At 64.3% G+C, this 55,684-nt stretch carries 56 protein-coding genes and 1 tRNA gene (1 of these 57 cut by a window edge); 40 read left to right on the top strand and 17 right to left on the bottom strand.

The window, feature by feature from the left end:
- The 3 genes in view from ACIGGF_RS20315 to ACIGGF_RS20305 are tightly spaced (each overlapping or abutting the next) and all read left to right on the top strand, a layout consistent with a single transcriptional unit that may run on beyond the window.
- Window positions 1-162, top strand: partial view of a Re/Si-specific NAD(P)(+) transhydrogenase subunit alpha gene (locus ACIGGF_RS20315; RefSeq protein ID WP_397522959.1) — the end only. 957 nt of this gene lie to the left of the window's left edge; the window shows 162 of its 1,119 coding nt (coding positions 958-1,119); its start codon lies beyond the left edge, outside the window; the stop codon is at window positions 160-162.
- Window positions 162-485, top strand: coding sequence for an NAD(P) transhydrogenase subunit alpha (locus tag ACIGGF_RS20310; RefSeq protein WP_032393485.1), 324 nt, complete (start codon window positions 162-164; stop codon window positions 483-485). The genes ACIGGF_RS20315 and ACIGGF_RS20310 overlap by 1 nt, the downstream gene beginning before the upstream one ends.
- Window positions 485-1,906, top strand: coding sequence for an NAD(P)(+) transhydrogenase (Re/Si-specific) subunit beta (locus ACIGGF_RS20305; RefSeq protein WP_397522958.1), 1,422 nt, complete (start codon window positions 485-487; stop codon window positions 1,904-1,906). The genes ACIGGF_RS20310 and ACIGGF_RS20305 overlap by 1 nt, the downstream gene beginning before the upstream one ends.
- A 41-nt stretch (window positions 1,907-1,947) precedes the next feature.
- Here the strand turns inward: ACIGGF_RS20305 and ACIGGF_RS20300 are convergent, their stop codons facing one another.
- A complete protein-coding gene (locus tag ACIGGF_RS20300; protein WP_397522957.1) occupies window positions 1,948-2,679 on the bottom strand; it encodes a hypothetical protein in 732 nt (243 codons plus the stop codon).
- A gap of 582 nt (window positions 2,680-3,261) precedes the next feature.
- Here ACIGGF_RS20300 and ACIGGF_RS20295 point away from each other — a divergent pair.
- The gene (locus tag ACIGGF_RS20295) at window positions 3,262-3,588 is read left to right on the top strand and encodes a hypothetical protein (protein WP_397522956.1); all 327 of its coding nucleotides are present in this window, start codon (window positions 3,262-3,264) and stop codon (window positions 3,586-3,588) included.
- Between the two features lie 104 nt (window positions 3,589-3,692).
- The gene (locus ACIGGF_RS20290; protein ID WP_397522955.1) at window positions 3,693-4,718 is read left to right on the top strand and encodes a phosphotransferase family protein; all 1,026 of its coding nucleotides are present in this window, start codon (window positions 3,693-3,695) and stop codon (window positions 4,716-4,718) included.
- A gap of 5 nt (window positions 4,719-4,723) precedes the next feature.
- Here the strand turns inward: ACIGGF_RS20290 and ACIGGF_RS20285 are convergent, their stop codons facing one another.
- Window positions 4,724-5,197, bottom strand: a complete 474-nt coding sequence (locus tag ACIGGF_RS20285) for an acyl-CoA thioesterase (protein WP_397522954.1) — start codon at window positions 5,195-5,197, stop codon at window positions 4,724-4,726.
- 10 nt (window positions 5,198-5,207) lie between these two features.
- Window positions 5,208-6,425, bottom strand: coding sequence for a benzoate/H(+) symporter BenE family transporter (locus ACIGGF_RS20280; protein WP_397522953.1), 1,218 nt, complete (start codon window positions 6,423-6,425; stop codon window positions 5,208-5,210).
- 169 nt (window positions 6,426-6,594) lie between these two features.
- Between ACIGGF_RS20280 and ACIGGF_RS20275 the strand changes: the two genes are divergently transcribed.
- The gene (locus ACIGGF_RS20275) at window positions 6,595-7,341 is read left to right on the top strand and encodes a GntR family transcriptional regulator (protein WP_397522987.1); all 747 of its coding nucleotides are present in this window, start codon (window positions 6,595-6,597) and stop codon (window positions 7,339-7,341) included.
- A 2-nt stretch (window positions 7,342-7,343) separates the two neighbouring features.
- On the opposite strand, the gene ACIGGF_RS20270 is transcribed toward ACIGGF_RS20275, so the two are convergent.
- Both ACIGGF_RS20270 and ACIGGF_RS20265 read right to left on the bottom strand, forming a co-directional pair.
- Window positions 7,344-7,808, bottom strand: a complete 465-nt coding sequence (locus ACIGGF_RS20270; protein WP_397522952.1) for a PTS glucose transporter subunit IIA — start codon at window positions 7,806-7,808, stop codon at window positions 7,344-7,346.
- Entirely contained in the window at window positions 7,805-8,035 is a 231-nt protein-coding gene (locus ACIGGF_RS20265; protein WP_397522951.1) for a glucose PTS transporter subunit EIIB, read from the bottom strand. Before ACIGGF_RS20265 ends, ACIGGF_RS20270 begins: the two co-directional genes overlap by 4 nt.
- A gap of 177 nt (window positions 8,036-8,212) precedes the next feature.
- Between ACIGGF_RS20265 and ACIGGF_RS20260 the strand changes: the two genes are divergently transcribed.
- Genes ACIGGF_RS20260 through nagB form a run of 3 tightly spaced genes read left to right on the top strand, consistent with a single transcriptional unit; the run spans window position 8,213 to window position 11,427 of the window.
- Window positions 8,213-9,460 (top strand): PTS transporter subunit EIIC, encoded by a 1,248-nt coding sequence (locus ACIGGF_RS20260; RefSeq protein WP_397522986.1) that lies wholly within the window; start codon window positions 8,213-8,215, stop codon window positions 9,458-9,460.
- Window positions 9,457-10,638, top strand: coding sequence for an N-acetylglucosamine-6-phosphate deacetylase (locus ACIGGF_RS20255; protein ID WP_397522950.1), 1,182 nt, complete (start codon window positions 9,457-9,459; stop codon window positions 10,636-10,638). Before ACIGGF_RS20260 ends, ACIGGF_RS20255 begins: the two co-directional genes overlap by 4 nt.
- Window positions 10,639-11,427 carry a glucosamine-6-phosphate deaminase gene (gene nagB, locus ACIGGF_RS20250; RefSeq protein WP_397522949.1) on the top strand — a complete coding sequence of 263 codons (789 nt, stop codon included), beginning with the start codon at window positions 10,639-10,641 and terminating at the stop codon, window positions 11,425-11,427.
- A 1-nt stretch (window position 11,428) separates the two neighbouring features.
- Here nagB and ACIGGF_RS20245 read toward each other — a convergent pair whose 3' ends face one another.
- From ACIGGF_RS20245 to ACIGGF_RS20235, 3 genes are all read right to left on the bottom strand, one after another.
- A complete protein-coding gene (locus ACIGGF_RS20245) occupies window positions 11,429-12,256 on the bottom strand; it encodes a shikimate 5-dehydrogenase (protein ID WP_397522948.1) in 828 nt (275 codons plus the stop codon).
- A 10-nt stretch (window positions 12,257-12,266) separates the two neighbouring features.
- On the bottom strand, window positions 12,267-12,989 hold the full coding sequence (locus tag ACIGGF_RS20240; RefSeq protein ID WP_397522947.1) for an HNH endonuclease family protein: 723 nt from the start codon (window positions 12,987-12,989) through the stop codon (window positions 12,267-12,269).
- An 81-nt stretch (window positions 12,990-13,070) separates the two neighbouring features.
- Window positions 13,071-13,973, bottom strand: coding sequence for an NADP-dependent oxidoreductase (locus ACIGGF_RS20235; protein ID WP_397522946.1), 903 nt, complete (start codon window positions 13,971-13,973; stop codon window positions 13,071-13,073).
- A gap of 103 nt (window positions 13,974-14,076) precedes the next feature.
- Between ACIGGF_RS20235 and ACIGGF_RS20230 the strand changes: the two genes are divergently transcribed.
- The 7 genes from ACIGGF_RS20230 (at window position 14,077) to ACIGGF_RS20200 (ending at window position 23,131) form a co-directional block, all read left to right on the top strand.
- Window positions 14,077-16,914, top strand: coding sequence for a DEAD/DEAH box helicase (locus ACIGGF_RS20230; protein WP_397522945.1), 2,838 nt, complete (start codon window positions 14,077-14,079; stop codon window positions 16,912-16,914).
- Window positions 16,914-17,666 (top strand): SWIM zinc finger family protein, encoded by a 753-nt coding sequence (locus tag ACIGGF_RS20225; RefSeq protein WP_397522944.1) that lies wholly within the window; start codon window positions 16,914-16,916, stop codon window positions 17,664-17,666. Before ACIGGF_RS20230 ends, ACIGGF_RS20225 begins: the two co-directional genes overlap by 1 nt.
- A gap of 76 nt (window positions 17,667-17,742) precedes the next feature.
- Window positions 17,743-19,251: a CoA-acylating methylmalonate-semialdehyde dehydrogenase gene (locus tag ACIGGF_RS20220; protein WP_397522943.1), complete on the top strand. Its 1,509-nt coding sequence runs from the start codon at window positions 17,743-17,745 to the stop codon at window positions 19,249-19,251.
- A gap of 7 nt (window positions 19,252-19,258) precedes the next feature.
- Window positions 19,259-20,398, top strand: a complete 1,140-nt coding sequence (locus ACIGGF_RS20215; protein WP_397522942.1) for an isobutyryl-CoA dehydrogenase — start codon at window positions 19,259-19,261, stop codon at window positions 20,396-20,398.
- Complete coding sequence (locus tag ACIGGF_RS20210; protein ID WP_397522941.1) at window positions 20,395-21,453, top strand: enoyl-CoA hydratase/isomerase family protein; 1,059 nt, start codon at window positions 20,395-20,397, stop codon at window positions 21,451-21,453. Before ACIGGF_RS20215 ends, ACIGGF_RS20210 begins: the two co-directional genes overlap by 4 nt.
- The gene (gene mmsB, locus ACIGGF_RS20205) at window positions 21,450-22,358 is read left to right on the top strand and encodes a 3-hydroxyisobutyrate dehydrogenase (RefSeq protein WP_397522940.1); all 909 of its coding nucleotides are present in this window, start codon (window positions 21,450-21,452) and stop codon (window positions 22,356-22,358) included. Before ACIGGF_RS20210 ends, mmsB begins: the two co-directional genes overlap by 4 nt.
- Entirely contained in the window at window positions 22,355-23,131 is a 777-nt protein-coding gene (locus ACIGGF_RS20200; protein ID WP_397522939.1) for an enoyl-CoA hydratase, read from the top strand. The genes mmsB and ACIGGF_RS20200 overlap by 4 nt, the downstream gene beginning before the upstream one ends.
- 19 nt (window positions 23,132-23,150) lie before the next feature.
- Here ACIGGF_RS20200 and ACIGGF_RS20195 read toward each other — a convergent pair whose 3' ends face one another.
- From ACIGGF_RS20195 to ACIGGF_RS20165, 7 genes are all read right to left on the bottom strand, one after another.
- Window positions 23,151-23,975 carry a hypothetical protein gene (locus tag ACIGGF_RS20195; RefSeq protein ID WP_397522938.1) on the bottom strand — a complete coding sequence of 275 codons (825 nt, stop codon included), beginning with the start codon at window positions 23,973-23,975 and terminating at the stop codon, window positions 23,151-23,153.
- A gap of 89 nt (window positions 23,976-24,064) precedes the next feature.
- Complete coding sequence (locus ACIGGF_RS20190) at window positions 24,065-24,610, bottom strand: MarR family winged helix-turn-helix transcriptional regulator (RefSeq protein ID WP_397522937.1); 546 nt, start codon at window positions 24,608-24,610, stop codon at window positions 24,065-24,067.
- Between the two features lie 174 nt (window positions 24,611-24,784).
- The gene (locus tag ACIGGF_RS20185; protein ID WP_397522936.1) at window positions 24,785-25,372 is read right to left on the bottom strand and encodes a class I SAM-dependent DNA methyltransferase; all 588 of its coding nucleotides are present in this window, start codon (window positions 25,370-25,372) and stop codon (window positions 24,785-24,787) included.
- A gap of 14 nt (window positions 25,373-25,386) precedes the next feature.
- Window positions 25,387-26,310 (bottom strand): hypothetical protein, encoded by a 924-nt coding sequence (locus tag ACIGGF_RS20180; RefSeq protein ID WP_397522935.1) that lies wholly within the window; start codon window positions 26,308-26,310, stop codon window positions 25,387-25,389.
- 62 nt (window positions 26,311-26,372) lie between these two features.
- Window positions 26,373-26,445: transfer RNA gene (locus tag ACIGGF_RS20175), tRNA-Arg, on the bottom strand.
- Window positions 26,446-26,513: 68 nt separating this feature from the next.
- Entirely contained in the window at window positions 26,514-27,230 is a 717-nt protein-coding gene (locus tag ACIGGF_RS20170; protein ID WP_397522934.1) for a DUF305 domain-containing protein, read from the bottom strand.
- On the bottom strand, window positions 27,230-28,123 hold the full coding sequence (locus tag ACIGGF_RS20165; RefSeq protein ID WP_397522933.1) for a DUF3105 domain-containing protein: 894 nt from the start codon (window positions 28,121-28,123) through the stop codon (window positions 27,230-27,232). The genes ACIGGF_RS20170 and ACIGGF_RS20165 overlap by 1 nt, the downstream gene beginning before the upstream one ends.
- 231 nt (window positions 28,124-28,354) lie before the next feature.
- On the opposite strand from ACIGGF_RS20165, the gene argS reads away from it, so the two are divergent.
- The 22 genes from argS (at window position 28,355) to ACIGGF_RS20055 (ending at window position 51,100) form a co-directional block, all read left to right on the top strand.
- The gene (gene argS / locus ACIGGF_RS20160) at window positions 28,355-30,007 is read left to right on the top strand and encodes an arginine--tRNA ligase (RefSeq protein WP_397522932.1); all 1,653 of its coding nucleotides are present in this window, start codon (window positions 28,355-28,357) and stop codon (window positions 30,005-30,007) included.
- Window positions 30,004-31,425 carry a diaminopimelate decarboxylase gene (gene lysA / locus ACIGGF_RS20155; RefSeq protein ID WP_397522931.1) on the top strand — a complete coding sequence of 474 codons (1,422 nt, stop codon included), beginning with the start codon at window positions 30,004-30,006 and terminating at the stop codon, window positions 31,423-31,425. The genes argS and lysA overlap by 4 nt, the downstream gene beginning before the upstream one ends.
- The gene (locus ACIGGF_RS20150; RefSeq protein ID WP_397522930.1) at window positions 31,422-32,723 is read left to right on the top strand and encodes a homoserine dehydrogenase; all 1,302 of its coding nucleotides are present in this window, start codon (window positions 31,422-31,424) and stop codon (window positions 32,721-32,723) included. Before lysA ends, ACIGGF_RS20150 begins: the two co-directional genes overlap by 4 nt.
- Window positions 32,720-33,787: a threonine synthase gene (gene thrC, locus ACIGGF_RS20145; RefSeq protein WP_397522929.1), complete on the top strand. Its 1,068-nt coding sequence runs from the start codon at window positions 32,720-32,722 to the stop codon at window positions 33,785-33,787. The genes ACIGGF_RS20150 and thrC overlap by 4 nt, the downstream gene beginning before the upstream one ends.
- Before the next feature lie 19 nt (window positions 33,788-33,806).
- Window positions 33,807-34,739, top strand: coding sequence for a homoserine kinase (gene thrB / locus ACIGGF_RS20140; protein ID WP_397522928.1), 933 nt, complete (start codon window positions 33,807-33,809; stop codon window positions 34,737-34,739).
- Window positions 34,740-34,926: 187 nt separating this feature from the next.
- A complete protein-coding gene (rho, locus tag ACIGGF_RS20135; protein ID WP_397522927.1) occupies window positions 34,927-37,245 on the top strand; it encodes a transcription termination factor Rho in 2,319 nt (772 codons plus the stop codon).
- Window positions 37,246-37,444: 199 nt separating this feature from the next.
- On the top strand, window positions 37,445-37,678 hold the full coding sequence (gene rpmE / locus ACIGGF_RS20130) for a 50S ribosomal protein L31 (RefSeq protein ID WP_008715081.1): 234 nt from the start codon (window positions 37,445-37,447) through the stop codon (window positions 37,676-37,678).
- Between the two features lie 97 nt (window positions 37,679-37,775).
- Window positions 37,776-38,852: a peptide chain release factor 1 gene (gene prfA / locus ACIGGF_RS20125; RefSeq protein ID WP_397522926.1), complete on the top strand. Its 1,077-nt coding sequence runs from the start codon at window positions 37,776-37,778 to the stop codon at window positions 38,850-38,852.
- Between the two features lie 106 nt (window positions 38,853-38,958).
- Window positions 38,959-39,759 carry an SHOCT domain-containing protein gene (locus tag ACIGGF_RS20120; RefSeq protein WP_397522925.1) on the top strand — a complete coding sequence of 267 codons (801 nt, stop codon included), beginning with the start codon at window positions 38,959-38,961 and terminating at the stop codon, window positions 39,757-39,759.
- Window positions 39,760-39,793: 34 nt separating this feature from the next.
- Window positions 39,794-40,678, top strand: coding sequence for a peptide chain release factor N(5)-glutamine methyltransferase (prmC, locus tag ACIGGF_RS20115; protein WP_397522924.1), 885 nt, complete (start codon window positions 39,794-39,796; stop codon window positions 40,676-40,678).
- A gap of 55 nt (window positions 40,679-40,733) precedes the next feature.
- A complete protein-coding gene (locus ACIGGF_RS20110) occupies window positions 40,734-41,396 on the top strand; it encodes an L-threonylcarbamoyladenylate synthase (protein WP_397522923.1) in 663 nt (220 codons plus the stop codon).
- 18 nt (window positions 41,397-41,414) lie between these two features.
- The gene (locus ACIGGF_RS20105) at window positions 41,415-42,626 is read left to right on the top strand and encodes a glycosyltransferase family 4 protein (RefSeq protein WP_397522922.1); all 1,212 of its coding nucleotides are present in this window, start codon (window positions 41,415-41,417) and stop codon (window positions 42,624-42,626) included.
- Window positions 42,627-42,692: 66 nt separating this feature from the next.
- The gene (locus ACIGGF_RS20100) at window positions 42,693-43,124 is read left to right on the top strand and encodes a hypothetical protein (RefSeq protein ID WP_397522985.1); all 432 of its coding nucleotides are present in this window, start codon (window positions 42,693-42,695) and stop codon (window positions 43,122-43,124) included.
- A 441-nt stretch (window positions 43,125-43,565) separates the two neighbouring features.
- On the top strand, window positions 43,566-44,291 hold the full coding sequence (atpB, locus tag ACIGGF_RS20095) for a F0F1 ATP synthase subunit A (protein ID WP_397522921.1): 726 nt from the start codon (window positions 43,566-43,568) through the stop codon (window positions 44,289-44,291).
- A 97-nt stretch (window positions 44,292-44,388) separates the two neighbouring features.
- Window positions 44,389-44,628 (top strand): ATP synthase F0 subunit C, encoded by a 240-nt coding sequence (locus tag ACIGGF_RS20090; protein ID WP_008715092.1) that lies wholly within the window; start codon window positions 44,389-44,391, stop codon window positions 44,626-44,628.
- 7 nt (window positions 44,629-44,635) lie between these two features.
- On the top strand, window positions 44,636-45,199 hold the full coding sequence (locus ACIGGF_RS20085) for a F0F1 ATP synthase subunit B (protein WP_397522920.1): 564 nt from the start codon (window positions 44,636-44,638) through the stop codon (window positions 45,197-45,199).
- 8 nt (window positions 45,200-45,207) lie between these two features.
- Complete coding sequence (locus tag ACIGGF_RS20080; protein WP_397522919.1) at window positions 45,208-46,035, top strand: F0F1 ATP synthase subunit delta; 828 nt, start codon at window positions 45,208-45,210, stop codon at window positions 46,033-46,035.
- A gap of 88 nt (window positions 46,036-46,123) precedes the next feature.
- Window positions 46,124-47,767, top strand: a complete 1,644-nt coding sequence (gene atpA / locus ACIGGF_RS20075) for a F0F1 ATP synthase subunit alpha (protein WP_027497901.1) — start codon at window positions 46,124-46,126, stop codon at window positions 47,765-47,767.
- Window positions 47,768-47,819: 52 nt separating this feature from the next.
- Entirely contained in the window at window positions 47,820-48,791 is a 972-nt protein-coding gene (locus ACIGGF_RS20070) for a F0F1 ATP synthase subunit gamma (protein ID WP_032373970.1), read from the top strand.
- Window positions 48,792-48,794: 3 nt separating this feature from the next.
- Window positions 48,795-50,243, top strand: a complete 1,449-nt coding sequence (gene atpD / locus ACIGGF_RS20065) for a F0F1 ATP synthase subunit beta (protein ID WP_397522918.1) — start codon at window positions 48,795-48,797, stop codon at window positions 50,241-50,243.
- A gap of 30 nt (window positions 50,244-50,273) precedes the next feature.
- Window positions 50,274-50,633 carry a F0F1 ATP synthase subunit epsilon gene (locus ACIGGF_RS20060; protein ID WP_027497898.1) on the top strand — a complete coding sequence of 120 codons (360 nt, stop codon included), beginning with the start codon at window positions 50,274-50,276 and terminating at the stop codon, window positions 50,631-50,633.
- 29 nt (window positions 50,634-50,662) lie between these two features.
- Entirely contained in the window at window positions 50,663-51,100 is a 438-nt protein-coding gene (locus tag ACIGGF_RS20055; RefSeq protein WP_397522917.1) for a DUF2550 domain-containing protein, read from the top strand.
- Here the strand turns inward: ACIGGF_RS20055 and ACIGGF_RS20050 are convergent, their stop codons facing one another.
- Window positions 51,101-51,703 carry a cob(I)yrinic acid a,c-diamide adenosyltransferase gene (locus ACIGGF_RS20050; RefSeq protein WP_397522916.1) on the bottom strand — a complete coding sequence of 201 codons (603 nt, stop codon included), beginning with the start codon at window positions 51,701-51,703 and terminating at the stop codon, window positions 51,101-51,103.
- A 54-nt stretch (window positions 51,704-51,757) separates the two neighbouring features.
- Between ACIGGF_RS20050 and murA the strand changes: the two genes are divergently transcribed.
- The gene (murA, locus tag ACIGGF_RS20045; RefSeq protein WP_397522915.1) at window positions 51,758-53,011 is read left to right on the top strand and encodes a UDP-N-acetylglucosamine 1-carboxyvinyltransferase; all 1,254 of its coding nucleotides are present in this window, start codon (window positions 51,758-51,760) and stop codon (window positions 53,009-53,011) included.
- Here murA and ACIGGF_RS20040 read toward each other — a convergent pair.
- Window positions 53,004-54,407 (bottom strand): PLP-dependent aminotransferase family protein, encoded by a 1,404-nt coding sequence (locus ACIGGF_RS20040; protein ID WP_397522914.1) that lies wholly within the window; start codon window positions 54,405-54,407, stop codon window positions 53,004-53,006. The genes murA and ACIGGF_RS20040 overlap by 8 nt on opposite strands.
- 96 nt (window positions 54,408-54,503) lie before the next feature.
- On the opposite strand from ACIGGF_RS20040, the gene ACIGGF_RS20035 reads away from it, so the two are divergent.
- Window positions 54,504-55,187 (top strand): pyridoxamine 5'-phosphate oxidase family protein, encoded by a 684-nt coding sequence (locus ACIGGF_RS20035; protein ID WP_397522913.1) that lies wholly within the window; start codon window positions 54,504-54,506, stop codon window positions 55,185-55,187.
- Window positions 55,188-55,684: the final 497 nt, after the last annotated feature.

Below are 55,684 nucleotides of genomic sequence, written 5' to 3'. Positions count from 1 at the left end.
CCGCTGAACCTGCCGGCCTCGATGCCCGAGCACGCCAGTGAGCTGTACTCGAAGAACATCTCGGCATTGCTCGAACTCATGTTGGTCGACGGCAAGCTTGCCCCCGATTTCTCGGACGAGGTTCTCGCCGGTGCCTGCGTGACACGTGAGAAGGAGAACTGATGTACACCCCGCTACTCGCGAACATCGCGATCCTGGTGCTGTCCGGGTTCGTCGGTTTCGCGGTGATCTCCAAGGTTCCCAACACCTTGCACACTCCGTTGATGTCGGGAACCAATGCCATTCACGGCATCGTCGTGCTCGGTGCCCTGGTGGTGCTCGGCAAGGTCGACGATCCGTCCATCGGCCTGCAGGTCATCCTGTTCGTCGCTCTCGTGTTCGGAACCGTCAACGTCATCGGTGGATTCGTGGTCACCGACCGCATGCTCGGCATGTTCAAGTCCAAGCCGGTACCTGCCAAGGCCGAGAAGGGTGCTGACTCCTGATGGACAATCTCGTCAACATTCTCTACATCGTCGCCTTCGGAATGTTCATCTACGGTCTGATGGGTCTGACCGGACCGAAGACGGCCGTGCGTGGCAACCAGATCGCCGCGGTCGGCATGTTCCTCGCCGTCGTGGCCACGTTGATCTCCATCCGAGACACCGGCAACTGGATCCTGATCGTGGTCGGCCTGGTGGTCGGCGTCGCACTCGGAATCCCGCCTGCGCGTCGGGTCAAGATGACCGCGATGCCGCAGCTGGTGGCGCTGTTCAACGGCGTCGGCGGCGGCACGGTCGCGCTGATCGCCTGGGCCGAGTTCCTGGACACGTCCGGGTTCTCGAACTTCAAGCACGGTGAATCGCCGACGGTGCACATCGTCATCGGCTCGTTGTTCGCGGCGATCATCGGATCGATCTCGTTCTGGGGCTCGCTCATCGCGTTCCTCAAGTTGCAGGAAACCCTGCCCGGCTCGCCCATCACCATCGGTAAGTTGCAACAGCCGCTCAACGCCCTGCTGCTGATCGGTGCGATTGCCGCTGCCGTGGTGATCGGTATCAATGCCACTCCGGGCGGCGGAGTATCGCAGTGGTGGATCGTCGCGGTTCTGGTGCTGGCGGGCATCCTCGGTCTGACGGTGGTGCTGCCGATCGGCGGCGCGGACATGCCGGTGGTCATCTCGCTGCTCAATGCTCTGACCGGTTTGTCTGCAGCGGCTGCAGGTCTGGCGCTGAACAACACGGCGATGATCGTCGCGGGCATGATCGTCGGCGCGTCCGGCACCATCCTGACCAACCTCATGGCCAAGGCCATGAACCGTTCCATCCCGGCGATCGTCGCCGGCGGATTCGGCGGCGGCGATGCTGCTGCCGGTCCTGCGGGTGCCAGTGGCGGAACGGTGAAGGCCACGTCTGCGGCCGATGCGGCGATCCAGATGGCCTACGCCAACCAGGTCATCGTCGTTCCCGGGTACGGCTTGGCGGTGGCTCAGGCGCAGCACGCGGTCAAGGACATGGCGAAGTTGCTGGAGTCGAAGGGTGTCGAGGTCAAGTACGCCATTCACCCCGTGGCCGGCCGGATGCCCGGGCACATGAACGTGCTGCTCGCCGAGGCCGACGTTGCGTACGACGCGATGAAGGAGATGGACGACATCAACGACGAGTTCTCCCGTACCGACGTCACCTTGGTCATCGGCGCGAACGACGTCACCAACCCGGCGGCACGCAACGACCCGTCGAGTCCGATTCACGGCATGCCGATTCTCAACGTCGATCAGTCGAAGTCGGTCATCGTCCTCAAGCGGTCCATGTCGTCCGGCTTCGCCGGTATCGACAACCCGTTGTTCTTCGCCGAGGGCACCTCGATGCTGTTCGGCGACGCGAAGAAATCGGTGTCCGAGGTGACCGAGGAGCTCAAGGCTCTCTAGTCACCACCGCTCGTTCGACGCAGGATGGGGCATTCCCGAAGTCATCGGGGGTGCCCCGTCTTGCGTTGTACGGCCATCGCGGCGGTATCCAACGGATTGCGCGCTTCACGGGCAGCGGCGACGGGGGAGTACAGCATGACGATCGAACATGCGGGCCACCACATCGACACGACGAACAGCGCGCTCGCGATCCCGACGATGGACGCAGCTCCGGTGATCGAGGCTGCCGCTGCCACCGCAAGTGTTGCGACGGTGCCCAGCCCCAGAACCACCGGTCGCCACACCGGCGCGGCCACCATGGATGCTGCACCGAGCAGTGCTCCCGCCGCCACGAGCTGTCCGTAGGGAAGCCCGGTGGACGGAACGTACGAGCCCGCCATTTCACGAGCGAGCTCGCCGCTCACCACCGACCCGATGGTGCAGGCGATCACCACTCCGATTCCGTACGGGAGCCTGCGCAGCAGCGCGACCACAGCGAGGACGGCGATCGCAATCAGCACCGTGGTCACATCGATCGCGGCGAGCGCGGTGTCGGCCAATGCAGAGACCGGTAGCTCCACGGTGGACGCCGGTGGCGCAACGCGAGGTGCCGACATCAGCAACACCAGCAGTGCGCATGCAGACAATGCCGACACGGCCGCGCGCGTGGCGATGGCTCGCCGGCGCGGATGTGCCGCGGTGTCCTCGGTCGCCGGCGTGCTGTTGGTTGCTGGGGCGTTCTCGGGTCGACGGGACTTTCGGATCGGTCCATTTCCGAGGCTCGACGGTGACATGGCTGCAACGGTGCCCGATCATCCTGAACGCCGGATGTGAAGAACTCGAGAACGCCGTGTCGGTTTCCCGGTCACGGTTGCATCACGGCGAGCGCAGCATCGTTCGATCATGAGATGTGGGTGGAAGGACGCTCGCCGTGCGCCCGATTCAGCAGCCGAACAGCCCTAAAACAGGCGAGAGGAATGTTTACCACCGTATTTCAGTGCCCTCGATCTTGATTTCACGTCGAGCACCGCGAGCTATCGGTGTCGGATTCTGGAAGTTCGATGGCCGCGCTGGCTGAGACGTCAGGGCGTCTAGCTGGGCAAACGTCGTTCCGTTGTCCGCGGTCACAGTAATTTGTAAAGCGAACTATGACTTCGTTGCAAGATGTTGTTTGGATGGGTCCAAGTATGTGACGATAGTCACAGAGTCGAGCTCACCCCGGGCGAGACCGAGCAAAAGGGCGTAGTTTCAGCCGCATCGGAAAACCACGTTCTGACGTTACAGGCGAACTGATAACGATCTGGATACGGTTTTCGGTCCCCGTCGAAGGCGGGAACCGCCACGTATCGGACGCCGGAAACTCGAAGGAGAAGAACATGACCGCAATGTCTCAGGGACAGCTCGACATGGTCCGCGCGTTCTTTTGCAACGAGTTCCAAGCGGACTCCCTCGATCGGTCCACCGTGCCCGAGCCTACCGCCGACGCGGTGACCGAGTGGGTGGAAGCATTGGCCACCAGCGGGCTCTTCGCCCCGGCCGAGGTGCGCAACATTTCTTCGGTGTGGAACGCAGAGCCGGACGCACTGATTGCCTTGCTCGTCGGTGAGGTGGACGAGGTCGCCATCAGGCGTCACGGTACGTCGACGCCTGCGGCCGCGATCGCTACTCCGGCGCTGATCTCGGCATTCGGCCGCGCTAGCTGACTCGAGGAGTCTCGGCCCTCGAACGGGCTGCGCTTCGCTACGATCATTCGACTGGATGACGGCAGCGACGATCCTTCGTCGCGCAGCGAAACGAGGGCACTCCGATGGGCGTAGTGGGGCTGGACGAAGATGCAGTGTCGACCTGGATCGCAGCATTGGGAATCGGCGCGACGTCCCCGCTGACCTATCGCCGAATCGGAAACGGGCAGTCGAACCTCACGTACGAGGTGCGTGACGCAGGCGGGGCAGCCTGGGTCCTGCGCCGGCCACCGCTCGGGCACCTGCTGGCCTCGGCACACGATGTGGTGCGCGAACACCGAATTCTGTCCGGACTTCAGAACACGGCCGTGCCGGTGCCGAAAATGATTGCCCTGACCGAGGATCCGTCGATCACCGAAGTGCCTCTCGTGCTGATGAGCTACGTGGACGGTGTGGTCGTGGACTCCGTCGCCACGGCCGAGCGGCTCGACGCCGACCATCGGCGCAGAATCGGGCTCGGTCTGACCGTGGCACTGGCCGACGTCCATCGAGTAGATCTGGAGTCGTCCGGTCTCGCCGATCTGGCGAGCCACAAGCCCTACGCCGCTCGTCAACTCGCGCGGTGGACCAAGCAATGGGAATCCTCGCGCACCAGAGACGTACCGGGTATCGATTCTCTGGCGACTCGACTGGCTGCCAACATTCCGCAGCAGCACGAAGTGGCATTGGTTCATGGAGACTTCCACCTGAGTAACGTCATCACCGCCCGCGAGGACGGTCGCGTCGCCGCGGTCGTCGACTGGGAGCTGTGCACGCTGGGAGATCCGCTGGCAGACCTCGGCGGTCTGCTGGCCTACTGGCCGCAAGCCGACGATGGGGTAGCGGGCCCGTTCATGGCGTCGACGCTGCCCGGGTTTCCTACCAGGGCCGAGCTCGTCGAGTCCTACGCGCAGCAGACCGGGCGTGACGTATCCGATGTGGGGTTCTGGCAGGTCCTGGCGTTGTGGAAGCTCTCGATCATCGCAGAAGGCGTCATGCGCCGGATGGAAGCCGATGCACGAAACCGGGCCGTGGCGGGAGGACCCACCGCGACACTCATCGACGATATCGTGACGCGTGCGTTGGGCACCGCCGACGAGATCGGCCTGTAGAACCGTCAGTCCCTCGCGGTCCCGATCACGAGAGTGCGCGCTGCGCTTTCGATTTCGGCCGGGATGGCTACCGGTCGACGAGTGACTGCGTCGACGTACACGTGGACGAATCGACCCCGAGCTGCCAGTTCCAGCGCGTCGTTATCGGCCTCCCGGAACAGTGCCAGCGAGTACACAATGCTGCGCGTTCCCAGCCGTTCGACGGCCAGACCGACCTGGAGGCGGTCGGGGAAGCTCAACTCGGACAGGTAGCGACACGAGGTCTCGGCCACGACGCCGATCGCCGACAGAGTGCGGATGTCCACGCCCGTCGTCTCCATCAACCAGCCGTTGACGGCGGTATCGAAGTACGCGTAATAAGTGACATTGTTGACGTGGCCGTAGTGGTCGTTGTCGTCCCACCGCGTCGGCACCGGCCAGAGTGCCGGAAAGTCCGACGCCCGAGACAACTCCGCTTCGTCCTTCACCTGATCCGCCATGAACGAGACACTAGCCAGTCTCGTCGGAAGCAGTATTCGCCGGGGACTGCCGTCGCAGGATCGACCGCACGAGGAGTCCGACGACCAGTGCCCAGAACGCCGATCCGATTCCTGCGAACGTCAGGCCGGATGCGGCGACGAGGAACGTCAGGACGGTCGACTCTCTGTCCGACGCATGTTCGAGTGCTCCGAACAGTGACGCGGCGAGGGTGCCCAACAGGGCCAGTCCGGCAACGGTTTCCACCACGCCGGCCGGTGCCGCGGCCACGAGCGTCGCCAGAGCCGTGGCCAGCAGCGCGAGGACCAAGTACGAGCAACCGGCGGAGAAGGCGGCGATCCATCGTCGCTTGGGATCCGGATGGGCTGCGGGATTTGCCGACAGCGCCGCACTGATCGCCGCGAGGTTGATCGTGTGACCGCCGGCGAACGCGCCCAGGACGGTGCCGGTTCCGGTCGTGACCATCGAAGCGCGCCAGGGGATTCGGAACCCGAACGACGCCATCACCGTCGTACCCGGGATGTTCTGGGACGCCATCGTGACGATGTACAGGGGCACTGCGATACCGATCGTCGCTTGCCAGGTCCAGTGCGGAACCGTCCAGTCGATTCCGGGAATCAGATCGGACACCGCGATCGAGGTGCCACTGCCGATCAAGTCCGCGGCGATGACGACAGCCGCTGCAACGAACGCTGCGGGTACTGCCCAACGGGGGCTGAAACGGAGAACGACCAGCCACACCACCGCCACCGGCGCTATCAGTGCGGGGGAGTCGGCAAAGGCGATCACCGGTGCCGCGCACAGGGGTAGCAGAACCCCGGCCAGCATCGCCTGCGCCAGGGGCACGGGAATCTTCGAGACCAGCGCGCCGAGACCCGGCCACAGACCCGTCACGACAGCCAGGACGCCGACCGTGACGAATGCGCCCACGGCGGCGGGCCATTCTCCCGTCACCACGCCGGCTCCGGCCAGTAGCGCCGCGCCGGGCGTCGACCACGCCAATGTGATGGGTTGGCGATATCTGCGCGACAGCCACATCATGCCCAGTGCCTGCGTCACACACAGTGCCGACAATCCGGATGCCGCCTCTGCCGGGCTGGCACCGACGGCGCGCAGTCCGGTCAGCACGACGGCAAACGAGCTCGTGAAGCCCACCAGCGAGGCCACGATTCCGGCACTGACGGGAGTCGAGATCGGCGTCGGTGTGTCAGCGAAGTCGGCAGTGGTCACGAGTGTCGATGATGCACTGTGCGCCGTGGCCTGTCGCGTCTCCAGCCCAGCACGACTTCTCGGGTCGCGGATTGCTGTCGAGTTGGTGCCGACGTCGCGTAGTCTTTCGGTTGGACCGGACCAGTCCGTACCGCCTGGTCCGGCGAGTGACCGAAAGGCCGTCGCAGTGGTGATGCCCGTACATCTGAGGGACAGTCAGGTCCCGAAGCACGAACAGCTTCGCGCCATTCTGCTGCACCGCTGCACCAAGGAACTTCAGCCCGGCGACCTGATGCCGAGCGAGCGGAAGTTGATGGAAGATTACGGCGTCAGCCGCATCACTGTCCGGGAGGCGATCGGACAACTCGTCAACGACGGGCACCTGGTGCGGGTGCGCGGTAAGGGCACGTTCGTGGCCAGTCGCACGGTGCAATCTCGTCTGCACCTGGCGTCGTTCTCGGAGGAGATGCGTGCGCAAGGATTGACGCCGACAACTGTGGTGCTGTTCGCGCGGCTCGAAAAGCCCTCCGCGGCAACGGTTCGCGCCCTCGGACTGGCCGTCGGGGAGCAGACGTACCACGTCAAGCGACTACGGTTGGCCGACGCAGAGCCGGTGAGCGTCGACGACGGCTGGTTCCGTGCCACGTTGCTCCCAGGACTGATCGATCACGATCTGAGCAAGTCCGTGTACGAGGCCGTGCAGACTCACTACGGTCTGACGATCGACCGGGCCGAGCAGACCGTCAAAGCCACTGCTGCCGACAACGATACGGCGACCCTGCTCGGCACCAAGCGTGGTGCCCCGGTGCTGTACTTCGACCGAGTCTCGTTCAGCGGCGACGAGCCGCTCGAACACACCGAGAGTTGGTACCGATGCGATCGGTACCAACTGTCGATGGAAGTGGAAGGGCGCCGACGCACCACGCCGCGTCGGTGAGATCAGGGCAGCTCGAACAACGCATCACCCGTGGACACATCGGTGCCGATGTGTGCGCTGGTGATCGTGTCGGGTTTCGAGTCCATCAGGACTACGGGAACCACATCGGAGTAGCCCGCCGAGGCGATCGAGGTGGGGTCGTAGGTGACCACCAGGTCTCCCGCCAGCACGCTGTCGCCCTCGGCCGCAACGAGCTCGAATCCCTCACCTTTCATCTTCACGGTGTCGATGCCGATGTGCACCAGTACGCCCGCCCTGTCGTCGGTGAAGACGACGAACGCGTGCGGATGGAGCTTGAGGATCCTGCCCGCAACCGGAGAACGAACCTCGACGCGGCCATCGGTCGCCGCCGGGCGCAGTGCCACACCGGAACCCACCATCTGCGACGAGAACACCGGATCCGGCACGTCTGCGAGCGAGATCACCCGACCGGCAACCGGACTGAGGATCGATCTCCCGTCGCTCACAGAATGTCACCGATATCTTCCGCGAGTGTGTCCGCTTCGGGGCCGACGATCACCTGAACGGCAGTGCCCTTGTGGAACACCCCGTGGGCACCGGCCGCCTTCAGTGCGGCCTCGTCGACCAACGAGCCGTCCTTGACCTCGGTGCGAAGTCGAGTGATGCACGCTTCGATCTCGACTATGTTGTCGGCTCCGCCGAGGCCGTCGACGATCGCGTCCGCCTTGGACATGTTGGCCCTACTCTCTTCTCTGCTGCAATCCTGTCGGCTGGATCACAAGTCTGGGTTGACACGAGCTTGCCACCTGGTCAAACTACAACTGGTAATGACCGGACAGTACCCCTGATGGCACTCGGTCACAACAGTGAAATCCACCCTCGATGGATCAGCCTCGAAGAGAAGGTCGCCATGACCCCGAAGAACACGGACTCGGTCGACACCGAGCCCAAGAAGGACTCCCGATCATTGGCCGGACTGCAACGGTTCGGTCGCAGTCTCATGCTTCCCATCGCTGTCCTGCCTGCTGCCGGAATCTTGTTGCGGCTCGGCCAAGACGACTTGCTGGGTAGGTTCAGCGCGCTGGAGACCGCGGCAGCCGTCATCTCGGCCGCCGGTCAGGCCGTGTTCACCTGGCTTCCCCTCATCTTCGCCGTCGGTATCGCCATCGGCTGGGCCAAGAAGTCCGACGGCTCGACAGCACTCGCCGCGGTCGTGGGGTACATGGTGATGAACGGTGTCTTCACCGCAATGTCGCCGGTGGTGCTCGACGGCAAGGTCGATGCCAACGGTGACCCGGCCGTGATCGATTACGGCGTTCTCGCGGGCATCGTCATCGGTCTGCTCTCGGCCATCCTCTGGCAGCGGTTCTATCGGCAGAAGTTGCCCGATTATCTCGGCTTCTTCAGCGGCCGCAGGCTCGTGCCGATTCTGACGGCGATCACCGGTCTCGTTGTTGCGGTGATCATGTCGTTCGTCTACCCGCTCTTCTACAGCGCGCTCAACTGGGTCGGAAACACCGTCGCCGACCACAGCGTGGTGGGCAGCGGCATCTACGGCTTCGCCAATCGCATGCTGATTCCGACCGGCCTGCACCACATCCTGAATTCCGTGGTCTGGTTTCTCGTCGGCGACTACCAGGATGCGAGCGGGCAGCTGGTGCGCGGTGACCTCAACCGGTTCTTCGCCGGTGACCCGTCCGCCGGAGTGTTCATGACCGGGTTCTTCCCGATCATGATGTTCGCCCTTCCGGCAGCAGCGTTCGCGATCTACCGCAACGCCAAGGCCTCGCAGAAGAAGATCGTCGGCGGAATCATGTTGTCCACCGGCCTGACTGCCTTCGTCACCGGTATCACCGAGCCGCTCGAGTACTCGTTCATGTTCGTCGCCTGGCCGCTGTACATCATTCACGCCATCCTGACCGGAACGTCGATGGCGTTGACCAACGCGCTCGGAATTCACGACGGATTCTTCTTCTCCGCCGGCGGTATCGACTACCTGCTGAACTACGGAATCGCCACCAAGGCATGGTTGCTCATCCCTATCGGGCTCGGGTACGCGGTGATCTACTACTTCCTGTTCAGCTTCGTCATCAAGAAGTGGAACCTGCGAACCCCCGGGCGTGAGGACGATGTGGTGCCCGAACCGACTCGGGCATGACTGCCAGGACCACGACGCTACGAGGGCGGGTAGTCACCGGCGAGGAGGTGATCGAGGACGGCACGATCGTGCTGACCGGAGACCGCATCTCGTGGGTCGGACCGACCCCGCGATGGACGGGAGATCCAGCACCGCAGTCCGATTCGATCATTCTCCCGGGTCTGGTGGATCTACACTGCCACGGCGGCGCGGGAGCGTCGTTTCCCGATTCTGCCGACGCCGATCTGTTGACGGCGGTCCGGCATCACCGCTCCCGCGGCACCACGACAATGCTCGCGTCCCTGGTGTCGGCACCCCCGGAACGACTGATTCACCAGACATCGTTGCTGGCCGATCTGTACGAAGCCGGCGACATCGCCGGGGTGCACATCGAAGGCCCGTTCCTCTCCGTTGCTCGTTGCGGCGCACAGGATCCGGGTTCGCTTCGATCCGGCGATCCAGGTCTGCTGGCAGAGATCATCGGTGCCGGTCGGGGAGCGGTGCGGTCGATGACTCTGGCTCCCGAGGTGGACGGGTTCGCCGCCGTCGCCGAGATGCTCCGCGAGAACGACATCGTGCCGAGTATCGGGCATACGGACGCCGACGCTCGCACCACCCGCCGCGGTATCGACACGCTGGGGAGTGGGCCGATCACGGCCACACACCTTTTCAACGGGATGCCGACATGGCACCACCGTGCACCGGGTCCGGTGAGCGAATGCCTGGCCGCCGCGGCGCGCGGAAGCATGGTGCTCGAATTGATCGGAGACGGAGTGCATTTGGCGGACGAGACGGTGCGCGCGGTATTCGATCTCGTCGGTGGCGGGCGCATTGCGCTGGTGTCCGACGCGATGGCCGCGGCCGGTATGTCCGACGGGCGTTATCGACTCGGACCACTGGACGTGACGGTGCAGGACTCGGTCGCGCGGTTGTCACGGGAGAGCGATCCAGACGCTGCACCCATCGCGGGTGGGACTGCCACGGTGTTGGATCTGGTGCGTCGCGCCGTACATGATGCCGGCGTGCCGTTGGTGGAGGCGGTGCGGGCGGGGTCGTCGACACCGGCGAGAACGATCGGTCTCGGGTCCGACATCGGCGCGCTGCAACCGGGCATGAAAGCGGACGTGCTGGTGGTCGACGCATTCTTTCAACCGGTGCAGGTCTTCAGAGGCGGAATTGCGCTGCAGGAGGAGAAATAGATGGAGATCGTGATTCTCGACGGGGTGGACGAGGTCGATCGAACGGCCGCCGACATCGTCGAGCAGACAATCCGGGCCTCACCGAAATCCAGTCCTGTACTCGGCCTGGCGACAGGATCCACCCCGGTCGGCACCTATCGCGAACTGGCGAGACGTCATCGCGACGAGGGTTTGTCCTTCTTGCACTGCCGAGCGTTTCTGCTCGACGAGTACATCGGTCTCGCCAAAACTGCGGAGCAGTCCTACTTCTCGTTCATTCGTGAGAACTTCGTCGACCACGTCGATCTGGACGATTCCGCGGTGTTCTCGCCCGACGGTGAAGCGGACGACATCGCATCGGAGGCGCAGCGGTACGACGCGGCGATTGCGGAAGCGGGCGGCATCGACGTTCAGATCCTGGGAATCGGTACCGACGGGCACATCGGCTTCAACGAGCCCGGTTCGTCACTGCGATCGCGAACCCGGGTGAAGACGTTGACCGAGCAGACGCGTTCGGACAACGCGCGGTTCTTCGACTCGCCCGAGGACGTGCCCCATCACGTGCTGACGCAAGGCCTCGGCACAATCGACGAGGCGCGTCACCTCGTGTTGATCGCGACGGGCGAGTCGAAAGCGGACGCGGTGGCAGCAGCGGTGGAAGGCCCGCTGTCGGCGCACTGCCCGGCCTCGGTGATTCAATGGCACCCCCACGTCAGCGTGCTGCTGGACGACGCTGCGGCGTCGACGCTCGCTCTCCCGGAGTACTACCGATACGCCTACGCCAATAAACCTCGGTGGCAACACCTCTGAATCAGCTCCGCGCGAACTCCGATGCGCGGGCGATCTGCTCGTCCGACGGCCGAACCCCGGTGTAGAGAACGAATTGTTCTGCCGCCTGCAGGGCGATGACTTCCGCGCCGGTGATCACCGGCTTGTTCGCCGCCCGGGCGGCCACGATGAGCGGTGTTTCCGACGGCATCGCGACGACGTCGAACACGGCCTGCGCCGCATCGATGTGTTCGGTGGTGAACGGCATGGACCCGGAATCGGGACCCCCGGCCATGCCGAGTGGGGTGACGTTCACCAACAGGTCCGCAGCCACCGCGTCGGCGGACCATCGGTAACCGTAGGCCTCGGCAAGTGCCGGGCCGGTATGAACGTTGCGCGCGACGACGGTACCGCTGGTGAAACCCGAATCTCGCAGTGCCGCAACCACAGCCTTGGCCATGCCGCCACTGCCGGCAACGGCCACCGAGAGATCGGGGGACACGGAATGGGCCGTCAGCAAATTCGCCACGGCTTGATAGTCGGTGTTGTACGCGTGCAGAACGCCGCTCTCGTTGACGATGGTGTTGACCGAGTCGATGGCGCTCGCCGACTCGTGCATGACGTCGACCAGATCGATGACGTCTTCCTTGAACGGCATGGAGACGGCGCAGCCCCGGATGCCCAGTGCGCGAACACCACCCACGGCGGCGGCGAGATCTGTAGTGCTGAACGCCTTGTAGACGAAGTTCAGGCCCAGCTCGTCGTACAGATAGTTGTGGAAGCGCGTTCCGAAGTTGCTCGGGCGGCCGGACAGAGACATGCAGAGCTGCGTCTCACGGTCGAGAAAGCTGCGTGCTGATGCCGTTGACATTGGTAACACCTTACGCCGCGCACGTTGTTGCCACCGATGCGAGAACACCGCGATCGGCTTCGGTGATCGGTAGTTCGTACTGGGCGGCCACCGAGAGGTACTTGCCCGCGTAGAAGCAGTGGTAGGCCGCATTCGGCGGCATCCAATCCGACGGTGTCTTATCGCTTTTCGATTGGTTGTCGGGCCCGTTGACGGCCAGCAACTCGAACGAGACATCGTTCGCGAACAGAACGCGCTTGTCCGGCGGCCACGCGTGCGCGCCCATGTCCCATGCGGCCGACAGAGGGTAGACGTGGTCGATCTGAATTTTTCCGGCATCGGATTTGGTGAACTGCAGCCGTTCACCGGAGTACGGGTCTGCGAGCCAACCGGACAGAACCACGCAGTCACGGGTGCCGTCGCGAAACTCGATCTCCGTCATGGACAGGGCCAGGACGTTGTCGCGAGTTCCGCAACCGTCGTGGCCGCCCGGCCCGTCGTAGTCGTCCGTCCACGCCGGTCCGAACACACACCCTTCGCCGCTCTTGCATCCGCGCTCGTATCCCGGAGCGTCGGGCCGGGCCGCAATTACTCGGACCTGCGCGAGCAGTTGGTCGATCTGGACTCGGGTGGGGCTGCCGGGGGCAGGCGCGGCGGGGGAGAAGCCGGGGATGACGGGTCGATCGCACGATCCGAACGCAGCCATCACCACCGCGGCGATCACCAGCGCCGCCGCTACCCACAGTTTCCTCACACACGCCCCATCGTCGTTTCGCGGCTGTCCCTCGCCAGGAGCAGTGTGCCGGACGGTACCGACATCGATCGCCGACCGGACTCAGCGGACCTCGATGACGACCTTGCCGAGCACATGCCCGTTCTCGACGAGGGCGAGAGCTTCGCCGGCTTTCTCGAGCGGAAAGACATGGCCGATCCGCGGTTTCAGTACCCCCGAGGCGGTCAGCTCCGCCAACCGCTCGAACGCAGCGGTCGTGCGATCGCGAACCACGCCCGAACCACCCCATTCCGATGCCAGCACCGGATCTGCGACGCTCAAGATCGGCGTACCCGACGCGGCAGTCGCCGCCCCACGCAACGTCTCCCCGCCGACGAGATCGACGATGGCGTCCACCGGCCGGGTGACTTCGGCGGGGATATCACTGCCGGATTCGATGAATCGGGCACCGAGGCTCTCGATCCACTCTCGTTTGCCCGCGCTCGCCGCTGCTATGACATCGATACCGTCCGCCCGCGCGAGTTGGAGCACCGCCGATCCCACACCGCCACCCGCGCCGAGCACGAGCAGGGTGGCGCCTTCGCTCAGGTCCAACTGGCGTAGCGCGTCGTACGCGGTTCCCGACGCGACCGGCAGGGTCGCCGCGGCTACCCATGAGACCGTCTCGGGCTTGCGGGCGGCGCCCGACGCGTTGACGACGGTGTACTGGGCATAGCCGCCGTGTCCCGTGGCGGTTGCCCCGAATACGTGATCGCCGACCGAGAAATCGTGCACACCGGCACCGACGTCGACGACGGTGCCCGACGCCTCCCGCCCGAGCACCGCGGGCAGAGTGATCTGCACGGTGTCTTTGAGATTGCCCCTGCACACTTTCCAATCCGCGGGATTCACCCCGGCCGCGTGCACCGCTACGAGTATCTGCCCCGGTCCGGGTTCGGCGACGGGCAACTCGAGAAGGGACTCTGTCTCCGGCCCGCCGTATTCGCTGAATCCGTACGCGATCATGCGACCACTGTGCCCTATTCTCGAGCCGATCGGCAGTGCGCAGAGCGGCCTCGTCGGAGTGCCTCACCGCGGTGGTGTCGGTGCGTCCTGGTTGGATGGACCGATGCTGCACGGTCTGTGGTCGCCCGGTGCCGGACTCATGCTGTGGGACGACGAAGTGACCACCGGGGACGAACCCGACCTGCCCGCGGCTCACGCACAGGTGCTCATCAGAACGTTTCGGCACCGTGCGGCAGTGTCGTTCCCGAGCGCCGGGCCGAGTGCCACCGCCCGTGCCCCGGTACAGGTTCCAGCCATTGCGCTCGCGCCGCACGATGCGGTGGACCTGTTGTTGCGCACGCCGTCCGACCACGCGTTGATCTCGGGAGATCTGCGATTCCTGGCGCACGTTGCTCGCGGAATCGAACGGTGGGTCCGCGGCGGGCGCGTCGTTCCTGCGCTGAAACAGATGGATGGGCAGTGGTGGCCGCGGTGGCGTCTTGTCGGTGGTGAGCGCCAACGAGCCTGGCTCAGCGAACTTGCCGTATCGATGCCGTCGGTGCAGCGCGCCGGCGAGCGACCGAAAAAAATTCTGGACGACATGGTCGAGGAGCTCACCGACCCCATCGTGAGATCCCTTCTGGGAAGACCCGACTCGGAACACCCATTGCTGTCCGCGTTGGTTCGCGACGATCCGTACGACGAGGGCACTCAGCAGATGTCGACCCTTCTCGAGAAGTGGCGCGCCAGCCTCACGGTCGACGAACCCGCCCTGGTCTTACGCCTGCTCGAACCCGAGGATGACGACGAGGCCGACACCGACACATCCCCCGACGAGTCGGTGGAGTCGTTCTGGACCCTGCAGGTGTGTCTGCGGGCAGACGGCGAAGCGCCGCGTCCGGTTCCGATGAGCCGCAAGGTCGATGCCACGCTGCTGTCGATCGCGGTGCGCAAGCTCGGCGAGGCGGTCGCGGCATACCCCAGGCTGCGCGATGTGCCTTCTCGCGAAGGGACGCTGGATCTGTTGCTTCCCACCTCGGTCGTCATCGATCTCGTCGAACATGGTGCGACGGCGCTGCAGGCCTCGGGCACGACGGTGTTGCTGCCCCGTGCGTGGACGCGGCTGGACCCGTCGATGAGGCTGCGAGTCGAGTCACCCGCCGTGACCAAGGCTGCTGCTGATCGCGCGGTCGGCATGGACGAGCTGGTGTCCTACGACTGGCAGCTCCAATTGGGCGACATGGTGCTCACCGAGGCGGAGATGAACAGGCTCGCCGTCTCCAAGGGCGATCTCGTGCGGCTTCGTGGTCAGTGGGTGCTGGCCGACGGCGGTCAGCTGGCGCGGGCAGCGAAGTACGTTGCGGAGCATCACGGCGACGGGACCGCGTTGAGCACGCTGATGCGTGAGATGACGCTGGCAGATCCACCCCCGGCTCCGATTCAGGACATCCGCGCCACAGGCTGGGCGGCCACACTGCTCGAGCCTGGCGCGGTGCCCGAGACGATCCCGGTGCCGAACGGCGTCAACGCAGTCCTCAGGCCCTACCAGCAGCGGGGACTCGACTGGCTCGCGTTCATGAGCCGGCTCGGGCTCGGTGCTGTGCTCGCCGACGACATGGGCCTGGGAAAGACGCTTCAGGTGCTCACGCTGCTTGCCCACGAACAACATTCGAGTCCGACGCTGCTGGTGGCCCCGATGTCGGTGGTCGGCAACTGGCAGCGTGAGGCGGCGAAATTCACCCCGGCACTGCGAGTTCTGGTGCATCACGGCCCGACGCGATTGCGCGATGAGGAGCTCGACCGGGCGATCGCCGAGCACGACCTGATCGTCACCACCTACGCGTTGATGGCCAAGGACCGCGCGCAGCTCTCGGAGCAGACGTGGCGTCGCGTGGTGCTCGACGAGGCACAACACATCAAGAACGCCGGCACGGTACAGGCCAAGGCTGCGCTTGCCATTCCGGCGGAACACAAGTTGGCTCTTACAGGAACGCCGGTGGAGAACCGTCTGGACGAATTGCGATCCATTCTCGATTTCGCGAACCCGGGCATGTTGGGCAGGCCCTCCGATTTCCGCAAGCGATTCTCGGTACCCATCGAGCGCGAGAACGACGAGAACGCGGTCTCACGGTTGCGAGCCATCACGTCGCCGTTCATTCTGCGACGCGTCAAGACCGATCCCACGGTCATCTCGGACCTGCCCGAGAAGAACGAGATGACGGTGCGCGCCAACCTCACCGCCGAGCAGGCCGCGTTGTACAAGGCCGTCGTCGACGAGATGATGGCGCAGATCGCCGATGCGAAGGGTATGAAGCGCAAGGGCGCGGTGCTGTCCGCACTCACTCGTCTCAAGCAGGTGTGCAACCACCCGGCTCACTTCCTGTCCGACGGTTCGTCGGTGCTCAAGAAGGGGCAGCACCGATCGGGCAAGATCGGGTTGGTCGAGGACATGCTCGATTCGATTCTGGGCGACAACGAGAAGGTGCTGCTGTTCACGCAGTTTCGGGAGTTCGGTGAGCTCGTTGCACCGTACTTCGCGGATCGTTTCGGAGCCGAGGTGCCGTTCCTCCACGGAGGAGTGAGCAAGACGAAACGTGATGCGATGGTCGAGCGGTTCCAGAACGACGGCGGTCCGCCGATCATGCTGCTCTCGCTCAAGGCGGGTGGCACCGGGTTGAATCTCACGGCCGCCAATCACGTGGTTCACCTGGACCGTTGGTGGAATCCGGCAGTGGAGAATCAGGCTACGGACCGGGCCTTTCGCATCGGGCAGCGCAAGAACGTCGAGGTGCGCAAATTGTTGTGCGTCGGCACCGTGGAGGAGCGAATCGATTCGATGCTCGTCTCCAAGCAGGGCCTGGCGGATCTGGCGGTGGGCACCGGCGAGAACTGGGTGACCGAGATGGACACGGCGGAACTGCGGGAACTGTTCCGCCTCAGCGAGGATGCGGTGGGCGAGTGATGGTCGATTTCTCGCAGTACGGAAAGCGTCGAAAAGTACAAGGCGGCATCGAGTCCAGGAACAAGCGCGGGGCCTTCGGGCAGACGTGGTGGGGTAGGCACTTCGTCGCTGCGATGGAGGATCTGGCCGATCCGGGTCGCATCGCGCGGGGTAGAACGTACGCCCGCCAGGGCCAGGTACTCACTCTCGGAATCGAGCGTGGACAGATCTACGGCGAGGTGCAGGGCAGTCAACTCGAGCCGTTCTCGGCCTCGGTCACCGTCGATCCGTTGACCTCGGGTGAGGTCGCCGCGTTGATCGATCGGGTGCGATCGAATCCCGGGATGTTGGCCGAACTGGCATCGAACGCTATCCCGCAGGCACTGGCCACGACGTTGTTGCCGCACGACAAAGGTCAACTCGATTTCGATTGCACGTGTCCTGACGACGGGTGGCCGTGCAAGCACGCGGCGGCGCTGATGTACATCGCCGCCGAACACATCGACGCGTCCGCGGTCACCATCTTGACCTTGCGTGGAGTGGACCTCGACCAACTGATCGAGGGCGTCGGTGACGGGGGCGAGGACTTCGACGCCGACGACTGGTTCGCCGATCGGGCGTCCTTCCCCGATCTTCCCAAGGTGTCGTTCGCTCCCGCGATGGACGACCTCGACCCGTTGATGCTCCGCCGGGTCTTCCGCGTCGACGGATTCACCGAGGCGGAGGTCAGTCGAGCATGCGTTGATCTGAGGCAGTTCTACGAGCGCATGTGAGTGATCTGGACTTACATGGACTTCCGACTATAGGATGGGCGTACTTCACATCCACGCTCGAGGACGGACGATTTCCATGGCTCGCGAACTCTCGCACTTCATCGGCGGCAAGCATGTCGCCGGCACCTCCGGACAGTTCGGAGATGTCTTCGATCCCAACACCGGCGAGGTGCAGGCCAAGGTGCCGCTGGCCGACGTATCCGAGGTCGAAGCCGTCATCGCCGACGCCGAACAGGCGCAGCGTGAGTGGGCGAAGTGGAACCCGCAGCGACGCGCACGCGTGCTGATGAAGTTCCTCGCGCTCGTCACCCGCGACACCGAAGAGCTCGCGCGTCTGCTGTCGTCGGAGCACGGCAAGACCATCGCCGACGCCAAGGGCGACATCCAGCGCGGCGTCGAGGTCGTCGAGTTCGCTGTGGGCGTCCCGCATCTGCTCAAGGGTGAGTACACCGAGGGCGCGGGCGGCGGCATCGACGTCTATTCGATGCGTCAGCCGCTGGGCGTCGTCGCCGGCATCACCCCGTTCAACTTCCCCGCGATGATTCCGCTGTGGAAGGCCGGTCCGGCCATCGCGTGCGGCAACGCGTTCATCCTCAAGCCGTCCGAGCGCGACCCGTCCGTGCCGCTCAAGCTCGCGGAGCTCTTTCTCGAGGCCGGACTGCCGCCGGGTGTGTTCAACGTCGTCAACGGTGACAAGACTGCTGTCGACGTGCTGCTCACCGACGAGCGAGTCAAGGCGATCGGCTTCGTCGGTTCGACGCCCATCGCGCAGTACATCTACGAGACGGCAGCCCAGCACGGCAAGCGCGCACAGTGCTTCGGCGGGGCCAAGAACCACGCCCTGGTGATGCCCGACGCCGATCTCGACGAGGTTGCCGACGCACTGCTCGGTGCCGCCTACGGCTCGGCGGGCGAGCGTTGCATGGCCATCTCCGTCGCCGTTCCGGTCGGCGAGGAGACCGCCGATGCGCTCGTCGCCAAGCTGACCGAGCGCGTGGCGAAGTTGAAGATCGGTCGCAGCGACGACGAGGGCGCGGATTTCGGACCGCTCGTGGGTAGCGATGCGCTCAAGCGTGTCAACGATTACACCCAGATCGGTGTGGACGAGGGTGCCGAACTGGTCGTCGACGGGCGCGGTTTCAGCCTCGAGGGCCATGAGGGTGGATTCTTCGCGGGCGCAACACTGTTCGACAAGGTGACCACCGACATGCGGATCTACAAGGAAGAGATCTTCGGCCCGGTCCTGATCGTCGTCCGCGCGAAGGATTACGAGGACGCGCTGCGCCTGCCGACCGAACACGAGTACGGCAACGGCGTCTCGATCTTCACCCGCGACGGCGACACCGCTCGCGACTTCTGCTCCCGCGTCCAGGTCGGCATGGTCGGCGTCAACGTGCCGATTCCCGTGCCGATCGCGTACCACACGTTCGGTGGTTGGAAGCGTTCTGGATTCGGTGATCTGAACCAGCACGGACCGGACTCGATCCGCTTCTACACCAAGACCAAGACCGTCACTCAGCGCTGGCCGTCGGGCACCAAAGAGGCTGCTGCGCAGAATCACTTCGTCATCCCGAACATGGACTGATCCAGCGATGTTCACATTGAACGAGGACGAGCGAGCGATCAACGAGACCGCACGCGAATTCGCGGACGAGTTCCTGGCACCCAATGCCATCGAGTGGGATCAGCAGAAGCACTTCCCGGTGGATGTGATGCGCAAGGCCGCCGGCATGGGAATGGGCGGAATCTACATTCGGGAGGATGTAGGCGGATCGGGCTTGACCAGAGTCGATTCGGTCCGAATTTTCGAGCAGCTCGCCACCGGCGACCCGTCCATCGCGGCATACATCTCCATTCACAACATGGTCGCCTGGATGATCGACACCTACGGGAACGACGAGCAACGGCAGCGTTGGTTGCCGGGCCTGTGCGCAATGGACCAGCTGGGGAGCTACTGCCTCACCGAACCCGGCGCGGGCTCGGATGCGGCGATGCTCGGCACCAAGGCGGTGCGCGACGGCGACGAGTACGTGTTGAACGGCGTCAAGCAATTCATTTCCGGCGCAGGCACATCCGAGGTGTACGTGGTGATGGCGCGCACCGGTGCACCCGGGCCGAAAGGAATTTCGGCGTTCATCGTCCCCAAGGACGTCGCAGGACTGTCGTTCGGCGCGAACGAGAAGAAGATGGGCTGGAACGCTCAGCCGACCCGGCAGGTCGTTCTCGAAGAAGTGCGCATCCCGGCCGAGAATCTTCTCGGCAACGAGGGTGACGGTTTCCGGATTGCCATGAACGGCCTCAACGGCGGCCGCATCAACATCGCTGCATGTTCGATCGGCGGTGCACAATCCGCCCTGGACAAGGCGGTCTCGTACCTGGCCGAGCGCAAGGCATTCGGTGCTCGGTTGCTCGATGCACAAGCGCTGCAGTTTCGGTTGGCCGATTTCAAGACCGAACTCGAAGCCGCCCGCACACTGCTGTGGCGAGCCGCGGACGCGCTGCAGAACGACGCGCCGGACAAGGTCGAAATGTGCGCGATGGCAAAGCGTTTCGGTACCGACACCGGATTCGAAGTCGCGAACGGTGCCCTGCAGCTGCTCGGCGGATACGGTTACCTCGCCGAATACGGTGTCGAGAAGATCGTTCGTGATCTTCGGGTCCACCAGATATTGGAAGGTACCAACGAGATCATGCGCGTCGTCGTTGCTCGTTCGATCGTGGGTGCCGCATGAGTGATGTCCTCCTGGAGGTGTCCGGCGGGATCGGTCGCATCACTCTGAACCGGCCGAAAGCCATCAACGCACTCTCGCATGCGATGGTGCAGCAGATCGCACCGATGCTGGCGCAGTGGGCAACCGACGACAGCGTCGACGCGGTTCTGCTGACCGGTGCCGGCGAACGGGGCTTGTGCGCCGGTGGCGACATCGTCTCGATCTACCACGATGCGAAGGACGGTGGTAGCGGGAGCAAGGACTTCTGGCGAGACGAGTACGTTCTCAATGCCGCGATCGCCAGGTTTCCCAAGCCGTTCGTCGCCATCATGGACGGCATCGTCATGGGCGGGGGCGTCGGTCTCTCGGCCCACGCCAACACTCGCATCGTGACCGAACGGTCGAAGATCGCGATGCCCGAGGTCGGCATCGGCTTCATCCCCGATGTCGGTGGCACATACCTTCTTTCGCGTGCGCCCGGGCAGATCGGGACTCACTTCGCTCTCACCACGGCGCGCATGAACGCCGCCGACGCCATCGCGGTCGGCTTCGCCGATCACTACATGCCCTCCGACAAGCTGGAAGATTTCTACTCGGCACTCGAGACGGTCGGCGTCGGAGAGGCCATCGCGACGTTCAGCGAGACTGCGCCGGAGTCCGCCATCGAGGGTCAGCAGGACTGGATCGACGAATGCTATGCGGGCGACGACGTCCAAGGCATCGTCGACGCATTGGCCGCTTCTGCAGTGCCGGAGGCGCAGCAGGCAGCGAAGGACATCGCGTCGAAATCGCCGGTGTCACTTGCGGTGACGCTACGGTCACTCCGGCGGGCAGCGACGCTGCCGTCGCTCGAGGCCGTGCTCGACGAGGAGTACCGCGTGTCGGTCGCGTCCCTGAGCAGTCATGATCTGGTCGAAGGCATTCGGGCGCAGGTAGTCGAGAAAGATCGCAATCCGCAGTGGCAGCCCGCCACGTCGGCGGACGTCACGGCCGAGGATGTCGACCGGTACTTCGCGCCCCTGGGTGACACCGAACTCGGTCTGTCCGAAGCACACACAGAAGGTGAGCAGTCATGAGCGAGAAAACGATCGGATTCATCGGCCTCGGGCATATGGGTGGGCCGATGGCCGCGAACCTGGTTGCAGCCGGGTATACGGTGCAGGGCTTCGATCTGGTTCCCGCGGCGCTGGAGCAGGCCACGAAAGACGGCGTCACAGTGATGGAGTCCGCAGTCGCGACCGTCGCCGGAGCCGACATCGTGATCACGATGCTGCCGAACGGGAAACTGGTACTCGGGCTGTACGAGGAGCTGCTTCGTGCCGCTGCACCGGGAACTCTGTTCATCGATTCCTCGACCATCGACGTCGCCGACGCGCACGCCGCGCACACGCGGGTGCACGAAGCCGGCCACCGCAGTCTCGATGCGCCGGTGTCCGGCGGAGTGGGGGGAGCGGCCGCGGGAACGCTGACGTTCATGGTCGGCGGATCCGAAGAGGATTTCGCTTCTGCGGCAGCCGTTCTCGACGTCATGGGGCGCAAGGTGGTGCACTGCGGTGCAGCGGGTAACGGCCAGGCCGCCAAGATCTGCAACAACATGATCCTCGGGGTGTCGATGATCGCCATCAGTGAGGCGTTCGTGCTGGGGGAGAAGCTGGGCCTGAGCAACCAGGCGCTGTTCGACGTGGCCTCGACTGCGTCCGGTCAGTGCTGGGCGCTGACGACCAACTGCCCGGTGCCCGGTCCCGTTCCGACGAGCCCGGCCAACAACGAGTACAAGCCCGGTTTCGCTGCGGCGTTGATGGACAAGGACCTCGGTCTGGCTGCGAACGCACTGCGCGACAACGGTGTCGAGGGTGTTCTCGGCCTGCAGGCAGCCGAGTTGTACGCTCGATTCAAGGAAACCTCCGGGGGCGGCACCGACGTCGACTTCTCCGGCATCATCAACGACATCCGCGAGCGCTCGAACGGAGCCGGCCTGTGACCGATTACGACACCATTCTGCTCGAGCGGCGCGGACGCGTCGGCATCATCACGCTCAACCGTCCGAAGGCGTTGAACGCGCTCAATTCCGAGTTGATGCGCGAGGTCGTCTCGGTGGTCGAAGAGCTCGACGCGGACTCGGAGATCGGTGCCATCCTGATCACCGGCTCCGAGCGAGCCTTCGCCGCTGGGGCCGACATCAAGGAGATGCAGCCCAAGTCCTACATGGACGTGTACCTCGACGACTTCTTTGCCGCCTGGGACCGCCTGGCATCGGCTCGAACGCCGTTGATCGCGGCGGTGTCCGGGTACGCACTCGGCGGCGGGTGTGAACTCGCGATGCTGTGCGATGTGCTGATCGCCTCGGATACAGCAGTGTTCGGACAGCCCGAGATCAAACTCGGCGTCATTCCGGGCATCGGCGGGTCGCAGCGCCTGACGCGAGCGGTAGGCAAGGCCAAGGCCATGGAGATGTGTCTGACCGGTCGCAACATGAAGGTCGAGGAAGCCGAGCGGGCAGGCCTCGTCTCGCGCATCGTGCCGGTTGCAGACCTACTCGACGACGCGATCGCGACCGCGACCACGATTGCCGAGATGTCGCTGCCGATCACCATGATGGCGAAGCAGGCAGTGAACCGATCGTTCGAGTCGAGCTTGAGCGAGGGTGTTCTCTTCGAACGTCGAGTGTTCCACTCTGCCTTCGCAACCGAAGATCAGAAGGAAGGGATGTCTGCGTTCATCGAGAAGCGGACGCCCAACTTTAAGCACCGGTAGGCCGCTTTGTGGGGTCGCCCTACCTGTCGGGAGACAGTAGGGCGGCACCGCGTGCCGACACCAACTCGGGCATTGCCGGTACCAAGGTGGGTAGGCCGGTCCGCAACTCGAGCGACCGCGCTATCGAGGTGATGTTGGCGCCGCCGCCGACCACGACGATGGACTGCGGTCTGGCACCGGCCAGTTGGATCGTTTGCTCGACGAGCATGCCCGCATACCGAACCGGTCCTGCGATCAGATCGTCGAAGTCTCGGCGGGTCAGCACGTGGCGCGCGACTCCGGACGGGTCCGCCGTGCTGACAACGGAGTCGATACTCAGTTGCTCCTTGATGGATCGGCTGGCGTCGAGTCCGACGCGAACGCCGTTGGAGGAGAGCAGCCGGCGCACCGAGTGGTCGAGATCATCGCCGCAGAACGTGGCGGTACGCCTCGTCATCAGCGTTCGAGAGGACGCGAGATCGATGACGGTGACCGTCGTTCCGGTGCTACCGATATCGCACAGAACGGTGACGCCGTGGTTCGGTACCAGTCCGATGAATCGCAGATAGCGAACTTGCGCAGCGGTTTCCGGCACCAGTGACGCCGTTCGGGCGGTGCCGCGGGTAGCGACCGAGCCGGGATCGGTGGCAACGCGGTATGCGATGGCCGAGAACTGCACCGGGAGCGACATCGTTGCCGCGATGGAATGGATGGCATCGACACCGGTGGCGATGGTGGTGGCCAATGATTGCCCGGGGGCGCGGCGCACCGTCCGCGACACGATGGGTGTGCGGTGGGGGCTGTCCAGATACGTCAGAATCGCGCGTGCACCATGCGCACCCGCCCCGACCCCCAGTACCAGCACCCCGCCCCGCCCTTCAGCAGACCGACTCCGATCTGTTCCGGAGCAATTGGATCACGAACGGTACGGGTGTGCCATTGTCTTGTGACGAGTCACGATCGAAATCGGAATGATGTGGTGATGTCATCACTGTCGAAATCGCCTGCATCCGAACGCAGTTCCGCAAGTATGCGCACCAGCGCCATAAGCTTGTCGCGCGCGAGACCGGGCTTGGCGAACACCAGCGAGTTCAGGCGCTCGGTGGCTTCGACCGCCAACGTGCGCCCCTGCTCGGTAATTTCGACCAAGGTCGTCCGTCGATCGCTGGGGTGGGGAATGCGGCGCACGTAGCCGACGGATTCGAGACGGTCGACGGCATTGGTCACGCTGGTGGGATGCACCTGCAGACGCGCACTCGCCTTCGCCATCGGTAGAGCGCCGTTCTTGGTGAACGTCAACAACGTCAATAGTTCGTAGCGCGAGAAGGTCAATCCCGTGGGCTTCAGCGCTTCCTCGACCCGGGCCAGCATGATCTGCTGTGCGCGCATCAACGACGTGACCGCGGCCATGCCGTCGGCAGCGTCGGACCACCCGTGCTCGGTCCACTGGCGGTGCGCCTCTGCAATGGGATCGAGGGGAAGCGGAGACGGTGCTGGCATACCGTCCATCCTCCCACGATGTCCGGTTCGAGCGTCTACCGAATCTCCACGACGAATTACGACGAGTGTGCGAAGTGAAGGCAGACGGGTGCCTTTGCGGGCAACGGTGCAAGAACTCGAAGAACGGTCGAATCACCTCCGAAACGTCGCCGAGCGGCCTCGGTGCGCGTCATGTCAGGCAAGCAGAGCCGGCTTTCGCGCCACTGTCACAGCCCAATCCGCCTCGTCGCGCCAGGGCCGCAGATCCCAGGTCGAGAACCGGTGTTCGACGACGAAACCGACCGCGGCCAAATCGCTGTCGAGTGCGGTGACGGTGTACTCACGATCGGTGGCGAATCCGGTGACGAACACCCCGCCTTCGGTCAGGTGTGCCCAAATGCGTTCGAGCGCTGCGCGTTCGGTACCGGGCTTCATGAAGACAAGTACGTTCCCCGCGGCCACGGCTGCGTCGAAGGTCCGTGCCAGATCCAGCGTCGTCAGATCGGCGACATGAACGTCGAGTTCGGAATGTGCTCGCGCTGCCTCGGCCAGGATCGGATCGAGATCCACTGCGGTCACACGGTGTCCGCGTCGAGCCAATTCGGCACCGAGTCTGCCGGTCCCGCAGCCGGCATCGAGAATGCTCGACGCGGGAGCGACCACCGCGTCGACCATGCGGGCCTCGCCGTGCAGATCCACGCCGCGTTCGGAGAGGCGGTCGAATCGCTCGATGTAGCGCTTGGAATCGTCGGCGGAGTTCTCGGCTTGCCAGCGTGTGGTCATGCCGCCAGGGTAGGTCAGCTCAGGTCTTCGAGAGCCGACTGGGCTTGTGTCACGCGTACCCGGGCCGCCTCGAGCACTTCCGCGGCCGACTCCGCCTGTGCGACGCTCCGCTTCACTGCTTTCCGCGCCGCCTTCGCTCTCGCCTTGGCGGCGTCCAGCTCGGTTTCGAGTCTCTCGACTTCCGCTGTGGCGCTGCGTCGTTCGGACGCAGCACGCGCTGTTTCGGAGTCAGCGGCTTCGGCCGCATCGCGTGCGTCAGCGAACGCGGTGTCGGCAGATTCGAGCTCCGCGACCAGCTTCTGGCGTTCGGCCTCGCGGAGCTCGTCGGCCTCGGAGGTGTCGTCGGAATCGGACTCGGACGCGGCCGGGTGTACGTCATCTATTTCCGTCTCGGCCGCGGCTTCGTCGGGCGTGGCGTCGTCGGGCGGGTCGGGAACGAGTGAGAGCAGCGCAGGCCCGAAGCCGCTGTAGGTTTCGGCAGTGACTGTTCGGCCCGCACGTACGCGGTCGCGAATCTCGGGGTCGGCCATCGCCGCGTTGAGGGTGTTGGAGATCTCGCGCGCTGCGTTGTCGCCGACGGTCGCTCCGAGTTCGCGCCCCAAGGAGACGGCCTTCTCGGTCAGGGTGCGTATCGAACTGCTTCGAGCGGTGGACAACTCGCGTAGGCGGGGGCCGTCACCGCGCTGTTGTGCTCGCTCGAGCTGCTCGCCGAGCTCGAACAGTTCCGCCAGCGCCGATTCGTCACGGCGGGCGAGGACGTTCACCAACCACGCGACAACCGTGGGCTTGCGGTAGGCGCCGATGGACGCGGCACCGGCTTTGTCGCCGGACTTCTTGAACCGGGCTACGTACGCGGAGCGATGGGAAACGAACTCGGCGGGAGGTAGCGAATACAAGTCGTCGACGACGGTCTCGATCGGGGGGAGATTCTCGGACATCGACGTCCACCGTCTCGTTCGAGGCAGTCACGCTGCAACGGTCACGTGCGTTCAAAGATGTGTGCCCCCGGCAGGATTCGAACCTGCGGCCTTTCGCTCCGGAGGCGAACGCTCTATCCCCTGAGCTACGGGGGCGCACCGGCAGTACCGGCGTGCCTGTTGGGCTGTACGAAAGACTAGCGCATGGGCGACGGGAGCCGAAATCACCCCTCGGGCAGCGGCTGCGCACCCTTCTCGGCGAGCATCTGCTTCATCAGCGTCGACTCGCTCGTCTGGGTAGCCACCATGGATTCGGCCAAGTTGATCACCGCAGGGGACTGCGCGTGAATCCGGGCGTACTCCATCATGGCCAGGCCGCCCTCGTGATGCCGAAGCATGAGCTGGAGAAACATGACGTCGACGTCCGTGCCGGTGGCCTGCCGAAGCTCGGCCAGCTCCGCGGAACTGGCCATGCCGGGCATGGCCCTGGTGGGATCGGCGGACCCCGGTTCCATCGACATGCCGCCCATCGAATGACCGTGGGAGTCGTCTTCGGTCATCCACGTCATGTAGCCGTCGGTCGATATCGGTGCGCGGTCCCACAGCGCCAGCCAGCCCTGCATCTGGCCCACCTGATTCTGCTGCGAGGTGAGCATGTCGAATGCGAGGCTCTTGACGGCCTGATCGGGGGCGTTGGTCAAGGCAACCGCTGCCATCTCGATCGCCTGGTTGTGATGCACGGTCATGTCCTGGGCGAAGCCGACATCGACCGAGTCCGCGGCAGGCGAGCTGTCACCGTCACGGAACGGGTTCCCCACCAGAAAGCCCACGGCGAAGCCGATCGCCAGGACGGCGATCAGCGCCAACGCCACCAGCGTGGTGCGCTGGCTCCGCTTGGCCTCGGACGGAACGGTGGACGGGTCGACGGTCGGTTCGGTCATCAGCTCGCGGGCACCTCGAGGTCGCTGGGCAGCTGTGCACCGCCGGGAAGTCCGCCGGTTCCGCCGATCTCGCTGGCGTCGGGAGTGATCCCGGCGCCGTCCATCGGCACCGCGTCAGGGCCGGGCGCGGAGGCGTCGAACAACGGGGGATTGTCGGGATCGAAAGCGTTGTCGCCCGTTCCCGGAACCGATGCGCAGCTGGCACCGACCTCCGGGTAAGCGAAGCGGTTGAGGCGGAGGGCCGAGATGAACTGGCCGATGCGCTCGTCGTCGACGCTGTCCAACTTCAGCTGGTGACCCCAGGACTGCAGCGCAACCGGGCTGTCGAGACCGGGGTAGGGCGACATCATCATCTGGGTTTCACCGTCTACGCGGTCGGCCAGCGACTCGACCTGGTCTTCGTTCAGATCATCCGGGTTGTAGGTGACCCAGACGGCTCCGTGCTCGAGCGAGTGCACGGCATTCTCGGTGCGGATCGCCTCGGGGTAGACAATTCCGGTGCAGGTGGCCCACACGGCATCGTGTGGCCCACCGAAGGGCGGCGACTGATCGTACGCAACTCGCTGCGCGCGTGAGACGTGCAGAGCAGCCGGGTACTCCTGGACGGTCACACCGTCGATGTCCGTCGACGGATCCTGGTTGCTCTCGCTGGGCTCGAACTTCTGCGCTTCGGCGCGGTCCTGGTACTTCGGGTACAGGTTGATCCCGAGACCAGCGACGAGGCCGACGACCACGACGACACCGGCAACCGTCAGCCAGGGAATCTGCCTGCCCTTGGCGGCGGGCACGCCGCCCTTCTGCTTGCGAGCTGACTTCTTGTTGGCTGCGTTGATGGCTTTGTCCGCCTTCGCAGCCGACTTGTTCTGACTGCCTTTGTCGGGACCCGTTGGCATCGCTGTGGTTGCTCTCTCAGTCGAGGAAAGTTGGTGGTCGGTGTCGCTGGTCGTGCGTATCTGCTGGTGACGGGGGTGGCGACGCACCGTCCGCGCAGAGCGCCCTTACTGTACGTTCTCCGCCTGAGAGCGTGCTCAGAGCCTGCAACGAGCGCGTGGGCCGGGTGAGCCCGCGATCGGACGGGCAGTGGATGCGAGTACGCCGCACACCAGCCAATAGGATAGCTACCTGTGACTCCCGCCGATCTTGCCGAACTGCTCCACGCGACCGCCACGAAGGTGCTCGCCGACCGCGGCCTGGACGCATCCGTTCTCCCTGGGAAGCTCACCGTCGAGCGTCCCCGCAATCCCGAGCACGGCGATTACGCAACCAACGTGGCACTGCAGGTCGCGAAGAAGGCCGGAGCCAACCCCCGAGATTTCGCCGGTTGGCTCGCCGAAGCGCTCGCAGCCGACGCCGCGATCGACAGTGCCGATGTCGCCGGACCCGGTTTCCTGAACATCAGGCTCGCTGCCGCCGCGCAGGGGGAGATCGTCGCCCGCGTGCTGGCTGCAGGTTCGGCGTTCGGCGGCGGATCGTCGATGGCAGGCAAGAGGGTCAACCTCGAATTCGTCTCGGCCAACCCCACCGGTCCGGTGCACCTGGGCGGTACCCGGTGGGCGGCCGTCGGCGATGCGCTCGGACGCGTCCTGAGCGCCCACGGTGCCGAGGTCACCCGTGAGTACTACTTCAACGATCACGGTGCCCAGATCGATCGATTCAGCCGCTCGCTCATCGCCGCTGCGAAGGGTGAGCCTGCACCCGAGAACGGTTATGCGGGCGAGTACATCGCCGAGATCGCATCGAAGGTGCTGGAGACGGAACCAGAGGCGCTCGCACTGGCCCCCGAAGCTCAGGAAGAAGCGTTCCGGTCCATCGGAACGCACCTGATGTTCGACCGAATCAAGGCGAACCTGCACGAGTTCGGTGTGGACTTCGACGTCTACTTCCACGAGAACTCGCTGTTCGAGTCAGGGGCCGTCGAGAAGTCGGTCGAGTACCTCAAGAGCTCGGGGAGTCTCTACGAGGAGGACGGGGCCTGGTGGCTCAGGTCCACCGAGTACGGCGACGACAAGGACCGCGTCGTCATCAAGAGCGACGGTAACGCGGCGTATATCGCAGGCGACATCGCCTACTTCCAGAACAAGCGTCAGCGCGGTTTCGACCTGTGCATCTACATGCTCGGAGCCGACCACCACGGATACATCGGGCGGCTCAAGGCGGCCGCGGCGGCATTCGGGGACGACCCCGAGACCGTCGAGGTGCTGATCGGCCAGATGGTCAACCTCGTGCGCGACGGCGTCGCGGTGAAGATGAGCAAGCGCGCCGGAACCGTCATCACGCTCGACGACCTGGTCGACGCCATCGGCGTCGACGCCTCGCGATACGTCATGATCCGCTCGTCCGTCGACTCCAGCATCGACATCGACCTCGCGCTGTGGGCGAGTGCGAGCAACGAGAACCCGGTCTACTACGTGCAGTACGCCCACGCCCGGCTGGCCTCGCTCGCTCGCAATGCCGCCGAACTGGGAATTCTCGCCGACGATCCCGATCTGAGCCTGCTGACGCACGAGCAGGAAGGCGAGCTGATCAGGACGATCGGCGAGTACCCGCGCGTGGTGGCCAGTGCCGCAGAACTACGCGAACCACACCGGATCGCCCGCTACCTTGAAGAGCTGGCGGGGGCCTACCACCGTTTCTACGGTGCGTGTCGAGTACTTCCACAAGGAGACGAGGAGCCCGGACCTGTGAACACCGCCCGACTGGCCTTGGGTAATGCCACCCGGCAGGTTCTGGCCAACGGCCTCGAACTGCTCGGTGTCAGCGCACCGGAGCGCATGTGAGCGCACATCCGGCAGGGCCCAAGCACGCCGACGCCCCAGCCGTGCAATCGATGTCCGAGCGTCCGAGCGCCGCGTCGGAGATGACGACGCTTCCCGAGCAGGTATGGCCCCGTAATGCCGAGCGCGGTGACGACGGCACGGTTCGTCTCGCCGGAGTGTCGGTCACCGATCTCGCGGAACAGTACGGGACGCCTCTGTTCGTCATCGACGAGAACGACTTCCGTTCGCGCTGCCGTGAGATGGCCGCCGCCTTCGGCGCGCCGGAGCGAGTTCACTACGCCTCCAAGGCTTTTCTGTGCGGAGAGATCGCGCGTTGGGTGGCCGACGAGGGTCTCTCGCTCGATATCTGCTCCGGCGGCGAGCTGGCCATTGCGTTGGCCGCAGGCTTCCCCGCGAACCGAATTGCCATGCACGGCAACAACAAATCCGTCGCAGAGCTCGAGGCCGGCGTGCGCGCAGGCGTCGAGCATGTGGTGCTCGACTCCAACATCGAGATCGACCGTCTCGACGGTGTCGCCGGCGCAGCCGGTGTGGTGCAGGACGTTCTGATCCGCATCACCGTCGGTGTGGAAGCGCACACGCACGAGTTCATCGCGACCGCGCACGAGGATCAGAAGTTCGGGTTCTCGCTCGCCGACGGCTCCGCACTCGACGCGGTCCGGCGCGTGTTCGCTGCCGACAACCTGCGCCTCGTCGGACTGCACAGTCACATCGGGTCGCAGATCTTCGAGGTCGACGGTTTCGAGTTGGCAGCCCACAAGGTCATCGGGCTGCTGCGAGACATCGTCTCGGAGTTCGGCGTCGACAAGACCGCACAGATTTCGACACTCGATCTCGGCGGCGGCATGGGTATCTCGTACGTGCCGAGTGACGATCCGCCCCCGGTGGAGCAACTCGCGGCGAAGCTGACCGCCATCGTCGAGACGGAGTCCGCCGCAGTAGGACTACCGGTTCCGACGATTGCCGTCGAGCCCGGCCGCGCCATCGCCGGACCGGGGACAGTGACGCTCTACGAGGTCGGCACGATCAAGGATGTCACCGTCGACAAGTCGACGCGTAGGCGCTACATCAGCGTCGACGGCGGCATGAGCGACAACATTCGGACCTCGCTGTATCAGGCCGAATACGATTGTCGGCTGGTCTCACGCTCGAGCGACGCCGAGGCAGTCCTGGCTCGGGTGGTTGGAAAGCATTGCGAGAGCGGCGACATCGTCATCAAGAACACCTGGATGCCGGCAGATGTCGGGCCGGGTGACCTGCTCGCGGTAGCGGCCACCGGGGCCTATTGCTACTCCATGTCCAGTCGCTACAACCTGCTGACGCGGCCCGCTGTGGTTGCGGTCGTGGACGGGCAAGCACGCCTGATCCTGCGGCGGGAAACAATCGAAGATCTGCTCAGCTTGGAGGTTCAGCCATGACATCGAAGCCGATAGGCGTCGCCGTACTCGGACTCGGAAACGTCGGTAGCGAGGTCGTCCGGATCCTCACCGAGAACGCGGAGGATTTCGAGGCGAGAATCGGTGCGCCACTGGCGATTCGGGGCATCGCAGTGCGTCGAATCGATGGCGACCGGGGAGTACCGGCCGAGCTGCTCACCGACGACCCGGCAGAGCTGGTCGGCCGCGACGACGTCGACATCGTCGTCGAGGTACTCGGCGGCATCGACATTCCCCGCAAGTTGGTGCTTTCTGCGCTGGAGAAGGGCAAGTCCGTCATCACGGCGAACAAGGCCCTGTTGGCCGAGTACACCGGCGAACTTGCCGACGCAGCCGAGAAGTCGCGTGCCGACCTGTACTTCGAGGCGGCCGTGGCCGGAGCCATTCCGGTCGTTCGTCCACTGATGCAGTCCCTCGCCGGTGACCGCGTGAACAAGGTCGCCGGGATCGTCAACGGCACCACCAACTTCATTCTCTCCGCCATGGACGAGACCGGGGCGGACTACGCCGAAACCCTGGCCGAGGCAGGGCGTCTGGGCTACGCCGAGGCCGACCCGACCGCCGACGTCGAGGGCTACGACGCGGCGTCGAAGGCCGCCATCCTGGCGTCCATCGCATTCCACACGCGGGTCACTGCCGGGGACGTCTACCGCGAGGGCATCAGCAACATCACTACGGACGACCTCGAGACTGCGAAGTCGCTGGACTGCACCATCAAACTGTTGGCCATCTGCGAGCGGATCGTCACGCCCAAGGGCAAGGAGCGAATCTCCGCCCGGGTCTACCCGGCGCTGGTTCCGCTGGAGCACCCGCTGGCATCGGTCAACGGTGCGTTCAACGCCGTCGTCGTCGAAGCCGAGGCCGCCGGACGTCTGATGTTCTACGGACAGGGCGCAGGCGGCGCTCCGACGGCATCCGCCGTACTCGGCGATCTGGTCATGGCCGCGCGCAACAAGTTCTACGGGGGACGGGGTCCCCTCGAATCCAAGTACGCCAAGCTCAAGGTGGCCCCCATGGGTGACATCCTCACTCGCTACTACGTCAGCATGCAGGTCGCGGACAAGCCCGGCGTGCTGGCGACCGTGGCGGCGGAGTTCTCCAAGCGCGACGTCAGTATCTCGACGGTGCGCCAGCACGGCTCGGGTGACGGAGCCAGGCTCGTCGTCGTCACCCACCTCGCGGCCGATTCCGCGCTGTCCGAAACAGTTGCATCGCTCGAACAGCTCGATGTGGTCGTCCACGTCGCCAGCGTTCTCCGATTGGAAGGCACCACAGTATGAGCGTCCACACCCCCTGGCCCGGTCTGATCGAGGCGTACCGCTCGCGTCTGGCCATCGGACCGGACTGGAAGACCGTCACGCTGCGCGAAGGCGGAACTCCGCTGTTGCCCGCCGGGCACCTGTCCGAATTGACCGGCTGCACAGTGCATCTCAAGGTCGAAGGGCTCAATCCCACAGGTTCCTTCAAGGACCGCGGAATGACCATGGCGGTGACCGACGCTCTCGCCCGTGGCCAGGAAGCCGTGCTCTGCGCCTCGACCGGCAACACCTCGGCTTCGGCGGCCGCCTACGCGGCCAAGGCCGGGATGAGCTGTGCGGTGCTCGTCCCGCAGGGGAAGATCGCCATGGGCAAGCTTGCGCAAGCGGTCATGCACGGAGCCAAGATCATTCAGGTGCAGGGTAACTTCGACGATTGCCTCGAATTGGCCCGCAAGACCACCGCGGAGTTCCCGACAATCGGATTGGTCAACTCGGTCAATCCCGTTCGTATCGAAGGCCAGAAGACCGCGGCGTTCGAGATCTGTGACGCCCTCGGCGACGCCCCGGACATCCATGCGTTGCCGGTCGGAAACGCCGGCAACATCACTGCCTACTGGCGCGGGTACTCCGAGTACTTTCGCGACGGTCTCACCACCCGCAAGCCGCGGATGCTGGGAGTGCAGGCCGCTGGTGCTGCCCCGCTGGTTCACGGTGCACCGGTGAAGGATCCGGAGACGATCGCCACCGCGATCCGTATCGGTTCGCCCGCATCCTGGAACGGTGCCGTCAACGCCAAGGAGGAATCGGGCGGTGCATTCCGTGCAGCGACCGACGAGGAGATCCTCGAGGCGTACCGGTTGATCGCCAAGACCGAGGGTGTGTTCGTCGAACCCGCCTCTGCGGCCAGTGTCGCCGGGCTGCTCGCAGCTCGGAAGGAAGGATGGCTCGAACCGGGCCTGACCGTGGTGTGCACGGTCACCGGAAACGGCCTGAAGGATCCCGATACGGCATTGTCGGGAATGCCTGTCGTAGAGCCGATTTCGGTGGATCCCGTCGCTGTCGCGGCTGCGCTCGAGCTGGCCTGAGTTGACGGACTCTCCGGCCATGACGACGACACTTCCGATCGGGCTCACGGTGACCGCACGCGTTCCGGCGTCCAGCGCCAACATCGGGCCCGGATTCGACAGTCTCGGAATCGCTTTGGGGCTCTACGACGAAATCGAGGTCACGACCACCGCATCGGGACTTCGGATTCATGTCGACGGCGAGGGGTCGGCGGATGTGCCGTGGGGGCCGACGCACCTCGTCGTCCGCGCCATCGAGCGGGGACTCGAAGCTGCCGGAGTGTGGGCTGATGGCTTGGATATTCACTGCCGCAACGTAATTCCTCACTCCCGCGGACTCGGATCGTCCGCGTCGGCTGTGGTCGGGGGTCTCGCAGCGGCCAACGCGCTCGCCGCGAAGGTCGATCCGGCCGGTGCATTGTCGGACAGCCAGCTCGTTCAGTTGTCGTCCGAGTTCGAGGGTCATCCCGACAACGCGTCGGCGAGCTGCCTCGGCGGTGCCGTCGTGTCGTGGAGCGAACCGCCCAATGCCAGTGTGACGGCACGAAAGTACGCGGCGGTCAGGCTCGAGGTGCATCCCAGCATCAAGGTCGTCGTGCTCGTGCCGTCCGAGCGCTCGTCCACCTCGCACACTCGGGGGTTGTTGCCGGAGTTGGTGCCCCATCGTGATGCGGCGTTCAACGTGAGTCGAAGCGCTCTCGCAGTGGTGGCGCTCACCGAGCGTCCGGACCTGCTGATGTCCGCAACCGAGGATCTGCTGCATCAGGGCCAACGCGCCCAAGCGCTGCCCGACACGACGCGCTGGATCGCGACTCTGCGGGCCCGATCCATCGCGGCTGTGGTCTCCGGTGCGGGACCGACCGTCATGGCGCTGTGCACCGAGCCGTTTCCGGAGGATCTTCGCGAGGCGGCCACCGCCGAGGGGTGGCGCGTGCTCGACCTCGACGTGGCCGACGCAGTCACGATCTCGTGACAACGCCGGGTAGGGTTCTTGCCGACTGAGGACAACGGCGCTATGGTGAACCTTGTCCGTACATCGTGCGCTTCAGACGCCGGTTTCGTCAGGGCATTCAGGTCGCTGTATTCGGGGGATTCCAACGTCCGAGTGATGTGACGCTCCTGACTCGATCCTCCCCGTGGTCTTCTACGGTTCCGGATCGATGGTGTCGTCGACGGAGTGCGTCGAACATGAACGGCAATATCCGAGTTCGGCAGAAAGCCGAGCTGCGGAACGAACCCTCGGCTGCGCATCGAGCGAGCGAGGGAAGGAAAGGACCTCCGTGACCGATACGGAACTCATCTCTGCGCCCGAAACGTCACGTCGACGCGGCGGCCTGTCCGGAATGGTTCTCACCGAGCTACGCAGCCTCGCTGGCGAACTCGGCATCAAGAGCATCTCCGGTATGCGCAAGGGCGATCTGATCGCTGCGATCTCCGAGCGTCAGTCGGGTGCCTCGTCGGCGAAGTCGGGCTCGGCCAAGACCGAAGCAGCCAAGTCCGATGCACCCAAGTCCGACGCACCCAAGTCAGATGCACCCAGGACGCGTCGATCCGCTGCAACGGCTGCTGTTGTCGAAGATCAGCCCGCAGCCGAAGCGGCCGCGGCACCCGAGTCGCAGTCGGCCGGCACCCCATCCGATTCCGGCGACGCAGCTCCCGAGACCGGGCGCCGTACCCGTGGTCGTCGGGCAGCGGGTCGTCGCGCCGGTGCCCCCGATCAGCTCCCGCTCGACGGCGGTGACAGTTCTGCCGGATCGGACAACGCGGCGACCACTCCTTCGGAGACGATCGCGCCGAGCAACACGCAGGGCGAGGGCGACGACAACACGACCCCCGAGCGCCCGCGACGCAGCCGCGGCGAGCGAAACCGCCAGGACGGTGCCGAGCGCGAACCGCGTGACACCGACAACGGCAGCCGCAACCAGGGCGACCGCAACCAGGGTGATCGCAACCAGGGTGACCGCAACCAGGGTGATCGCAACCAGGGTGATCGCAACCAGGGTGACCGGGACAATTCCAACCGGGACAATTCCAATCGCGACAATGGCAACCGCGACGGTTCCAATCGCGACGGTTCCAATCGCGACAACGGTGGCCGCAATCAGGGCGATCGCAACGGCCGCAATCGCAATCAGGGCGACGGTCGTAACGACAACCGCAACGAGGATCGCAACAACGGCCCGCGCGACAACCGCGACAACAATCAGGACGACGACGGCGAAGGCCGCGGTCGTCGGGGGCGCCGGTTCCGTGAGCGTCGTCGTGGACGCGACCGCGGCGAGGGCAACGACGGCGGCGGCGGACGCGAGCGCGACACCGAGATTCGCGAGGATGACGTCCTCCAGCCGGTAGCCGGCATCCTGGACGTTCTCGACAACTATGCGTTCGTCCGCACCTCGGGCTACCTGGCCGGACCGAACGACGTCTACGTGTCGATGAACCTCGTGCGTAAGAACGGTCTGCGTCGTGGCGATGCCGTCACCGGAGCAGTGCGGGTGGCACGCGAAGGCGAGCAGTCGAGCCAGCGGCAGAAGTTCAACCCGCTGGTCCGTCTGGATACCGTCAACGGGGGAGAGGTCGAGGCCGCGCGCAAGCGTCCGGAGTTCGGCAAGCTCACTCCGCTGTACCCGAATCAGCGGCTGCGTCTCGAGACACAGCAGAACATCCTCACCACACGCATCATCGACCTGGTGATGCCCATCGGTAAGGGCCAGCGCGCATTGATCGTCAGCCCGCCGAAGGCCGGTAAGACGAGCGTTCTGCAGGCCATCGCCAACGCGATCGCCATCAACAACCCCGAGTGCTATCTGATGGTGATCCTCGTCGACGAGCGTCCCGAAGAAGTGACGGACATGCAGCGCTCGGTGAAGGGCGAGGTCATTGCCTCGACCTTCGACCGGCCACCGGGCGACCACACTGCGGTTGCCGAGTTGGCGATCGAGCGCGCCAAGCGTCTGGTCGAAGCCGGACAGGACGTGGTGGTTCTGCTCGACTCGATCACCCGTCTAGGACGTGCGTACAACAACAGCTCGCCGGCATCGGGACGAATTCTGTCCGGTGGTGTCGACTCGACCGCGCTCTACCCGCCGAAGCGATTCCTCGGTGCGGCTCGAAACATCGAGCACGGTGGATCGCTGACGATCATCGCCACGGCCATGGTCGAAACCGGTTCCACCGGCGATACCGTGATCTTCGAGGAGTTCAAGGGCACCGGCAACGCCGAGCTCAAACTCGATCGCAAGATCGCCGAGCGGCGAGTGTTCCCGGCCGTCGATATCAACCCGTCCAGCACCCGCCACGACGAATTGCTGTTGGCTCCCGACGAGGCGGCCGTGGTGCACAAGCTGCGTCGTGTGTTGTCCGGACTCGACTCCCATCAGGCCATCGACCTGCTGGTCGACCGCCTGAAGAAGAGCAAGAACAACCTCGAGTTCCTGATGGAAGTTTCCAAGACGGCACCCGGCGGCAACAACGACTGATAGGTCGTTCCCCGGATCTTTCACCCGGGGAACAAGCCGGCAGGTGCGCGCGTTGTAAGCATCTGTCGGCACAGAAGTACCGACGATTAGCAGGGCGTATGCATGCTCTGGCATAATCAACGGCCGAGTCCGGTTCCGGTTCACGTCTTCGATCGGCGAAGGCGACCCGGCGACCATTACAAAGAACGGTAAGGACACCATGAAGGCAGGAATTCACCCCGACTACACACTGACGACAGTCGTCTGTGGTTGCGGCAATACTTTCGAGACCCGAAGCACCACCGACAAAGAGCGCATCAGCGTCGAGGTCTGCTCGCAGTGCCACCCCTTCTACACCGGCAAGCAGAAGATTCTCGACACCGGTGGCCGCGTCGCTCGCTTCGAGGCTCGCTACGGCAAGCGCGCCGGCAAGAAGGCCGACGCAGACAGCTAGCTGTTTCGCCGACGCCCGTCCTGTGAACCACAGGGCGGGCGTCGGTTTTTTTGTGTCCACACCCAGTTGCACCGGCGTTCGAGAGTGAGTCATCCCCATGGCGAGAACAGTCAAGCCTTCGGCCATCGACGACATCCTTGCCGAACACTCCGGCCTCGAACAGCAACTCGCCGACCCCGCGCTGCACAATGATCCGTCCGCGGCACGCAGGGCAGGCAAAAGATTTGCCGAGCTGGCACCGATCATGTCCGCTCATACCAAGCTGACGTCCGCTCAGGACGATCTCGAAGCCGCGCGCGAACTGGCCGCCGACGATTCTTCGTTCGCCGCCGAAATCCCCGAGCTCGAAGCAACGGTCCTGCACCTCGAGCAGACCCTCACAGACCTGCTCGCACCACGCGACCCGCACGACGGCGACGACATCGTGATGGAGGTCAAGTCGGGTGAGGGCGGCGAGGAATCTGCGCTCTTCGCGGCCGATCTCGCGCGGATGTACGTGCGCTACGCCGAACGCCGTGGCTGGCGGGTGGAGGTCCTGGACGCGAACGTATCCGACCTGGGCGGATACAAGGACGCGACGTTGTCGATCAAGACCAAGGACCCGCTCGACGGTGTGTGGGCGCGACTGAAGTTCGAGGGTGGCGTGCACCGAGTGCAGCGAGTGCCCGTCACCGAATCTCAGGGACGCGTGCATACGTCCGCGGCCGGCATTCTGGTGTATCCCGAACCCGACGAGGTCGAAGAAGTCCAGATAGACGAAACCGATCTGCGCATCGACGTCTACCGTTCCTCCGGCAAGGGTGGTCAGGGCGTCAACACCACCGACTCCGCTGTCCGGCTCACGCACCTTCCCACGGGCATCGTGGTGACGTGCCAGAACGAACGTTCGCAGCTGCAGAACAAGGCACGCGCGATGCAGGTTCTCGCAGCACGCCTGCAGGCGGCCGCAGAAGAAGCTGCCAACGAAGAGGCATCGGCCGGCCGGGCCAGCCAGGTGCGAACCGTCGACCGCTCCGAGCGAATCAGGACCTACAACTACCCCGAGAATCGCATCACCGACCACCGCATCGGGTTCAAGGCGCACAACCTGGACGCATTGCTGGACGGTGACATGGATGCGTTGCTCGACGCGCTGGCCAAGGCCGACCGCGACGCTCGCATGCAAGCAGAGTAGTTGCGGCGCAAGGCTTTACAGAATTCGATCGGCCGGTCCTCGGTCCGGTGCGTTACCCTTGCATCCAGGTTCGATCCCGTTTCGAAGCCCCGAGAGGCGCAGCAGAATGAACCAGCGCTTGACACCTGAAGGCGAGAACGCCGTCACCGAACTGTCGTCGCGTTACGGCATCTCGACCGACGCGGTCCGCACCATGCTCGACGCCGTGAACAACGGCCGCGGCACCATGGCTCAGTTCAACATTCCCGAGCTCGGCGGCAGTGGCCAGTGGATGCGCGGCGGAATGACGATGGTGGGCAACATGTTCGATCACGGACTCAAGAGTCGGGTCGACGGTTTGTGTCGTGATCTGTCTGCGGTGCTGTCGCAGCACCAGGTGTATCCGCCGCGGGAGTCCGCCGGTGGTTCCTTCGCCGGTAACTCGTTCGGAACCGGTTCGTGGTGGCCCTCGGATCTGGGATCGCCGAGTTCGAGCGGCGGCCAGAACGGGTCGCAGTACGCGGTGTTCCCGGGGTCTCGACGCCTCGCGGTACTCGTGGGCGGCGAATTGGCCGTGTACGACACGCTCGACCACTCCATCGGAGGAGTGCAGCAGCAGCAGGGCGGTGGGCCGGGGTCGCTGGAGTTCACCAGCCAGTACGGCACGTTCACCGCCGGGAGCCTCCCTCGAGTCGACCAACAGTCGAGCGGAACCAACGCGCAGAACCAAGCGGGACCGCAGTCCTCCTCGACACAGCCGTCCCCCTCGGCACAGTCCTCGAACCCGTCGACTCAGGGCTATTCGTCAGGCGTCGACATCTCCGAGATCACCGCCGCGATCGAGGCTCTTGCCGGATTGCACGCGAAGGGATTCCTCACCGACGACGAGTTCTTCTCCAAGAAGTCGGAGTTGCTGGGACGCGTGTGAGTGAGTCGTCGGGGGATCGTGGCAGTCTGAACAGGTGAGCCGAAAGCCGCTACGCCTAGCCATACTCGAAGCAACATCGACGCTCGAGGCGGCCGGTGTGCCGAGTCCTCGTGTCGACGCCGAACTCCTCGCCGCGCACCTCGTCGGTGTGGAACGCGGACGTCTCGGTCTGGTTCCTCTGGTCGAACCAGAGCTTGTCGAGGCCTACTTTCGAACCGTCGAACAGCGCGCGAAACGTATTCCACTGCAATACATCACGGGTACAACCTCGCTGGGTAACATCGACGTGGAAGTCGGCCCGGGAGTGTTCGTGCCCCGGCCGGAAACCGAACTTCTGTTGGCCTGGGCTCTCGCCTTTCTCGAAAATGTGGACCACCACCCGCCCGTTGTCCTGGACCTCTGTACGGGCTCGGGTGCTCTGGCACTGGCGATCGCGAACGCTCGTCCGGACGCCGTCGTGCATGCCGTCGAGCTGGACCCGTCGGCGTTGGCGTGGGCGAGGCGCAATGCAGACTTGCGCGGCGGCGAGGGCGACACCCCGATCACACTGCACCACGGTGACGTCACGGCACGCGATGTCTTGGTCGAGCTCGACGGCGCGGTCGACATGATCGTGGCGAACCCGCCCTATGTCCCGGAAGGGGCACAACTCGATCCCGAAGTGATCGATCACGATCCACACATGGCTCTGTTCGGGGGAGTCGATGGACTATCGGTCATCGAGCCGATGATCGGCAACGTCGCCCGCTGGCTTCGAATTGGCGGCGCAGTCGCCATCGAGCACGACGACTCCAACGGTGACGAGGTGGCGGCGCTGCTGTCTCGGCGACGGGTGTTCGCCGACGTCATCGCCCATCCGGACCTGGCCGGCAGACCCAGGTTCGTCGTCGCCACGCGGGCGCACGTTCCCTCGGTCTGACGGCTGGAGCTGCACCTGGCATCATGCCGTCACCGCAAGTGGAAGGATGAGCACCGTGAGTACCGTTTACGACTGCAGTGAAGCCGACGCGCGCGCTGCGGGATTGACCGCGGCACGCGGTGCCCTCAAGTCCGGCCGACTCGTGGTCATGCCCACGGACACCCTGTACGGGATCGCGGCCGATGCCTTCGACGGCAGCGCCGTCACCGATCTGCTCCGCGCCAAGGGGAGGGGACGCGATATGCCGGTTCCCGTGCTCGTCGGCTCGTGGAACTCCATCGATGGATTGGTCCAGAGTGTCCGGCCGCGTACCCGAGATCTGATTCGTGCGTTCTGGCCCGGTGCATTGAGCATCGTCGTGCAGCAAGCACCATCGTTGGCCTGGGATCTGGGGGATGCTCAGGGCACCGTGATGCTGCGGATGCCGCTGCACCCGGTTGCACTCGAACTGCTGCGTGAGGTCGGCCCGCTCGCCGTCTCCAGCGCCAACATCTCGGGAAGCCCGCCCGCCACCACGGTCACAGAGGCGCGCGAGCAGTTGGGTGGGTCTGCTGCGGTGTATCTCGACGGAGGACGGGCCGATCATGCGGTGGCGTCGACCATCGTCGATCTCACGAGCGACCGAGCACGAGTTCTGAGGGTCGGTGCCGTTCCCACCGAGAAGATTGCCGAGGTTCTCGGTGTCACCGCCGAGAGCCTGGTTCCGGGAGCGTCCTGATATGCCCGTCGGTCCCGTATGAGCGTCGAGGTGCTGGCTCAGTCGAACCTCGGTGCCGGCGTTCCGATCCGCGAGCTGCTGCTGGTCTTCTTCACTGCCGCCGTCGTCACGTTCTTCGCCACCGGTGGAGTCAGAGTGGCAGCGATCAAATTCGGTGCTGTTGCCGTCCCCCGCGATCGTGACGTACACGTGCGCGCCACCCCGAGGCTCGGGGGAGTGGGCATCTACGTGGGCATGCTGGCTGCGCTGCTGTTCGCATCGCAGCTGCCGGCGCTCGCGCGAGGATTCGACGTGGCCTACAACCGCGATATTCCGGCCGCACTGGTGGCCGGTTTCGTGATCGTGCTGGTCGGCGTCATCGACGACCGCTGGGGTCTGGACGCTCTGACCAAGTTCGTCGGCCAGGTCACCGCGGCCGGGGTCCTCGTGATCATGGGTGTGAGTTGGGTAGTGCTCTACCAGCCGTGGGGCGGCGAGGGAGGACAGCCCGGAACCACGTTGGTACTGGACCAATTGCAAGCCGGATTGGTGACAGTTCTGATCACTGTCGTCATTGTCAACGCGATGAATTTCGTCGACGGGCTCGACGGGCTTGCTGCCGGCCTCGGGCTCATCTCGTCGGTGGCCATCTGCATCTTCTCGGTGGGGCTGTTGCAGGAGCAGGGCGGCGATGTCGGCGTCTATCCACCGGCTTTGATCGCGGCTGCTCTCGCCGGCGCGTGTCTGGGATTTCTGCCGCACAACTTTCAACCCGCGCGCATCTTCATGGGTGACTCGGGATCGATGCTCATCGGGCTGACGCTGGCCACCATCTCGACGAGTGCATCAGGGCGGATTCCGTTGACGGCATACGGCCCTCGCGATCTGCTGGGTCTGCTCTCTCCGCTCCTCCTCGTCGGTGCCGTGATGCTCATTCCGATACTCGATCTGTTGCTCGCCGTCATCCGGCGTACGAGGGCCGGGCGAAGTCCTTTCAGTCCCGACAAAATGCACCTGCACCACCGGTTGCTGCAGATCGGGCATTCGCATCGCCGGGTGGTGTTGGTGATCTACCTCTGGGTCGGTGTTCTCGCTTTCGGGGCGGTCGGATCCTCTCTGCTCGATCGCCGGATAGTGGTTTTACTGGTCGCGGCCGGTCTCGTATTCGCGCTGGTCGTCACCGCCGTGCCGACCCTCCGGGTGGACCGAACGCGCGGATCGCAACGTCGAAACGCTCGACGTCGCAGCTGATGCCGTGGGGTCCTTCCGGACGTGCGGTGGGTATTCTCGGCAACTGTGACCTTCACTCCGCAGTCGATGCCCGACCAATTCGCGCCGCTCCGCGCCGCCGTTCGTTACGGACTGATCGGCTTGGTGGTGCTCACCGTCGTCAGCGTCGGCATTTCGGTCGCTGCGGCCGGCACTCCCGGCTTGTGGGGATCGCTGATCGGGGTGGCGATCGGTGGAGGTTTCGTCATCACGACGGCACTGTCGGTCGCTCTCACCACGCGTTTTCCGGCCTCGGCCGTCGGAGCGTTGTTGCTGGGCGGTTGGCTGGTGAAGATGGTGATCGCACTGATAGTGCTGGTCGCACTCAAGGACGCCGACTTCTACAACCGCTACTCGTTGGGGTTGACCATCCTGGGGGCGCTGGTGGTCGTTCTCGGTGCCGAGGTGTTCGGGGTCGTCAGGACGAAGGTCGCCTACGTCGACAGTGCTCCCTCCGCCGACAACCCCGACGGCCGGTAGTACGACAGGCTGTCGTAATCGGTTAAGCTGAGGGCCGCCTACACAACGTCGTAGTTCTGTTGATAAAGTTTGCATCAAGCGGTGGGCAGGACCGGGACGAAAGAGACTTTTTCCCCGGACTGGACCCCCGCAGGTAGCAGTCAGCGTGAGCTTCCTTACAGTAGGCCCGGAGTCACAGACTTCGGCAACGTAAGGTTTCGCCCTGAGAGTTGCCGAGTCGACGTGAGTCGCCGACACCCGACAGACGCTTGGCCAATGAAGACCGGGCCTCAGCCTCTGACGATTGCGAGCCGATTTTCGTCGACTTGATAGATCGTCATTGTCCGATCGAACCGCAGCCGTAACTCGGTTGCGGCCCGAACACGGGAGAGACCGCTGAGCGTCACCAACCTGGCTGCGGAGTTCAGTCCGCCGTCACTATCCGATTTCTTTCCTCCCGCGGTGCTGTTCGAGGGAACTCCGTTCGAGCTCGACCGGCTGATGCTCATCCGCATCCTGATGTCGGCTCTGCTGATCGTCTTCATGCTGATCGCTCTGCGCAGCCCCAAGATCGTTCCGCGCGGAATCCAGAACGTCGCCGAGATCGCTCTCGACTTCGTCCGTATCCACGTGGCCGAGGACGTCCTCGGCAAGGAACAGGGACGACGCTTCCTGCCCGTCATCATGACGATCTTCTTCACGGTCTTCGCGGTGAATCTCAGCGCGATCATTCCGTTCCTGAACATCTCGGCCAACGCCCGCATCGGTCTGCCGATCGTGTTGGCCGCAGTCGCGTACATCGCGTTCATCTATGCCGGTGTGAAGAAGTTCGGCGCAGCCAAGTTCGTCAAGGGCACCATCGTGATCCCGGGCATTCCGAAGGCCATGCACGTACTGCTGATTCCGCTCGAGTTCATCTCGAACTTCGTGCTTCGCCCGTTCACGCTCACGGTGCGTCTGCTGGCCAATATGCTCGCCGGTCACATCATGCTCGTGCTGTTCTTCAGCGCCACGCAGTTCTTCCTCTTCGAGGCCTCTGCCGGCCTGAAGATCTTCGCGGCACCCTCGCTGATCATGGGCTTCCTGTTCACGATGTTCGAGATGCTCGTGATCTTCCTGCAGGCGTACATCTTCGCGCTGCTGACGGCGATCTACATCGATCTATCGCTGCACGCCGACTCGCACTGATCTTTCCGACCAGCACTGACCGACCAACAGACCGAACCAGCTACACCGCCACCTCCGACACCCGGATGTGGACCGAAGAAAGGGAACGGAAAACCGAATGAGCCTTGAAGTTCTGGCCCAGGCGCAGGAAATCACCGCCAGCGGATACGGCGCCATCGGCTACGGCCTCGCAGCGATCGGCGGTGGCATCGGCCTCGGCCTCGTCGTCGCCAAGAACATGGAAGCCACTGCTCGTCAGCCCGAGCTGGCCGGTCAGCTCCGTACGACCATGTTCCTCGGCATTGCATTCACCGAGTCCCTCGCCCTGATCGGCCTCGTCGCCGGCTTCATTCTCTGAGAGCGCGATGACAAACGCGATAACGCTGCTCGCAGCCGGGGAAGGTGAATCCCAGAACCCGCTGCTGCCCGCAACATACGACATCGTTTGGTCGATCGTCTGTGTCGTGATCATCGGCTTCCTGTTCTGGAAGTACGTCGTACCGCGTTTCCAGACTGTCCTCTCCGAGCGTTCCGAGCTCATCGAAGGCGGCATCAAGAAAGCCGAAGAGGCACAGGCCGAAGCAAAGGCTGCGCTCGAGCAGTACCACGCTCAGCTGGCCGACGCCCGTTCCGAGGCTGCGCAGATCCGCGAGGAAGCGCGCACCCAGGGGCAGGCAATTCTTGCCGAGATGAAGGAAAAGGCGCAGGAAGAAAGCGACCGGATCGTGGCTGCAGGCCACAATCAGCTCGTTGCTCAGCGTCAGCAGATCGTCACCGAGCTTCGGGGAGATCTGGGACGCACGGCCGTCGAACTCGCTGAGAAGGTCATCGGAGAGCAGTTGTCCGACGATGCGAAGCGCTCCAGTTCGATCGATCGCTTCCTCAACGAGCTGGATTCCGTCACCGCGGACTCCGCATCAGGAAAGTGAGTCGAACCATGTACGCAACTTCTCGTGAGGCACTCGCTCGCACGCGGACGGTTGCCCACGAAGCTCTGGGTTCCGCGTCGGATGGCGAGGCAACAGCCGTCGCCGCTCAGACCGGTGCCGAGTTGTTCGCCGTCGTCGAAACTCTCGACGCGCAGCGCACGTTGCGTACCGCTCTCGCCGATTCGTCGGTCGAGGGCGCTCGGCGAAGCGATCTGGCCGGAGAGGTCTTCTCTGGCCAGGTGTCGAGTGCGACGGCGACGATCGTCAAGGCCGCCGCCGGCGAAAGCTGGTCCACGGCCCGTGACCTGCTGAACTCGCTGGTCGAGCTGGGACGCGAAGCGCTGCTTCGCGCCGCAGCCGATCAGGATCAGTTGGACACGGTCGAGGACGAGTTGTTCCGGCTCGGACGGATCATTGCCGCCAATCCGCAGCTCGAGCAGGCCCTGTCCGATCGCTCGAAGCCTTCGCAGGCCAAGCGTGAGCTGCTCGGTCGTCTGCTCTACGGCAAGGTCACCGCGGTTACCGAGGCACTCGCAGTCCAGGCCGTGACGCGTCCGCGGAAGGCGGCCCCCGCCGACGTACTGAACGGACTGGCCGATCTGGCCGCCGAGCAGCGCGACCGCGCGGTGGCACACGTCCGCAGCGCAGCCCCACTGAGCGACAGTCAGCTCGAGAAGTTGACGGCCACTCTGACCCGCACGTACGGCAAGCAGGTCACGGTGCATGTCGAGGTCGATGCCGAACTGCTCAGCGGACTCGTCGTTCGTATCGGCGACGAGGTCATCGACGGTAGCGGGGCAGGCCGCCTCGCTGCATTGCGAAAGACGCTCAAATAGTCCGACACGGACACAGTAACGAGAAGAAGCGTCTCGACTTTCGAGACATTTCACCCCGCGATCATTTGAAGGAAGAGCAGGAAACACTATGGCGGAGCTGACGATCTCCTCCGACGAGATCCGTAGCGCGATCGATAACTTCACCGCGAGCTACTCACCGGAGTCTTCCCGCGAGGAGGTCGGCACGGTAACTGACACGAGCGACGGAATCGCTCACGTGTCCGGATTGCCGTCGGCGATGTCCAACGAACTCCTCGAATTCCCCGGCGGAGTTCTCGGTGTGGCACTGAACCTGGATGCCACCGAAATCGGTGCGGTCATCCTCGGTGACTACGAGCACATCGAAGAAGGCCAGGAAGTCAAGCGCACCGGAGACGTGCTGTCGGTCCCCGTGGGCGACGGCTACCTCGGCCGCGTCGTGGATCCCCTGGGCAAGCCCATCGACGGCCTCGGCGACATCGAGTCTTCCGAGACCCGCGCCCTCGAACTTCAGGCTGCCTCGGTGCTCGAGCGCCAGCCTGTCGAGGAGCCGCTGCAGACCGGCATCAAGGCTATCGACGCCATGACCCCGATCGGCCGCGGCCAGCGTCAGCTCATCATCGGCGACCGCAAGACCGGCAAGACCGCGGTCTGCATCGACGCGATCCTGAACCAGAAGGCCAACTGGGAGAGCGGCGACGACAAGAAGCAGGTTCGCTGCATCTACGTCGCCATCGGCCAGAAGGGCTCCACGATCGCAGGCGTCAAGGCTGCACTCGAAGAGCAGGGCGCACTCGAATACACCACCATCGTCGCCGCGCCCGCGTCCGACTCGGCCGGCTTCAAGTGGCTCGCTCCGTACACCGGCTCGGCCATCGGCCAGCACTGGATGTACCAGGGCAAGCACGTCCTCATCGTGTTCGACGACCTCACCAAGCAGGCCGAGGCCTACCGCGCGATCTCGCTGCTGCTGCGTCGTCCGCCGGGCCGCGAGGCATACCCCGGTGACGTCTTCTACTTGCACTCCCGTCTGCTGGAGCGTTCGGCGAAGCTGTCCGACGAGCTCGGCGGCGGTTCGCTGACGGCACTGCCGATCATCGAGACCAAGGCCAACGACGTCTCGGCGTACATCCCGACCAACGTCATCTCCATCACCGACGGTCAGGTCTTCCTGGAGTCGGACCTGTTCAACAAGGGTGTTCGTCCCGCAATCAACGTCGGTATCTCGGTCTCCCGAGTCGGCGGTGCCGCGCAGACCAAGGGCATGAAGAAGGTCTCCGGATCCCTTCGCCTCGAGCTCGCTCAGTTCCGTGAGCTCGAAGCCTTCTCGGCGTTCGCTTCCGACCTCGATGCAGCGTCCAAGGCGCAGCTCGAGCGCGGCGCACGTCTGGTCGAGCTGCTCAAGCAGGATCAGTACGCACCGGTGGCCGTCGAAGACCAGATCGTGTCGATCTGGCTCGCAGGCCAGGGCACGTACGACTCCGTTCCGGTCGGCGATGTCCGCCGCTTCGAGACCGAGCTTCTCGAGGATCTGCACCGCAACGCCAGCGGCGTCTACGACAGTATTGCCGGTGGCAAGGCTCTCGACGAAGACAACCAGAAGGCACTGACCGAAGCGACCGAGAAGTTCAAGGCCGGCTTCGTGGACTCGGACGGCAACCGCGTCGTCAACGAGGCCGAGGCAGACACTCTGAACGCCGACGAGGTCAGCCAGGAGCAGGTCAACGTCACCCGCAAGACAGTCAGCAAGTAGGCCGGCGATGACAGGCGACATGACGAGCACAGAAGGGAGCGTGAACAGCTAGATGGCAAGCATTCTCGAGCTTCGCTCCCGTATCAAGTCGGTCAACTCGACGAAGAAGATCACCAAAGCGCAAGAGTTGATCGCAACTTCGCGAATCACCAAGGCGCAGGCCCGCGTTGCCGCATCGAAGCCGTACGCGGAAGAGATCACCAAGGTGCTCTCCGCATTGGCGAGTGCATCGAGCTCGCTCGATCACCCGTTGCTCAACGAGCGACCCGAGCCCAAGCGTGCCGCAGTCCTGGTCGTGACCAGCGACCGCGGTATGTGCGGTGGCTACAACTCCAACGTCCTCAAGGAATCGGAAGAGCTGTTCCAGCTCCTGCGCTCCGAGGGTAAGGACCCGGTCATCTACGTGCTCGGCGCAAAAGGCCTGGGCTACTACACGTTCCGCGAGCGGGACGTGAAGGGTGCCTGGACCGGCTTCTCTCAGGAGCCCGGCTACGCCGATGCGGCGAAGGCGAGCAAGCATCTGGTCGAGCTGTTCATGGCGGGTTCGGGAACCGAGGTCGACGCTCCCAACGGTGAAGGAACCGTCGAGGGCGTGGACGAGTTGCACATCGTCTACACCCGCTTCGTGTCGATGCTCACGCAGAAGCCCGAAGTTCGCCGGATGGCTCCACTCGAAATCTCGTACACCGACGAGGAATTCGAGATGGGTGCAGACGCGTTGACCGACTCACCGACCGCAGACGTGCAGGCACAGTACGAGTTCGAGCCGGAGGCAGGCACTCTGCTCTCGGCGCTGTTGCCCAAGTACATCAGCACCAGGATCTACGCGTCGTTGCTGGATGCAGCAGCGTCGGAGTCCGCGGCGCGTCGTACCGCCATGAAGGCAGCGACGGACAACGCGAACGAATTGGTCGAGACCTTGAGCCGTCAGGCCAACCAGGCTCGGCAGGCCCAGATCACCCAGGAAATCAGCGAAATCGTCGGCGGCGCCAACGCGCTCGCTGACAGCGCAGGAAGTGACTAAGCAATGACCGCAGCAGTAGCCCAAGAGAACGCGAGCGGAGCGGGCACACAGTCCGGCCGTGTCGTTCGGGTCATCGGCCCCGTTGTGGACGTCGAGTTCCCGCGCGGCTCGATTCCCGCACTGTTCAACGCCCTCAACGCAGAGATCACTCTGCCGACCGTGGCCAAGACCCTGACGCTCGAGGTCGCACAGCACCTCGGTGACAACTTGGTTCGCACCATCTCGATGCAGCCGACCGATGGTCTGGTTCGCGGCACGGATGTCGTCGACTCCGGCAAGCCGATCTCGGTTCCCGTCGGTGACGTCGTCAAGGGCCACGTGTTCAACGCCCTCGGTGACTGCCTGGACACCCCCGGACTCGGCCGCGACGGCGAGCAGTGGGGCATCCACCGCAAGCCACCAGCCTTCGATCAGCTCGAGGGCAAGACCGAGATCCTCGAGACCGGCATCAAGGTCATCGACCTGCTGACGCCGTACGTCAAGGGCGGAAAGATCGGTCTGTTCGGTGGTGCCGGTGTCGGCAAGACCGTGCTGATCCAGGAAATGATCACCCGTATCGCACGCGAGTTCTCGGGCACCTCGGTGTTCGCAGGAGTCGGCGAGCGTACTCGTGAGGGCACCGACCTTCACCTCGAGATGGAAGAGATGGGCGTCCTCCAGGACACCGCCCTCGTCTTCGGACAGATGGACGAGCCGCCCGGCACGCGTATGCGCGTGGCGTTGTCGGCACTGACCATGGCGGAGTACTTCCGCGATGTGCAGGGCCAGGACGTGTTGCTGTTCATCGACAACATCTTCCGCTTCACGCAGGCAGGTTCGGAGGTGTCGACCCTTCTCGGTCGTATGCCGTCTGCCGTCGGTTACCAGCCCACGCTGGCGGACGAGATGGGTGAGCTCCAGGAGCGCATCACCTCGACCCGTGGCCGCTCGATCACCTCGCTGCAGGCGATCTACGTCCCCGCCGACGACTACACCGACCCCGCTCCGGCCACGACGTTCGCGCACCTCGATGCGACGACCGAGCTCTCGCGTCCGATTTCGCAGATGGGTATCTACCCCGCTGTGGACCCGCTGAGCTCGACCTCTCGCATCCTCGAGCCCGGCATCGTCGGTGCCGAGCACTTCCGCGTCGCCAACGAGGTCAAGCGCATCCTGCAGAAGTACAAGGAGCTGCAGGACATCATCGCGATCCTCGGTATGGACGAGCTTCAGGAAGAGGACAAGGTTCTGGTCGGCCGCGCACGCCGTCTCCAGAAGTTCCTCGGCCAGAACTTCATCGTTGCCGAGAAGTTCACCGGTGAGGCCGGCTCGGTCGTGTCGCTTTCCGACACTATCGAGGCGTTCGACAAGGTCACCAAGGGTGAGTACGACCACCTTCCCGAGCAGGCCTTCAACAGCTGTGGCGGTCTCGACGATGTCGAGGCAGCCGCGAAGAAGATGGCCGGAAAGTAGACCGACGTGACTTCTTCCGAGAAGAGCGGCATGGAGGTCTCTCTGGTCGCTGTGGAGCAAAAGCTGTGGTCGGGTACCGCGACCATCGTGAGTGCTCAGACCACCGAAGGTGAGATCGGCATCATGGCCGGCCACGAGCCTGTCCTCGGCCAGTTGGTCGAGGCGGGAACGGTGTCGATCACGACGACCGACGGCGAGAAGATCATCGCTGCGGTTCACGGCGGCTTCCTGTCGGTGACGGGTAAGACCGTCACCGTGCTGGCGGAGTCCGCTGATTTCGCCGATGACATCGACGTCGAATCGGCACGGGCCGTAGTGGCAGAGAACGGCGACGACCTGGAGGCCATTGCGGTGGCCAAGGGACGTATCCGCGCTGTCGAGCGGTCCTAGGTTCACGAGAAGCCGCGACGAGGCCTGCGATGCACTCCGGATTGATTGCTCTGATCATTCTGGTTGTGCTGCTCGCGGGGCTCGTCGCGGCTTTTGCGTATCGTCTTGCGGTACTGCGACGTGGCGGCACGGCAGCGATCATGCGTGTGCTCCCGTCCGAGGGCGGTGCCGGTTGGCGGCACGGCATCATTCGGTACGGCGACAACACGCTGGTGTTCTTCAAGCTGTCCAGTCTGCGACCTGGGCCCGATCATCGGCTGGGCAGGCAGGACATTCATGTGGGGGACAGACGAGCCCCACAGGACACCGAGTTCGACATCATGACACCGGACATCGCGGTGCTGGAACTGTCCGACGATGGTAAGAAATTCGAGATCGCCCTGGACAGAAGTGCGTTGACCGCTTTCCTGTCCTGGGTCGAGTCCCGGCCGTCCGGCCGTTCGCGTCGCCGCCGGCCTGCGGCCTGATCAGCTCGCGTCGCCGGTCGACTCGCTCGAGGAACGGCTCGAACCGGGGACCCACTGAACGTCGCCTTCTGGATTGGCGTACCGGCTCAGAATGAACAACAGGTCCGAGAGCCGATTGAGATACTTGGCAGGCAAGTCGCTGGTCGACTCCGGGCTCGCATGCACTGCAGCCCACGCGGATCGTTCGGCACGCCTCGCCACTGTCCGTGACACGTGAAGCAGCGCACCCAACGGGGTTCCGCCGGGCAGGATGAACGACGTCAGAGCGGGTAGTTCCTCGTTGAATTCGTCGCACCAGCGTTCGAGGCGGTCGATATAGGACTGATCGATGCGCAACGGCTCGTACTGCGGATTCTCGACGACTGGTGTCGAGAGGTCGGCCCCGGCGTCGAACAGATCGGATTGGATGGTCCGGATGACCGTGCGCACCGATTCGGACGGGTTGCCCAATGCCAAAGTCACTCCGAGGCTCGCATTGGTCTCGTCGCAGTCCGCGTATGCAATCAGACGTTCGTCGTTCTTCGAGACCCGGGAGAAGTCGCTGAGACCGGTGGTCCCGTCGTCGCCGGTTCTGGTGTAGATGCGGGTGAGGTGGACGGCCATGCGGGCTACGGTACCGCGCGGGTGTCGGTCGGTACCGCTGGCTAGGCTATCTGAGTGAGTGAACGCTTTTTGGTCAACGGTGGTAATCGCCTCGTGGGTGAGGTAGCGGTCGGTGGTGCGAAGAACAGCGTTCTCAAGCTCATGGCCGCGGCGTTGCTCGCCGAAGGAACCAGCACGATCACCAATTGCCCCGACATCTTGGATGTGCCCCTGATGGCGGAGGTTCTCCGCGGACTCGGTTGCGAGGTCGAGCTGGAGGGTTCGGTCGTCCACATAACCACTCCGGCCATGCCGAAATACCATGCCGATTTCGCGGCCGTCCGCCAGTTCCGCGCCTCGGTGTGTGTGTTGGGGCCGCTGGTTGCGCGGTGCAAGAAGGCCGTCGTCGCATTGCCCGGCGGTGACGCGATCGGTTCGCGACCCCTGGACATGCATCAGTCGGGCCTCCAATTGCTGGGGGCACGCAGCGAGATCCAACACGGGTGCGTCGTGGCGGAAGCCGACGAATTGCGCGGCGCGAACATCAGACTGGCGTTCCCGTCCGTGGGTGCTACCGAGAACATTCTGATGGCCGCAGTTTTGGCCACCGGGGAAACCGTCATCGACAACGCTGCGCGTGAGCCGGACATCGTCGACGTGTGCAACATGCTCAACGAGATGGGTGCCGACGTGCGGGGCGCGGGTACATCCACTCTGAGCATCCGCGGTGTGAGCGCGCTGAAGCCGACTACTCACCGGGTGATCGGAGATCGAATCGTCGCAGCCACCTGGGGCATTGCGGCCGCGATGACCAGAGGCGATGTTCGAGTCAGGGGTGTCAACCCCAAGCACCTCTCGCTCGTTCTGGACAAGTTGCGATCTGCCGGTGCCGAGGTGACCAGCGAGCCGGACGGTTTTCGCGTCGTTCAACACGAACGTCCGCGTGCGGTCAATTTTGCGACGTTGCCCTATCCGGGGTTCCCGACAGACTTACAGCCGATGGCCATCGGGCTTGCGACCGTGGCCGACGGGACATCGATGATCACAGAGAACGTGTTCGAGGCGCGTTTCCGGTTCGTCGAGGAAATGATCAGGCTCGGTGCCGATGCACGCACCGACGGACACCACGCAGTTGTCCGCGGTGTCCCGCAACTGTCGAGCGCGCCGGTGTGGTCCTCCGATATTCGGGCCGGGGCGGGCCTGGTACTCGCGGGGTTGGTCGCCGACGGCACGACCGAGGTGCACGACGTGTTCCACATCGATCGAGGCTATCCACGGTTCGTCGAGAACCTCACCGCGCTGGGCGGCAGCATCGAGCGGGTCAGCTAGGTAGCACGGTTTCCAGCGCTTCCACCAATACCTTTACGGCGTAAACGAATTCGTTGTCACCGACCGATCCGTAGCCGATGACAACGCCACCGTCCGTGGTGGGAGATCGGGTCGAGTGCTCGAGCGTCGGGAGATCGACGCCGCGTGCGGCGCACGCGGAGGCCACCGCACGGGCCACGGTGTGGTCGAGTATCAGAACGCTGTGCAGCCCGGCGCCGACGCCTCGAAGTTCGCCGAATCGCGCCAGCGCAGCGGCAACGACGCGGTCACGTGCCCGGTAGATCCGACGTGCAGACCGGACGGATCGGTCCCATTCGCCGTCGCGTAGTAGCGAGGCCATGGCCTGCTGGATGGGGACCGATGGGAAGTCACCGATAGCGCGACGTGTTTCGGTGATGCGCTCGACCATCGACGGGGGTGCCACCATCCATCCGAGTCGGATGCCTGCCCCCAACGTCTTCGACACGGTTCCCAGATAGACCGCGCGGTCGGGGACGAGTTCGGTAACTGTGGGCAAAGGCGCTATGCCGTAACGGAATTCGGAATCGTAGTCGTCCTCGATGATGGTTGATCCGGTAACCCGTGCCCAGTCCGCCAGTGCGCGTCGACGACCGATGGGCATGAGTCCGCCCGTCGGGTATTGATGTGAGGGAGTGACGTAGACCGCTGGGGTTTCGTGAGGTATCGATTCGAGTTCTTCGACAACGAGGCCCTCCTGGTCGACGGGAACATCGTGAACCGACCACCCCCGGTGCACAGCGAGGGCGGCAGCGGCCCGGTATCCCGGATTCTCCAGTGCAACAACATGTTCGATGTCAGTTCTCGCTGAGAGAGCGCCCAGTACCAGGTCCAGGCCATGGATGCTGCCCGTTGTGACGACGATCGAATCTGCAGTGGTGTGCAATCCGCGTGCACGGCCCAGTAAGTCCGCGATGCGGATTCTCAGCTCGAGGGATCCTGCGGGATCGGGGTAGTCGCCGGGTGGGGGAGATCCGCCCACATCCCGCCAGGCTCGTTTCCATGCATCGGACGCGCTCGGCGGAGTCCACGGTGTTCCTGGGCGGAGCGAAATGCGTTCCGCCGGGGGAGGTGATTGCCGCGTCCGGTGCACGGTGCGGCGTGATCGCACTGCATGCGGAACTTCGCGTACGTACGTCCCCGATCCGCGGCGTGCGTCCAGCCATCCTTCGGCGACGAGTTGCTCGTATGCCTGCTCCGCTACTGCTCGGGCCAAGCCCAGTTCGTCGGAAAGCGCTCTGGTACTGGGTAATCGAGTATCAGGCTCGAGCTCTCCACGATCGATGGCTGCGCGAATGCTGTCGGCTACCTGAACGGGCAGCGTGCGTCGGTCTGCACGAACGATCGTAATCGACAGCGAATTGGGCGGCAAGGTCATGTCGGGCTACCTGTCCAAAGCGGGAAGAAGTGGCCTAGCAAAATGCCTCCTCATTGGACCATGACAGAGGGCCAACCGTGGGAGCACTCTATAACCATGGCCCTTGACGAAGCACCCCTGTCCCCGACTCCGCGAACCACGGTGGTCCGTGGTCGGCAGCGAGCCCAAGCAGAGCGGACGGCGCTGCTCGACGTTTTCCGCTCGGCTCGCCTCTGCCATCTGGGCGTGCTGGTGGGGAACGTCCCACGCGTTCTCCCGACTGTGTACGGCGTGGATCCGGACGGGCCGGACAGGGCGGGCACTCTGTACCTCCACGGCTCGGTCGCAGCTCGAAGCATGGTGGAGGCACCTGATCAAGACATATGCGTGACGGTGACGGTGGTCGACGGGTTGGTCCTGGCGCGGTCCGCTTTCCATCACTCGATGAACTATCGAAGTGCTGTCGTTGTCGGGCGACCGCGTCGAGTGGAGGACCCGGAGGAACGAACGCGTGCCCTGGACGCGATAGTCGATCAGGTGGTTCCAGGTCGAAGCGCGCATCTGCGTGGACATACGAGGAAAGAGCTTGCAGCGACCAGCGTCCTGGCGCTGTCCCTGTACGAAGCTTCTGTGAAGGCGCGTGCCGGCGGACCGATCGATGACGACGCCGACATCATGGCCGGCGGTGTGTGGGCGGGTGTGGTTCCAGTCCACGAAACAATGGGCGGTGTCGTGCGCGCGAAGGACGTGGAACCGGACCTCGCCGTGCCGGATCACGTCCTGGCGTTGTGTCGCGCGTGAAACCGGTGTGTCCGCTTCCTGGTGAATACGGTTGGCGTCACAGCTTGGGGATATGAACGCCGGTTGGCGCGCACTCAGGTTTGCATAGCCCCCGGCCTGCGGAGATGCGCTCGCTGACGCGATCCACCTGCCGATTTGCGTGTGTGGGGTTGGTGGCGTAACTTTTGTCGAGTCAGAGCGACGGACACCGACCTGGTCTTCACGGACTGGGGAACGAGGTTGGACGTGTGGCCTGGCAGGTTGTGTCCCCCAAGAGTCGGGCCTTGTGTCCGAGACCAAGCTGGGATACGCTGGAACAGTTGCCCTGGAGATCTTCGGACTGTGTGTCTGTGGGTCGAGAGTGTGTGCGTGTTCTTTGAGAACTCAACAGTGTGTCGATGAATGTCAGTGCCGAAATTTTGTTTTGGTGAAGCATTCGATGTATCAGCTGCCCGCTTGTGGTGGTTGTTGTCGGGTGTTGTTTTGAAAATGCTAGTTGAGTTTTTTTGCTAGTGATT

It is taken from the genome of Rhodococcus sp. NPDC078407 (assembly GCF_044542515.1).
GTDB lineage: Bacteria > Actinomycetota > Actinomycetes > Mycobacteriales > Mycobacteriaceae > Rhodococcoides.
Note: the sequence above shows the minus strand (reverse complement) of the source record. Positions and strands in the feature narration are given on the sequence as shown.

What these genes read in the sequence shown, in the direction of transcription:
- ACIGGF_RS20100 (WP_397522985.1), top strand. Translation starts at nt 42,693, where the DNA reads ATGCCCGACCAATTCGCGCCGCTCCGCGCCGCCGTTCGTTACGGACTG.
- ACIGGF_RS20050 (WP_397522916.1), bottom strand. Translation starts at nt 51,703, where the DNA reads ATGGCCGTCCACCTCACCCGCATCTACACCAGAACCGGCGACGACGGG.
- ACIGGF_RS20230 (WP_397522945.1), top strand. Translation starts at nt 14,077, where the DNA reads ATGCTGCACGGTCTGTGGTCGCCCGGTGCCGGACTCATGCTGTGGGAC.
- nagB (WP_397522949.1), top strand. Translation starts at nt 10,639, where the DNA reads ATGGAGATCGTGATTCTCGACGGGGTGGACGAGGTCGATCGAACGGCC.
- ACIGGF_RS20150 (WP_397522930.1), top strand. Translation starts at nt 31,422, where the DNA reads ATGACATCGAAGCCGATAGGCGTCGCCGTACTCGGACTCGGAAACGTC.
- atpA (WP_027497901.1), top strand. Translation starts at nt 46,124, where the DNA reads ATGGCGGAGCTGACGATCTCCTCCGACGAGATCCGTAGCGCGATCGAT.
- thrC (WP_397522929.1), top strand. Translation starts at nt 32,720, where the DNA reads ATGAGCGTCCACACCCCCTGGCCCGGTCTGATCGAGGCGTACCGCTCG.
- thrB (WP_397522928.1), top strand. Translation starts at nt 33,807, where the DNA reads ATGACGACGACACTTCCGATCGGGCTCACGGTGACCGCACGCGTTCCG.
- ACIGGF_RS20180 (WP_397522935.1), bottom strand. Translation starts at nt 26,310, where the DNA reads ATGTCCGAGAATCTCCCCCCGATCGAGACCGTCGTCGACGACTTGTAT.
- rho (WP_397522927.1), top strand. Translation starts at nt 34,927, where the DNA reads ATGGTGTCGTCGACGGAGTGCGTCGAACATGAACGGCAATATCCGAGT.
- ACIGGF_RS20090 (WP_008715092.1), top strand. Translation starts at nt 44,389, where the DNA reads ATGAGCCTTGAAGTTCTGGCCCAGGCGCAGGAAATCACCGCCAGCGGA.
- ACIGGF_RS20060 (WP_027497898.1), top strand. Translation starts at nt 50,274, where the DNA reads ATGGAGGTCTCTCTGGTCGCTGTGGAGCAAAAGCTGTGGTCGGGTACC.
- ACIGGF_RS20120 (WP_397522925.1), top strand. Translation starts at nt 38,959, where the DNA reads ATGAACCAGCGCTTGACACCTGAAGGCGAGAACGCCGTCACCGAACTG.
- ACIGGF_RS20040 (WP_397522914.1), bottom strand. Translation starts at nt 54,407, where the DNA reads ATGACCTTGCCGCCCAATTCGCTGTCGATTACGATCGTTCGTGCAGAC.
- ACIGGF_RS20220 (WP_397522943.1), top strand. Translation starts at nt 17,743, where the DNA reads ATGGCTCGCGAACTCTCGCACTTCATCGGCGGCAAGCATGTCGCCGGC.
- ACIGGF_RS20305 (WP_397522958.1), top strand. Translation starts at nt 485, where the DNA reads ATGGACAATCTCGTCAACATTCTCTACATCGTCGCCTTCGGAATGTTC.
- ACIGGF_RS20170 (WP_397522934.1), bottom strand. Translation starts at nt 27,230, where the DNA reads ATGACCGAACCGACCGTCGACCCGTCCACCGTTCCGTCCGAGGCCAAG.
- prfA (WP_397522926.1), top strand. Translation starts at nt 37,776, where the DNA reads ATGGCGAGAACAGTCAAGCCTTCGGCCATCGACGACATCCTTGCCGAA.
- ACIGGF_RS20300 (WP_397522957.1), bottom strand. Translation starts at nt 2,679, where the DNA reads ATGTCACCGTCGAGCCTCGGAAATGGACCGATCCGAAAGTCCCGTCGA.
- ACIGGF_RS20265 (WP_397522951.1), bottom strand. Translation starts at nt 8,035, where the DNA reads ATGTCCAAGGCGGACGCGATCGTCGACGGCCTCGGCGGAGCCGACAAC.
- ACIGGF_RS20225 (WP_397522944.1), top strand. Translation starts at nt 16,914, where the DNA reads ATGGTCGATTTCTCGCAGTACGGAAAGCGTCGAAAAGTACAAGGCGGC.
- ACIGGF_RS20105 (WP_397522922.1), top strand. Translation starts at nt 41,415, where the DNA reads ATGAGCGTCGAGGTGCTGGCTCAGTCGAACCTCGGTGCCGGCGTTCCG.
- ACIGGF_RS20085 (WP_397522920.1), top strand. Translation starts at nt 44,636, where the DNA reads ATGACAAACGCGATAACGCTGCTCGCAGCCGGGGAAGGTGAATCCCAG.
- ACIGGF_RS20290 (WP_397522955.1), top strand. Translation starts at nt 3,693, where the DNA reads ATGGGCGTAGTGGGGCTGGACGAAGATGCAGTGTCGACCTGGATCGCA.
- ACIGGF_RS20070 (WP_032373970.1), top strand. Translation starts at nt 47,820, where the DNA reads ATGGCAAGCATTCTCGAGCTTCGCTCCCGTATCAAGTCGGTCAACTCG.
- ACIGGF_RS20165 (WP_397522933.1), bottom strand. Translation starts at nt 28,123, where the DNA reads ATGCCAACGGGTCCCGACAAAGGCAGTCAGAACAAGTCGGCTGCGAAG.
- ACIGGF_RS20310 (WP_032393485.1), top strand. Translation starts at nt 162, where the DNA reads ATGTACACCCCGCTACTCGCGAACATCGCGATCCTGGTGCTGTCCGGG.
- ACIGGF_RS20260 (WP_397522986.1), top strand. Translation starts at nt 8,213, where the DNA reads ATGACCCCGAAGAACACGGACTCGGTCGACACCGAGCCCAAGAAGGAC.
- ACIGGF_RS20245 (WP_397522948.1), bottom strand. Translation starts at nt 12,256, where the DNA reads ATGTCAACGGCATCAGCACGCAGCTTTCTCGACCGTGAGACGCAGCTC.
- mmsB (WP_397522940.1), top strand. Translation starts at nt 21,450, where the DNA reads ATGAGCGAGAAAACGATCGGATTCATCGGCCTCGGGCATATGGGTGGG.
- ACIGGF_RS20285 (WP_397522954.1), bottom strand. Translation starts at nt 5,197, where the DNA reads ATGGCGGATCAGGTGAAGGACGAAGCGGAGTTGTCTCGGGCGTCGGAC.
- ACIGGF_RS20190 (WP_397522937.1), bottom strand. Translation starts at nt 24,610, where the DNA reads ATGCCAGCACCGTCTCCGCTTCCCCTCGATCCCATTGCAGAGGCGCAC.
- rpmE (WP_008715081.1), top strand. Translation starts at nt 37,445, where the DNA reads ATGAAGGCAGGAATTCACCCCGACTACACACTGACGACAGTCGTCTGT.
- ACIGGF_RS20035 (WP_397522913.1), top strand. Translation starts at nt 54,504, where the DNA reads ATGGCCCTTGACGAAGCACCCCTGTCCCCGACTCCGCGAACCACGGTG.
- ACIGGF_RS20210 (WP_397522941.1), top strand. Translation starts at nt 20,395, where the DNA reads ATGAGTGATGTCCTCCTGGAGGTGTCCGGCGGGATCGGTCGCATCACT.
- atpD (WP_397522918.1), top strand. Translation starts at nt 48,795, where the DNA reads ATGACCGCAGCAGTAGCCCAAGAGAACGCGAGCGGAGCGGGCACACAG.
- ACIGGF_RS20185 (WP_397522936.1), bottom strand. Translation starts at nt 25,372, where the DNA reads ATGACCACACGCTGGCAAGCCGAGAACTCCGCCGACGATTCCAAGCGC.
- ACIGGF_RS20255 (WP_397522950.1), top strand. Translation starts at nt 9,457, where the DNA reads ATGACTGCCAGGACCACGACGCTACGAGGGCGGGTAGTCACCGGCGAG.
- ACIGGF_RS20235 (WP_397522946.1), bottom strand. Translation starts at nt 13,973, where the DNA reads ATGATCGCGTACGGATTCAGCGAATACGGCGGGCCGGAGACAGAGTCC.
- ACIGGF_RS20055 (WP_397522917.1), top strand. Translation starts at nt 50,663, where the DNA reads ATGCACTCCGGATTGATTGCTCTGATCATTCTGGTTGTGCTGCTCGCG.
- ACIGGF_RS20295 (WP_397522956.1), top strand. Translation starts at nt 3,262, where the DNA reads ATGACCGCAATGTCTCAGGGACAGCTCGACATGGTCCGCGCGTTCTTT.
- ACIGGF_RS20080 (WP_397522919.1), top strand. Translation starts at nt 45,208, where the DNA reads ATGTACGCAACTTCTCGTGAGGCACTCGCTCGCACGCGGACGGTTGCC.
- ACIGGF_RS20215 (WP_397522942.1), top strand. Translation starts at nt 19,259, where the DNA reads ATGTTCACATTGAACGAGGACGAGCGAGCGATCAACGAGACCGCACGC.